We start from the raw sequence: 55,999 nt of genomic DNA on the forward strand, positions 1-55,999 counted from the left end.
CCGAGGCGACCTGCGGCGAGATGGCCTGCTGGCAGTCCTGCCGCGGCGGCTGCACCTCGGTGCCGTCCCGCGCGACGATGCGGTCGATCGCGATCGGCTCGCAGTGCACGCCGCCGTTCGCGATCGTCGCGAACGCCTCGGCCATGCTCATCGGCGAGACGAGCGAGCCCGAGCCGAGGATGGCGGAGGGGTACATCTCCCACTCGCCGCCGTTCGCCGGCTCCGCGCCCATCGCGGTCGCGACCTCGAAGATGCCGCACGTGTCGACCTGGCTCGCCATCCGCATCGTGCCGGTGTTGACCGAGTTCACCATGATCTCGGTGGGCGTCATGCGGTTGTACTCGTTGCCCTCGTTGTTCTGCGGGTCGTAGTCCTCGTGGAACATCGCGCCGCCGTCGAGGCAGCTCGCGCGGAAGTCGCCCGACTTCCACTCGTTGCGGGTGGCGTCGATCGCGGCGTTGACCGAGTTGCCCTCGATGATCCACTGCGCGAGCGTGAAAATCTTGAAGCCCGAGCCCGGCTGGAAGCCGCCGGAGCGGCCGTGCGAGTAGTCGACGTTGAAGTTGAGCGCCGTCGCGGTCGGCGGCGCCTCGTCGGTGGGCGAGTAGTCCTTGTTCTGCACCATCGAGAGCACGCGGCCGGTGCCGACCTCGAGCTGGATGGCGGCGCCGCCCGAGCGCCAGCGCGTCTCGTCGTTCGGCACGAGGGTGTCGACCGACTCCTGGACGACGTCGCTCAGGCCGACGTCGACCGAGGTGAAGATCTGGTAGCCGCCCTGCGCGAGCGCGCGCGCGTTGTCCTCGGGTGTCGCGCCGAGGATGTGCTGGCCGTCGACCTGGTCCTTCGCGAGCACCTGCTGCACGTAGTCGCAGAAGAAGCGCGTCGAATCGTAGCCCGCGATGCACCCGTTGTTGGGCGGCTGGATGTTGACGAAGCTCTCGTCCACCGGGGTCGCGAGCGCGGCGTCGCGCTCCTCGGCGGTGATGAAGCCCTCGGTCGCCATGTTGCGGATGATGAAGTCGCGCCGCTCCTGGTTGCGCGCGAAGTTGTCGGCGCTGAACAGGTTGCGGATCGACGGGTTCTGCACCGTGGCGATGAGGGCCGCCGACTCGGCGACCGACAGCTCGGCGGCGGGCTTGCCGAAGATGCGCTGCGCGCCCGACTCGATGCCGTAGACGTTGCCGCCGAAGTTCGCGATGTTGAGGTACGCGAGCAGGATCTCGTTCTTCGTGTAGCGCTGCTCGAGGCTGATCGCGAGCCGCATCTCGGCGAGCTTGCGCTGGTACGACTCGGTGTACTGCTGGTCGCACACCGCCTGGGCCGCCTCGTCGTCCGAGAGGCACGCGTCGATCGCGATCTGCTGGCGCACGAGCTGCATCGTGAGCGTCGATGCGCCCGACTCGCCGCCGAAGCCGAGCTGCGAGAGGCCGGCGCGCACGACCGAGGGGGCGTCGACGCCGCTGTGCGAGTAGTAGCGGCGGTCCTCGCCGGCGACGAGCGCGTCGACCGCGGTGCGCGGCACCTGCTGCCACTGCAGCACCTGGCGGTCCTGGCTGTAGAACTGCGCGATCTCGACCGGCTGCCCGTCGCGGAGGCCGTAGATGCGATTGCGCTCGGCCTGCTGGGTGATCTGCGAGTACGTCGGCAGGCTCTCGAAGATGTCGAGGCCGCTGTTGGCGGTGCTCGACGCGACCGCCAGGGCAGGGGTCAGCGTCGCCGAGACGAGGATGCCGGCGATCGCGCTGAACCCGATGAGACCCAGGAGGGAGCCGAGCAGGCTTCCTGGCTTGTGACGTGAAGCGGCCATAGCATACGAGGGTACGGCACCGACCTATGAGAGCTGAGGGCTGCAGAACGATGGCGACCACGACTTGGGAGTACGCGACGACGCCGCTGCTCATCCACCGCGAGACGGCGATCCTCAACACCTGGGGAGCCGACGGATGGGAGCTCGTGCACGTCGCGAACGGTCCCGAGGGCGGGCTCGTCGCGTTCCTGAAGCGCCCGATCGAGGCCGGCGCGTGAGCGTCGCGCAGCGGCTCGAGGAGCTCGGGTTCGAGCTGCCCGCGGTCGTCCCGCCGGTCGCCTCCTACGTGCCCGCGGTGTCGGCGAACGGCTTCGTCTACACCTCCGGCCAGCTGCCGATGGTCGACGGGCAGCTGCCCCGCACGGGCAAGGTCGGCGCGGAGGTCTCGGCCGACGAGGCGATGCTCGACGCGAAGCAGTGCGCGCTCAACGCGCTCGCGGCGATCGCCGCCGAGATCGGCTCGCTCGACCGCATCACGCGCATCGTGAAGGTCGTCGGCTTCGTCGCGTCGGCGGATGGGTTCCACGGCCAGCCGGGCGTCGTCAACGGCGCGAGCAACGTGCTCGGCGAGATCTTCGGCGATGCCGGCAAGCACGCCCGCAGCGCCGTCGGCGTCGCGGAGCTGCCGCTCGGCGCGCCGGTCGAGGTCGAGGTCATCGCGGCCTTCGCCTGACCCGCCTGCCGATCGTCGAGTAGGCCCGCAGGGCCGTATCGAGACGGGGCGACCGGTCTCGATACGCGCCTGCGGCGCTACTCGACCAGCGCAGCGATCCGATCGTCGAGTAGGCCCGCAGGGCCGTATCGAGACGGCAGCGATCGGTCTCGATACGCGCCTTCGGCGCTACTCGACCAGCGGAGTGGCGCTACTCGACCAACGGGGCGACTACCGCAGCTGCGAGCGGATCGCCTCCACCACGCCCTGGTCGGCGAGCGTCGTCGTGTCGCCGAGGTCGCGGCCCTCGGCGAGGTCGCGCAGCAGGCGCCGCATGATCTTCCCCGAGCGGGTCTTCGGCAGGTCGGGCACGATGAAGACCTGCCGCGGCCGCGCGATCGCGCCGATGTCGCTCGCGACGTGCTGGCGCAGGATCTGCTCCGCCTCCTCGATGGAGTGCTCGCGCGACGCGGACTGCTTCAGGATCACGAACGCCACGACCGCCTGGCCCGTGGTCGCATCCGTCGCCCCCACGACCGCGGCCTCGGCGACGCCGTCGTGCGCGACGAGCGACGACTCGATCTCGGCGGTCGAGAGCCGGTGGCCTGAGACGTTCATGACGTCGTCGACGCGGCCGAGCAGCCAGATCTCGCCGTCCTCGTCCTTGCGGGCGCCGTCGCCGGCGAAGTACTTGTCGCCGAACTTCTCCCAGTACGTCTCGCGGTAGCGCTCGTCGTCGCCGTGGATCGTGCGCAGCATCGACGGCCACGGGCTCGTCACGACGAGCAGCCCGCCCTCGCCGTCGCCGACCGAGGCGCCCGACTCGTCGAGCACGTCGATCTCGATGCCCGGGATCGGCACTTGGGCGCTGCCGGGCTTGAGCGTCGTCACGGCGGCGAGCGCCGAGATCATGATCGCGCCCGTCTCGGTCTGCCACCACGTGTCGACGACCGGGGTCGTGCCGCCGCCGACGACGTCGCGGTACCACATCCACGCCTCGGGGTTGATGGGCTCGCCCACCGTGCCGAGCACGCGCAGGCTCGAGAGGTCGCTCGACTGCGTGTGCTGGCGCCCGAGCTTCATGAACGTGCGGATGGCCGTGGGTGCCGTGTAGAAGATCGTCACGCCGTAGCGCTCGATGATCTGCCAGGGGCGCTCGGGCGTCGGGGTGTCGAACGTGCCCTCGTGCATGACCTGCGTCGTGCCGTTCGCCATCGGGCCGTAGACGACGTAGCTGTGGCCCGTCACCCAGCCGATGTCGGCCGTGCACCAGTAGACGTCGGTCTCGGGCGTGAGGTCGAAGACGTGCCGGTGGGTGAACGAGGTCTGCGTCAGGTAGCCGGCGCTCGTGTGCAGGATGCCCTTCGGCTTCCCGGTCGTGCCGGAGGTGTAGAGGATGAAGAGCGGGTGCTCGGCGGGGAAGCCTTGCGCCTCGTGCTCGTCCGACGCATCCGCCATCGCGTCGTGGTACCAGACGTCGCGGCCGTCGACCCAGTCGATCTCGTTCTCGCCGCGCTTGACGACGAGCACGTTCGTGACGCCGTGGCCCGGCTCGCGGAGCGCCTCGTCGACGGTCGGCTTGAGCGGGAACACCTTGCCCTTGCGCCACGCGCCGTCGGTCGTGATGACGAGCGTCGCGCCCGCGTCGTCGATGCGGCTGCGGAGGTTGGAGGGGCTGAAGCCGCCGAAGACGGCGGTGTGCACGGCGCCGATGCGAGCGCACGCGAGCATCGCGGCGACGGCCTCGGGCAGCATCGGCAGGTAGATCGCGACGCGGTCGCCCGCCTTGACGCCGAGCGACGTCAGCACGTTCGCGAGCCGCTTCACCTCGGCGGTCATCTCGGCGTAGGTGATCGTGCGGCGGTCGCCCGGCTCGCCCTCCCAGTGCAGCGCGACGCGGTCGCCGTTGCCCGCCTCGACGTGCCGGTCGAGGCAGTTGACGGCGACGTTGAGGGTGCCGTCGTGGAACCACTTCGCGTGCGGCGGCTGCCAGTCGAGCACCTCGGTGAAGGGCGTCTCCCACTGCAGCTCGCGCGCCTGCTCCGCCCAGAACCCGAGGCGATCCTCGGCCGCGCGCTCGTAGAGCTCCGCGCTGGTGGTCGACGCGCTCGCGAGCGCCTCCGGGGGCGCGAATCGGCGGGTCTCGGTGAGCAGGTGATCGATGCGGTCCGACACTGGGCTTCTCCTGACTTCTTCGTCCGCGGTCGAGTCTATGCACGCGCCGATGCGAGCGCCGCAGTGTTGCTCCCGGTTGCGCATGATTGCGTGCCTAGCATTGGCCTCGTCGGCCCTGCCGACGCGAGCAGGCGACCGACGGATCCCCCCCCATTCGTCCCCCTGCGGCGGCGTCCTCCATCCCCCGGTGGGCGCCGCCTTGCTCGTCCTGCGGCACTGGCTCTCCACAGGCGGATGCGTCGGGCCGGCCGGGTCGCGCTCGCGCCGCTACCGTGCGGGCTCGTGCAGGCTCGATCGCGGGGCGTCCCCTTCGTCGCCGGCGCCGATCGCGCGGTCGACGCGGGGCCGGCGCGGACGAGCGCCGCCGGGGCGCCGCTGCGCGAGTTCGCCGAGCTCGCGCCGCTCGTGGCTGAGGCGGCGGTGACGGATGTGTTCGTCACCGGCGGGCAGGTGTGGGTCGATCGCGGCGCGGGCGCCGAGCTGGTGCCGCTGCGGCTCGCGCCGGAGCGGGCGCGGGCGCTCGCCGTCGCGCTCGTCGCCGCCGGCGGCCGGCACGTCGACGAGGCGACGCCATGCGTCGACGTGCGGCTCCACGACGGCATCCGGGTGCACGCCGTGCTGCCGCCGATCGCGGTGGCGGGCGCGCAGCTCTCGATCCGGCTGCCGCGCGTGCAGCCGCTCTCGCTCGACGAGCTCGAGGCGAGCGGCTGCTTCGCGATCGTGCCGCTCGATCGGGTGCGCGAGCTTGTCGATCGGCGCGCGAACGTGCTCGTCACCGGTGCGGCCGGCTCGGGCAAGACGACGCTGCTCGGCGCGATGCTCTCGGGCGCGTCGCCCGCCGAGCGCATCGTGACGATCGAGGACGTCGCCGAGCTGCGCATCCGCCACCCGCACGTCGTCGCGCTCGAGGCTCGGCAGGCGAACGCCGAGGGCGCGGGTGCGATCGGCCTCGAGCAGCTCGTGCGCGAGGCGCTGCGCATGCGACCCGACCGGCTCGTGCTGGGGGAGTGCCGCGGCGCGGAGGTGCGCGAGCTGCTCTCGGCGCTCAACACCGGGCACGACGGCGGCGCCGGCACGCTGCACGCCAACTCGCTGAGCGACGTGCCCGCGCGGCTCGAGGCGCTCGGCGCCGTCGCGGGGCTCTCGCCGCCCGCGCTCGCGCGGCAGGCGGTGAGCGCGCTCGACGCGGTGCTGCACGTCGAGCGCGACGCGCGCGGCCGCCGGAGCATCGCTGCGATCGGATCGCTCGCGCTCGACGGCGAGCGGCTCGCGGTGCGGCCGCGATGAGCGGCGACGTCGCGCTCGACGACACCGCCGCGACGGTGCACCGGCTCGCGGCGCTCGTCGCGGGCGGGGTGCCGCTGGCGCGAGCCTGGGCGGTGCTCGGCACGGATGCGTCGGCGCTCGACGCGCGAGCCGGCGGGCTCGTGCGCGCGGTGCTCGCGGTCGCCGGCGAGGCGGGCGCCCCGATGGCGCCGACGCTCGAGCGGCTCGCGGCCCTGCTGCGCGAGCAGTCAGCGCAGCGCCGCGCGCTCGAGGCGGCGCTCGCCGGTCCGCGGGCGACCGCGCGGCTCGTGATGCTGCTGCCGGTGGTCGCGCTCGGCTTCGGGCTCGCGCTCGGGCTCGACGTGGTGGGCGCCGCGACGGGCGGCGGGATCGGGTCGTGGTCGGTCGCGGCAGGGGCGCTGCTGATGGTCGGCGCGTGGCTCTGGTCGCGGGCGATCGTGCGCCGCGCGGCGCGCGGCGACCCGGCGCCGGGGCTCGCGCTCGACCTCGTCGCGGTGGCGCTCGCGGGCGGCGGCGCGGCCGATCGCGCCCGAGCGAGCGCCGCTCGCGCGCTGCGGGACGCGCGGATCGAGACGAGCGGCTGGGACGACGTCGACGCCGCGCTCGCGCTCGCCGAGCGCGCCGGCGTCCCGGTGCGCGGACTGCTGCTCGCCGAGGCGACCGCCGCGCGCACGCGCGCTCGGCTCGACGGCGAGACCCGCGCCCAGCGCGCGGCGGTGCAGCTCGCGCTGCCGCTCGGCGCGTGCGTGCTGCCCGCGTTCACGCTGCTCGTGATCGTGCCGCTCGTCGTCTCGATGCTCGACGGTGCGCTCGCGCCGCTCGGGTGAACGCCGGCCGGACCGCTCGCCGCCAGAGCGCCGCGTCGGCTAGGTTCGAGCCATGCGCAACGCCTGGAACGCCGTCGTCAACTGGATCGCGGCGCTCTTCGCGAGCTCGGCCGGAGCTCCGCACCCGATGGTCGCGACCGACGACCCCCGCGCGGCGGAGGAGCGCTCGCCCGAGCGCTGACCGCCGCCGCGCTCTCCACAGGCGACCCCGCCGGCCGCTCGCGCGCGCCGGCTCCTGCCCCACGCTTGGCCTCCTGAGGGAAGGAGGCGAGCATGCGGATGCTCGAGAGGCTCGTGCACGAGGAGGACGGTGCGGCGACCGCCGAGTACGTCATCGCGACGATGGCTGCGGTCGGGTTCGCCGGGCTGCTGGTGGTGATCCTGCGCTCCGACGAGGTGCGGGCGGTGGTCACCGACATGGTCCGGCGTGCGCTCACCGTGCAGTAGCGCACGGGGGCGCGGCGAGCTCGGTGCGGTCACGGCCGAGCTCGCCGCGGCGCTGCCCGCGGCGGTGCTCGCGATCGGGCTCGCGGTCGCGGCGGTCGCCGCGGCTGCCACGCAAGTGGGGCTCGAGCAGTCGGCCGGTGCCGCGGCCCGGGCGGCGGGGCGCGGCGACGATCCGGCGGCCTACGCCGACGGGGCGCTGCTGCGGCTCGAGGGGCAGGGCGAGCTCGTCTGCGCGGTGCTCGAGCGGCCGGCGCTCGGAGGAGCGGTGACGCTCGTGGCGCGGAGCTGCGCGCATGGCGGGGGCAGGTAGCGGTGGCGTCTCGATACGGCCCTGCGGGCCTACTCGACGAGCGGAAGGGGCACGGCCCTGCGGGACTGCTCGACGGGCGGGGAGGGAACGGCCCTGCGGGCCTACTCGACGAGCGGGAGGGTGTAGGACTGCTCGACGAGCGGGGGAGCGGAGCCGTGCTCGCGCTTGCGGTCGCGACGGCGGCGCTGCTGCTCGCGATGCTCGTCGTCGGGGCGGGTGCCGCGTCCATCGCCCAGGCGCGCGCCGCCGCGGCGGCCGACGCCGGGGCGCTCGCGGCGGCGGATGCGCTCTCCGGCTACGCGGACGGCTCACCGTGCGGGCTCGCGCACGCGGTCGTCGGCGCGAGCGGCGCACGACTCGAGCGCTGCTCGCTGCGCGGTCTCGAGGCGAGCGTGACGGCCGTCGTCCCGGTCGGGCCGTGGCTCGCATCCGCCACCGCTCGGGCCGGTCCGCCGCCGTGAGAGCGCAATGACTCCATGTGTATTGTGTCGACGTGATCCCGTCGGATCGATCCCCCAATCTATAGAGCAGTGAGCGTGAGCATGGGCAAGAAGCTCGTCATCGTCGAGTCCCCGGCGAAGGGAAAGACGATCGAGCGGTACCTCGGCGAGGGGTACCAGGTGCTGGCCTCGGTCGGCCACATCCGCGATCTCGTGAGCCCTCGCGACCTGCCCGCCGACCTCAAGAAGGGCGCCTTCGGCAAGTTCGCCGTCGACGTCGACAACGGCTTCGCGCCCTACTACGTCGTGAGCGACGAGAAGAAGAAGACCGTCTCGGAGCTCAAGAAGGCGCTCAAGGACGCCGAGGAGCTCATCCTCGCCACGGATGAGGACCGCGAGGGCGAGGCGATCGCGTGGCACCTGCTCGAGGTGCTCAAGCCCAAGGTGCCCGTGAAGCGCATGGTGTTCCACGAGATCACCAAGGAGGCGATCGAGCAGGCCAAGGAGCAGATGCGCGAGCTCAACATGCCGCTCGTCGACGCGCAGGAGACCCGGCGCATCCTCGACCGGCTCTACGGCTACGAGGTGAGCCCCGTGCTGTGGCGCAAGGTGCGACAGGGCCTCTCGGCCGGTCGCGTGCAGTCGCCTACCGCGCGCCTCATCGTCGACCGCGAGCGGGAGCGCATGGCGTTCGTGCCGGCCGCCTACTGGAGCCTCGCCGCGCAGTTCGAGGCCGAGGGATCGCGCTTCGGCGCTCGCCTCGTGCGGCTCGACGGCGCGCGCGTGGCGACCGGCAGCGACTTCGACGACCGCGGCCAGATCAAGGGCGTCCGCACGATCCTCGACGCCGAGGGCGCCGAGGCGCTCGCGAAGGAGCTCGAGCAGGCCGCCTTCCGGGTCGCGAGCGTCGAGTCGAAGCCCTACCGCCGGCGCCCGTCGGCACCCTTCACGACCTCGACGCTGCAGCAGGAGGCCGGTCGCAAGCTCAAGCTCTCGGCGAAGCAGACCATGTCGGTCGCGCAGTCGCTCTACGAGCAGGGCTACATCACCTACATGCGCACCGACTCGCCCTCGCTCTCGGCGCAGGCGATCAAGGCGGCGCGCGACCAGGCGACCGCGCTCTACGGCTCGGGGTCGGTCCCGCAGGCGGCGCGCCACTACGCGGGCAAGTCGAAGTCGGCGCAGGAGGCGCACGAGGCGATCCGTCCCTCGGGCGACGCCTTCCGCACCCCGGCCGAGGTCAGGGCATCCCTCACCCCGAACGAGCACCGCCTCTACGAGCTCATCTGGAAGCGCACCGTCGCGAGTCAGATGATCGACGCGACCGGTCAGACCGCCACGATCACGATCGCGTCGGAGAAGACGAGCCGCGGCGTCGCCGAGTTCACCGCATCCGGCACCGTCATCACCGAGCCCGGCTTCCTGCAGGCGTACGAGGAGGGGAAGGACGCCTCGCGCTACGCCGACGACGCCGAGTCGGACGCGAACCTGCCCGACGTCAAGCAGTCCGACCCCGTCTCGCTCGCCGAGCTCGAGCGCAAGGACCACGTCACGACGCCCCCGCCCCGCTACACCGAGGCGAGCCTCGTGAAGGCACTCGAGGAGCTCGAGATCGGCCGCCCCTCGACGTACGCGTCGATCATCGACACGATCGTGCGGCGCGGCTTCGTGACGCAGCGCGGCGGCGCGCTCGTGCCCAACTGGATCGCGTTCTCGACCATCAAGCTGCTCGAGGACAACCTCGGCGACTACGTCGACTACGACTTCACCGCCGAGATGCTCGCCGACCTCGACCGCATCGCCGACGGCGACCTCGACCGGCAGGAGTGGCTGCGCCGCTTCTACTTCGGCAGCGACGAGCGCCCGGGCCTCAAGAGCACCGTCGAGAACCTCGGCGACATCGATGCCCGCGCGGTCAACTCGATCCCGGTCGCCGAGGGCGTCACGCTGCGCGTGGGCCAGTACGGTCCCTACCTCGAGGGGCAGGGCCCCGACGGCGAGGTGAAGCGCGCCAACATCCCCGAGGACCTCACCCCCGACCAGCTCACCCCCGAGAAGGCGGCGGAGCTCTTCGCCGCCGAGCCCGCCGAGGACCGCGTGCTCGGCCAGCACCCCGAGACCGGCCTCGACGTCGTCGTGAAGAACGGCCGCTTCGGCCCGTACATCGAGGAGGCGCTGCCGGTCGAGCTCGATGACGAGGGCAAGCCCGTCGCGCCCAAGAAGGGCAAGGCGGCGCCGAAGCCGCGCCGCGCGTCGCTCTTCAAGTCGATGGAGCCCGAGTCGGTCGACCTGCCGACCGCGCTCAAGCTGCTGTCGCTCCCGCGCATCGTGGGCGTCGACCCCGAGTCGGGCGAGGAGATCTCCGCCCGTCCGGGCCGCTACGGGCCGTTCCTCTCGAAGGGCACCGACACCCGCTCGCTCGACGACGAGGACCAGATCTTCTCGATCACGCTCGAGCAGGCGCTCGAGCGCTTCGCGCAGCCGAAGTACGGGGCGCGCAAGGCCGCGAGCGCGCTCAAGGAGTTCGACGCCGACCCCGTCTCGGGCAAGCCGGTGAAGGTGCGCGACGGCCGCTTCGGCCCGTACGTGACCGACGGCGAGACGAATGCGACGATCCCGCGCGGGGAGGACGTCGAGGGCATCACCTTCGAGCGCGCGATCGAGCTGCTGCAGATCAAGCGCGAGAAGGGGCCGGCGAAGAAGCCCGCGCGGAAGCCCGCGGCGAAGAAGCCGGCCGCCAAGAAGCCCGCGGCGAAGAAGGCGCCCGCGAAGAAGCCCGCGGCGAAGAAGACCACCGAGTCGTGACCGGCGCGTTCATCACGCTCGAGGGCGGCGACGGCTCCGGCAAGTCGACGCAAGCGGGGATGCTCGTGGCCGCGCTCGAGGCGGAGGGCCGCTCCGTCGTGCGCACCCGGGAGCCCGGCGGCACCGAGCTCGGCGTCGAGATCCGCCGGCTCGTGCAGCACACCGACGGCCACGTCGCGCCGCGCGCGGAGGCGCTGCTCTACGCCGCCGACCGCGCGCAGCACGTCGCGACGCTCGTGCGCCCCGCGCTCGAGCGCGGTGACGTCGTGGTGCAGGACCGCTACCTCGACTCCTCGGTGGCCTACCAGGGCGCGGGCCGCGAGCTCGACGGGCAGCAGATCCGCGACCTGTCGCTGTGGGCGGTCGACGGGCTGCTGCCGCACCTGACGATCCTGCTCGATCTCGACCCCGCCGAGGGCCGCAAGCGGATGGCCGCCCGCGAGGACGCGCCGTTCGACCGGCTCGAGCAGACGGGCCTCGACTTCGCGCTGCGCGTGCGGGCCGCCTACCTCGCCCTCGCCGAGGCCGAGCCGGCGCGCTTCGCCGTCGTCGACGCGACCGGCAGCCCCGAGGCCGTGCACGAGCGCGTCATGTCGCACGTGCGTGGCATGCTCGCTGCCGGGCGCTGAGCGAGAGCCAGGGGGAGCGATGGGCGGCTGGAGCGAGATCGTCGGCCAGGCCGACGCGGTCGCGCAGCTGCGCCGCGCCGCGGCCGCGGATGCGGAGGGCGACGAGCACGGCGCGATGACGCACGCGTGGCTGCTCACCGGACCGCCGGGCTCGGGCCGGTCGAACCTCGCGTACGCGTTCGCCGCGGCGCTGCTCTCGGGCCCGGAGGGCATCGAGCCGGAGGTCGAGACGCTCGTCGAGGCACGCACCCACCCCGACCTCGTCACGCTCTCGACCGAGGGCGTGCTCATCACGATCGCGCAAGCGCGGTCGGTCGTGCAGCGCGCATCCCTCGCGCCCTCGACCGCGCGCTACCGGGTGGTCGTCGTCGAGGACGCCGACCGGATGGCCGAGCGCACCTCGAACGCGCTGCTGAAGGCGCTCGAGGAGCCGCCGCCCGAGACGGTCTGGATCCTCTGCGCGCCGAGCGAGGCCGACCTGCTGCCGACGATCCGCTCGCGCGTGCGCACGGTCAACCTGCAGGTGCCCGACCCCGTCGAGGTCGCGGCGCTGCTCGTCGAGCGCGACGGCGTCGACCCCGGCGTCGCCGAGCGCGCCGCGCGCGAAGCGCAGAGCCACATCGGCATGGCCCGCCGGCTCGCGACGAGCGAGGAGGCGCGCGCCCGGCGCGCCGAGACGCTGCAGATCGCGATGCGCGTCTCGACGGCGTCGTCGGCCGTGCTCGCGGCAGCGCGCTACGTCGAGATCGCGACCGCCGACGCCGACGCGCTCTCGGCAGAGCGCGATGAGGCCGAGCGAGCGCAAGCGCTGCGGCAGCTCGGGGTCGAGCCCGGCGGCACGGTGCCGCCCCAGCTGCGACGGCAGCTCAAGGAGCTCGAGGACGCGCAGAAGCAGCGGGCGAAGCGCGGCATGCGCGACGGCGTCGACCGCATCCTCGTCGACCTCCTCTCGCTCTACCGCGACATCCTCATCACGCAGCTCGGCGTCGGGCGCGAGCTCGTGAACGAGGCGATGCGGCCGACCGTGCAAGCGGCGGCCGACTACCTCGAGCGCGCCGCCGTCATCGACGTGCTCGACCAGATCCGCGTCGCCCGCGAGCGCATCGAGGCGAACGTGCCGCCGCTGCTCGCGCTCGAGGCGATGCTCGTGAGCGCCGCGCGCGCTGCGCAGCGCCGCTGAGCGAGACGCGACCGCGCGTCCCTCAGCGCAGGTCGATGGTCAGCAGCATGTCGTCCTCAACACCGCGCAGAAGGCGTTCGTCGACGTCGGTCAGCTGCACGCCGCGCGAGCGACGCGGCGCCACGGTGAGCTCCGACGGGCTCCAAGCGCGCAGCACGGAGATCCGACGGAGCTCGGCCGCTGATCCCGGCAGGGCGTGGAGCCAGTCGAGGAGGGCCGCGGCCGGCGTCTCGCCGTCCACCTGCTCGCGGCCACGGAGCCCGACGACGCCGTCGCAGTCGCACATGCGGCGCGTCAGCGTGAACGTCTCCGCATCCGCGCCGACGCGCTTGGATGCGACGGTGAACGGAGTCGGCTGCGGCTCGACCCCGAGGCGCTCGAGCGTCATGGCGCGGAACTCGTCGTCGAGCAGATCGGCGCGGAGCGCCCAGATCACGGTTGCGCACATCGTTGGTCCTTCCGAGCCGGTAGGGACCCTCGGAATCGCCTCGGCAGCGGAGCCGGCTCCGCGGTCATCGAGACGATCGTATGCCAGCCTCGAGCCCTCCACGCGACTCGGCCGCGCGCCGCAGCACCGCTGATGCGGCTCGCATAGCCGCGCCGCATACCGTAGGAGCATGCATCGCTCCCGCGGCCCGGCCGCCCTCGCCGTCGCGGCCGCCGCGCTCCTCGCGCTCACCGGCTGCCTCGTCCTGCCGGCACCGCCCGCGGCCGCGCCGCCGACCGGGCCGAGCAGCGTCGCCGTGCCACCGTGGGAGCCGACCGGCGAGGACGTCGCGCCCGGCCTCGAGCGGTACTACGGGCAGGACGTCGACTGGACCTCGTGCGGCGACAGCTGGTGCGGCACGATCACCGCGCCGATGGACTGGTTCGGCTCCGTCGACGACGACATCGAGCTCTCGGTCGTCGTCGCCCCCGCGACCGGGGTGCGCGAGGGCGCGATCCTCTACAACCCCGGCGGCCCCGGGGCATCCGGCGTCGACTACGTCTCGCAGTACGCCGACTTCCTGCTCCCGCCCGAGGTGCGCGAGCACTACGACCTCGTCGGCTTCGACCCCCGCGGCGTCGGCGGATCGACGCCCATCTCCTGCTACGACGACCCGCAGGAGTTCTACGACTGGATGTGGGGGCTCCCCGAGGGCCCCGCGCCCGAGCCGCTGAGCGACGAGGACCTGCAGCTGCAGCTCGAGTCGGCGCAGTGGTTCGCCGACGCGTGCCTCGAGCACACCGGCCCCTACCTCGAGTTCGTCGGCACCGAGCAGGTCGCGAGCGACATGGACCTCATGCGGGCGCTGCTCGGCGAGGAGCGGCTCAACTACCTCGGCGTCTCCTACGGCACGCTCATCGGCTCGACCTACGCCGACCTCTTCCCCGAGAACGTGGGCCGCATGGTGCTCGACGCCGCGGTCGCGCCCGACCGCTCCGAGTTCGAGGGCACGCTCTTCCAGGCCGCCGGCTTCGAGCTCGCCTACGGCAACTTCGTCGCCGATTGCCTGCAGCAGCGCGACTGCCCGTTCACGGGCACGCAGGAGGAGGCGCTCGAGCAGACGCGCGCGCTCATCGACGGGCTCGACGCCGACCCGATCGAGGTCGCCGACGGCCGCCAGCTCGGCTCCGGTGCCTTCTTCATCGCCATCGCCGCGAACCTCTACAGCGACCTGCAGTGGCAGGTGCTGCGCGGCGTGATCGCCGACGTCATGGCGGGCAGCGGCGAGAGCGCGTACGCCGAGGCGGATGCGTACTACGGCGTGCGCCCGGACGGCACGTTCGAGGACAACTCCTACGAGGCGCTCGTGTCGGTCAACTGCCTCGACGCGCCGGCCGTGACGGACTTCGACGAGGTGCGCGCGAACGGCGCCGAGGTCATGGCGGCCGCGCCGACGCTCGGGCCCGGCTTCGTCGGGCTCAGCAGCTGCGCCGCGTGGCCGTTCGAGGCGACGCGCGAGCCGCACGCGATCACCGCGCCCGGCGCCGACCCGATCATCGTGATCGGCGGTCGCAACGACCCGGCGACGCCCTACGAGCAAGCCGTGGCGCTCGCCGACATGCTCGAGTCGGGCGTGCTCATCTCGGTCGAGGCCGAGGGTCACGGGCAGTACTACGCGCCGATGCCGAACGCGTGCGTCGACGAGCCGGTGAACGAGTACTTCCTGACCGGGGTCGCGCCGACCGCCGATCTCGACTGCTGAGCGATCGCTCGGCGAGTCGAGCGAGACGGGCTCTTCTTCCGCAGCTCGAGCAGCAGTGCATGTGGGTGGTCACGCCTACCCTGCTCGCAACGAGGTCGAGAGTGGATGTGGGCGGCCCCATCTACCCTCCTCGCAAGGGAGGCGACGATGTCGAGCACCGAGCAGGCCAGGGCGGCGGTTGAGGCCGCTCGGGCGCTGCTCGCGGATGCGCCCTCGTTCGCTCGAGCCTCGGACGACGAGACGGTCGAGATCCTCGGCTGCGTCGCCGAGCTGACCCGCGTCACGGAGGCGCTGCAGGTGCGGCTCGCGCGCGAGGTCGAGGAGCGCTCGCAGGGCCCGGTCGACGAGCCGCTGTGCCTGCTGCTGGGTGCTCGGCACGCGAAGGAGGCAGTCGGCCGGGCGTTCGGCATGCGCCCGGGCCGCGCGTCCGACCTGCTGGTCGTGGCGCGGGCGACGTCACCGTCGATCGGCATCACCGGTGCCGCCATCCCCGCCAAGTATCCCGCCGTCGCGGCCGCGCTCGCCGAGGGCGAGCTGTCGTTCGCGCAGGCGCAGGCCATCGTCACGACCCTGGAGCCGGCCGCGGCCCGCGCGGACGTCGAGCGGCTTCGCGCCGCGGAGCGGACGCTCGTCGGCCACGCGACCGACCCGGCCATGCCGCGGCCGCCGGAGCAGCTGACGGTGCTCGCGCGCCGCTGCGTCGCGCTGCTCGATCCCGACGGGGTGCTGCCCAACGACGAGAAGCAGCGGGCGCTGCGGTTCCTGCGCATCCGGCAGCAGCCCGACGGGTCGTGGCTGACGACGATGCGCTCGCCTGCCGAGGAGGGGTCGAAGGTCAAGGCGATGGCGGATGCGTGGGGTGGCCCGCGCGTCAAGGTCGCCTTCCACGACGACCGCTGCGCACGGGGCGGCTGCGACGGCACCGACTGCGACGGGGAGGCCTCGCTCGACGACCGCACGCCGGAGCAGAAGGCGCACGACGCGTTCATCGCGATGGTCACGGCGCACGCCGCGTCCGGAGATGCGCCGCTCGCCGGCGGTGAGCCGCCCGTGCTCACCTACGTCGGCACCATCGAGGCGTACAGCGCCTACCTGCAGGGCATCGCCCACCCCGAGCGGACCGTCACGATCGAGCACACCGGATGCCTGCTCCCGATCGAGCACGTCGACCAGCTCCTCTGCCACGCCGCGATCGAGCAGCTGATCGTCGACGAGCACGGCCACCCGCTGTGGCTCGGCCGCACCAAGCGCGTGTTCAACCGCGCGCAGCGGCGCGCGCTCGCCAAGCGCGACAAGGGCTGCCGAGTTCCGGGCTGCGGCATGCCGGTCGCCTGGTGCGAAGCGCACCACATCGTCCCCTGGCAGCTCGGCGGCAAGACCGACATCGACAACGGCATCCTCGTCTGCAGCTACCACCACCACGAGATCCACGCAGGCCGATTGCGAGTCGAGAAGGCCGGGCCAGGGCCAGGGCAATGGCGCATCGTCGCCGAGCTCGAGCCCGCGCGCACCCGCACCGCCGTCCTCGGGATGACCGCCGCGCCCGAGACCGAGATCGGCGCCCGTGGCCCATCGCGCCTCGCGGCGACCGCACCGCCCTCTCTCGCGGTGCGGCTTCCCGATCCGCCCGCGCGCGGCGTCGAGCTGCGCCACGCGACCACCATCGCACCCGACGAGCCGCGTCTTGCCGGGGTCGTGGCGCCATCCGTCCGCCGACCGCGGCGGCATCGGCAGCCGAGCTCCCTGACAGAGCCACGGCTCCGCGCGCGGCTCGAGCGGCACGGCCCTGCTCGCGAGCATCCCGCACGCGCCGATCTGCTGCCACGGCCGGGGATCGTGCTGCGCCGCTGATCCGCGGGCGGAACCTCGGCCCCTACTCCGCGGGCCCGCCGCCCTGCCACAGCCAGTCGGCGACCTCCGGGATGTCGACGCCGTGCTCTCGCGTGTGCGCGCGGGCGCGAGCACGCGCATCCGCCCACTCCTCGAGCACGTCGGCGCGCGACTCGGCGAGGCCCGGCACGCGCTCGATCACGTCCATCGCCAGTCGGTAGCGGTCGAGGTCGTTGAGCAGCACCATGTCGAACGGCGTTGTGGTCGTGCCGCGCTCGACGTAGCCCCGCACGTGCAGGTCGTCGTGCACCGCCCGCTTGTAGGTCAGCCGATGGATGAGCCACGGGTAGCCGTGGTACGCGAAGACCACTGGCCGGTCGCGGGTGAAGATCGCGTCGAAGTCGGCGTCCGGCAGGCCGTGCGGATGCTGCCCCTCGCTCTGCAGGCGCGTGAGGTCGACGACGTTCACGACGCGCAGCGAGAGCTCCGGCACGCGCTCGCGCAGGAGCGATGCGGCGGCGAGCGCCTCCAGGGTCGGGACGTCGCCCGCGGCCGCGAGCACGGCATCCGGAGCCCGATCCGCCGTCTCGGTGCCCGCCCACGGCAGCACGCCGAGGCCGCGCTCGCAGTGCTCGGCCGCCTCGGCCATCGAGAGCCACTGCGGCGCGGGCTGCTTGCCGGCGACGACGACGTTGACGTAGCCGGTCGAGCGCAAGCAGTGGTCGGCGGTCGAGAGCAGCGTGTTGGCGTCGAACGGCAGGTAGACCCGCACGACCTCGGGGCTCTTGTTGAGCGCGACATCGATGAAGCCCGGGTCCTGATGGCTGAAGCCGTTGTGGTCCTGTCGCCACACGTGGCTCGAGAGCAGGAAGTTGAGGCTCGAGATCGGCTCTCGCCAGGGCACGCGGGCGGCAGACTCGAGCCACTTCGCGTGCTGCCCGAGCATCGAGTCGACGATGTGCGCGAACGCCTCGTAGGTGTTGCAGAGGCCGTGCCGGCCGGTGAGCAGGTAGCCCTCGAGCCAGCCCTGGCAGAGGTGCTCGCTCAGCACTTCCATCACGCGGCCGGTCGGCGCGAGGTGCTCGTCGCCGGGCAGCGTCTCGGCGTTCCACTGCCGATCGGTCGACGCGTAGACGTTCGGCGCGAGGCGATTGGATGCGGTCTCGTCGGGCCCGAAGATGCGGAACGTCTCGGGGTTGTCGCGGATGACCTCGGCGAGCCAGGCGCCCAGGATCGCGGTCGCCTCCGCCTCGTCGGCGCCGCGAGAGGCGGCGTCGACCTCGACCGCGCGGTCGCGGAAGTCGGTGAGCCGCAGCGGCTCCCGCACCTCGCCGCCGTTCGCGACCGGGATCGCGCCCATGCGCAGCTCGCCCTCCGGCGCGTGGCTCGCGACGAGCGGCACGGGCGCGCCGCGCTCGTCGAACAGCTCCCCGGGGCGGTACGAGCGCAGCCACTCGGCGAGCAGCCCTCGGTGCGCGTCGTCGTCGCGCACACCCGAGAGCGGCACCTGATGCGACCGCCAGGTGCCCTCGACCCGGGAGCCGTCGACCTCGCGCGGCCCCGTCCATCCCTTCGGGCTCCGCAGCACGATCATCGGCCACGCGGGACGCGCGGTGAGGCGGCCCGTCGACGCGTCCGCCTTGATCGTCGCGATCCGATCGAGCGCGTCGTCGAGCACCGCGGCGAAGCGCGCGTGCGCGTCGAGCGCCGGCTCGCCATCGGCGCCGACCTCGACGACGAGCGGCTCGTGGCCGTAGCCGCGCAGGAGCGCGACGAGCTCCTCCTCGGGGATGCGGGCCAGCAGCGTGGGGTTGGCGATCTTCCACCCGTTGAGGTGGAGGATCGGCAGCACGGCGCCGTCGGCGGCGGGGTTCAGCAGCTTGTTGCTGTGCCACGAGGCAGCGAGCGGCCCGGTCTCGGCCTCGCCGTCGCCGATGACGCACGCGACGAGCAGGTCGGGGTCGTCGAACGCCGCCCCGTACGCGTGCGCGAGCGAGTAGCCCAGCTCGCCGCCCTCGTTGATCGAGCCAGGGGTCTCGGGCGCCGCGTGGCTCGGGATGCCGCCGGGGAACGAGAACTGCCGGAAGAGCCGCTGCATGCCCTGCTCGTCGAGGCTCACGTCGGGGTAGCGCTCGCTGTAGACGCCCTCGAGGTAGGCGCCGGCGACGACCCCCGGGCCGCCGTGGCCGGGACCGGTGACGAAGAGCGTGCGCTGGCGGCGCTCGCGGATCGTGCGGTTGAGGTGTGCCTGCACGAACGTGAGGCCCGGCGTCGTGCCCCAGTGGCCGAGCAGCCGCGGCTTGAGGTGCTCGCGCTCGAGCGGCTCGCGCAGCAGCGGGTTGTCGAGCAGGTAGATCTGCCCGACGCTCAAGTAGTTGGCGGCCCGCCACCACGCGTCGACCTGCTCGAGGTCGGATGCGGTGGGCTCGGCCCGTCGGAGCTGCCACGCGGTCGCCGTCATGCCTCGAGCCTGGGGGAGCGCGCGCGGGCCGGTCAAGCGTTCGTCGAGGGCTCCGGGCATGCGGTAGTATCGTTGATCGTGCCTCGGCACGCCGCCTTAGCTCAGTCGGCAGAGCGATTCACTCGTAATGAATAGGTCCGGAGTTCGATTCTCCGAGGCGGCACAAGGAATAGGCCCCGCAGCGCTGGCCGGTACACCGAAAAAGTGCACCGGAAAGCATGCGGGGCCTTCGATTTTGGGTGCGGACGGGGATCGTCCAGGCGTCCAGCAGATCGCTTTCATCGAGTTCCGGACAGCTATGCGAGCGGGCCCTGATCGGTAGCCGTGGGATCTGTCGCCCCGTGGGATTCTCCCCTTGACCTTCCCCTATGGGGAAAGGTGGACAGTGGTTTCACCAGAGCAGTTGGAACCTCGCGTCGCCGCAACGGGAGTAGGTGGCGACGCACTGAAGGGAAGCCGGGCATGTCCACCACATCGAAGAATGCGCGCAGGTTCACCTACGTCGCTGCGGGCGGGTTCGTGATCTTGCACGTGCTGTGCTGCGGTCTGCCGCTCTTGATCGCCGCCGGAGTCTTCGGCGGGATGAGCGGCGCGAGTCTTGCGACCGGCAACGCCGGGTTGGCCGCCGGCGCGGGCGTGCTGGTCGTGGGCTTGGTGGTCTGGCTCATCCGCCGCCGCGGTGCAGGTACCAGTAGTGATAGGGCTGATTGTTGCGTCCCGGACCAGCATCCCGTTGCCCGCAGCGAGTACGGGCCGGAGGCGCCGGATCGGGCACCGGCTGTGGGGGGCACGGAGGCCGGCAAGTGAGCAGTTCGTGGGGGTTAGCGTTCTTGGCGGGGATGCTGGCGACGGTCAACCCGTGCGGGTTCGCGATGCTGCCGACGTACCTGGCGTATTTCATCGGCGCTGGCTCCCGGACAGGAGGCTCGCGACCATTGTGGGTCGGGGTGCGTTCTGGGGCCGCGCTGAGCGCGGGATTCTCCATGGTGTTTATCTCCGCGGGTTTGTTGGTGGCGGTGGGGCTGCGTTCTATCGCTTCAGCGATGCCGTGGGCGGCGGTGGGTATCGGCGGCGTGCTGATGGTCGCCGGGCTGGGCATGCTGGCCGGGTGGCGACTGTCCGGGTCCCGGCTGAACCTCAACCGGTTCCTCACACGGGACAAGCCAGGCTCCGGCCTTAAAGGGGCCTTCGCTTACGGGATCGCCTACGCGGTTGCCGCGCTCTCGTGCAGCCTGGCGCTGTTGTTGGTCGTTGCGGCTCAGGCCACTGCCACGGGCAGCCTGATCGGGTTGCTAGCCGTCTTCGCCGCCTACGCCGCGGGGTCCTCGGTGGTGCTGATGCTGCTGTCGGTCAGCGCGGCACTGGCCCATCACTCCCTGGCCAGGCGCATGCAACGGCTACTGCCCCTGGTGCATCGCCTCAGCGCGATCGCGCTGATACTGGCCGGCCTGTACCTGATGCTCTACTGGCTTCCGGCCCTGTCCGGCGGGACGGCCGGGTCGTGGCTGGGCTTTTTGGCCACACCGATCAGCGCAGCGAGTGTGGCCGTCACCGAGCTCGTAGTTCGCGCCTGGCCTGCACTGACTGGGGCAGCCATCCTTGCTGTGCTCCTGGCCGCCGTGCTGTCCCGGCGCCTCCGTCCCGCTGCCCGGACCGGACGCCCCGCGCGGGTAGCCGAGGACATCGACGGCGACCCGGACTCGTGCTGCGCGCCGGACCCGCAGGCCCTGGAGCCTTCCAGCGGCCCCGACAAGCAGGGAGGAACCCAATGACCCGCATCCGCAACCGCCGCGTTTACACCACTGTCGCCCTGTGCCTGGCCGCGGTGCTGGTGGCAGTCCTGGTGGTCATCGCCCTGAACCGAGGCGATCAGGCCCCCACCGTGGCCGGGGATGTGCCGGTGGAGATCACCTCCGTCGACGGCGAGGCGGTGGTGGTGCCTTCCGACCGCGCGACGGTGCTGTATTTCATGGCCAGCTGGTGCGCCTCCTGCGTCCCACAGGCGACGGCGATGGACGAGCTGGAGGAAGAGCTTGCCGATCAGGTCCGGTTCGTAGCGGTGGACGTGACCCCGGAGGGTTCTGAGATAGAGGTGGATCGGTTCCGTACCGCCGTTGGGGCACCCGGGCATCCGTACGTCGTGGATTTGACCGGGCGGCTCACCAGCCGCTACGGCATCACTTCGCTGGACTCCACCGTGGTCGTGGCCCCGGATGGTGAGGTTCTGGCCCGGGCCGACGGCATGCCTATGGAGGCCGAGGCGCTGCGGGCATTCCTGGACGAAGCGCTCCGCTGACCCGTAGCTCACCCGCGCCCCGTTAGTTCAACCGTCGACCCGACGTTGCTTGGCCGGTTCCGGCTGGGCGCAGGCGCCTGACTGACCGGCCTCTTCTTCATCTCCTTTCGGGCGGGCCCCTTGACCTTCTCCCGAAGGGGAAGGTGCACAGTAGGTATAGCCCGACAACAGGAAGGCTCCTGTGGAAGCTCTTCCTCAACCATCTGTGGAGGTTCCTGTGCCCGAAACTGCCGCTTCCGAGTTCGATCTGGCGATCATCGGCTCTGGTGGTGGCGCGTTCGCCGCCGCGATCCGGGCGACCAACCTGGGCCAGCGCGTGGTCATGATCGAGCGGGGCACCATCGGGGGCACCTGCGTGAACACCGGGTGCGTGCCGTCCAAGGCGTTGCTGGCCGCCGCCGATGCCCATCATGTTGCCCTGGACGCGTCGGTCAGGTTCCCCGGCGTCAGCACGTCCGTCGGTCGGGTGGACATGTCCGGGTTGGTGGCGGGGAAGGACGATCTGGTGGAGTGGATGCGCTCCGAGAAGTACGTAGACCTGATCGACGAGTACGGGTGGGGCCTGCGGCAAGGTGACGCCACGTTCACCGGCAGCGCCGAGGACCCGGTGCTGGAGATCACCGATGGCGGCGGGGCAGTGGAAACGCTGCGGGCCCGCCACTATCTGGTGGCGACGGGCTCGGCCCCGTGGGCTCCTCCGGTCGATGGTCTGTCTGAGGTCGACTACCTCACCTCGACGACGGCGATGGAGCTGCAGGAGGTTCCAGAGTCGATGATCGTGCTCGGCGGGGGCTACGTGGCCCTGGAGCAGGCCCAGCTCTTCGCCCGGCTGGGCTCAAAGGTCACGGTGCTGGCCCGCTCCCGGCTGCTCTCCGGCGAGGAGCCCGAGGTCTCGAAAACCCTCATGGGTGTCTTCGCCGATGAGGGCCTCCGAGTGGTGCGCCGGGCTGTCGTCGAGTCCGTGGCCACCGACCCGGTCACCGGTGGCGTCGTCGTGGCCGCCACGACCCGCGCCGGGCGCGAGGAGTACACCGCGGACCGGTTGCTGGTGGCTACCGGGCGCCGGGCGGTCACCGAACGCCTTGGCCTCGCAACGGTCGGGGTCGCCACCGGGGAAGGTGGGGAGATCATCGTGCAGGACACGTTGGCGACCTCCAACCCCCGGATCTGGGCGGCCGGGGACGTCACCGGGCACCCAGAATTCGTCTACGTGGCCGCGGCCCATGGAGTCACCGCGGTGGAGAACGCCTTCAACGACGCTGGGCAACGGATCGATTACACCCACCTGCCTCGCGTCACCTTCACCTCTCCGGCTGTGGGCGCGGTGGGCATGACCGATAAGCAGGCGAGGGAGGCGGGCATCCGGTGTGAGTGTCGGGTGCTGCCCCTGGAATACGTCCCGAGGGCGTTGGTGAACCGTGACACCCGGGGTTTCGTCAAGATCGTCGCCGACGCCGACACCGGGCGGATCGTCGGGATCACCGCGGTGGCCAAGGAGGCCGGGGACCTGGCCGCGGCTGGGGTCTACGTCCTGTCCGCCGGGATGACGGTGGACCAGGTTGCGACCCTCTGGTGCCCGTACCTGACGATGGCCGAGGGCCTCAAGATCGCCGCCCAGTCGTTCCGCACCGACGTCTCGAAACTCTCCTGCTGCGCCGCGTGAGAGCCACACCCTCCCCAGCACACCAGAGCCCGGAAGGAATGGATATGACGAACCCCGACGCTCGCCAGGTAACCGAACGGCTGGCCACCGCCGAGTCGGGGATGCAGCCATGGCTGTGGATGCCGATGCTGCGGCTGCTGGCCCAGGGCAACCCGGTGATCCTTGAGGACCTGGCAACCGCGGTGGGCCGCCCAGTCCAGGAGGTCCGTGGAGCCGTGGAAGCGGTGCCCGATATCGAGTACGACGGTGAGGGGCGGATCATCGGCCTGGGTCTGACCCAGCGGGCGACCCCGCACCGCTACGAGACCGGCGGGGAGCAGCTCTATACCTGGTGCGCCCTGGACACGCTGATCTTCCCCACCATCCTCGGGGCCCCGGCCCGGATCGAATCGGCCGACCACGCCACCGGGGAGCCGGTGCGGCTCAGCGTCGACGGCTCCGGGGTCACAAGCCTGGAGCCGGCCACCGCCGTGGTCTCCCTGGTCAATCCCGAGGACCTCAGCTCCATCCGCTCGGCGTTCTGCCACCAGGTCCACTTCTTCGCCTCCGCTGGCGACGCCGCCCCCTGGGTGGAGAGCCACCCCGGGGCCAGTGTGGTCCCAGTGGCGCAGGCCTACCAGCTGGCCACCGCCCTGGCCCTGCAGATGCTCGCCCAAGCCAACAGCGACACTTTCGGCAACGGGGCGGACGGCGGCTGCTGCTGAACCGCACGTCGCGCTACGCCACTGACTGCGCCGTCACGACGAGCTCGACGAGTAGAACCGAATGATCCCCCGAGTCTGAAGGAGAAAGATCATGAGCGAACATTTCGACGTGGCGGTCCTGGGCATGGGTCCCGGTGGTGAAGTGGCAGCCAGCCGCCTGATCAAAGCAGGCAAGAAGGTTGCCGTGATGGAGCGGGAGCTGATCGGCGGAGAGTGCGCCTACTGGGCGTGCATTCCCTCCAAGACGGTGCTGCGTCCGGCCGAGGCACGCGCCGAGGTCCGCAAGGCTGCGGGTGTCTCCGGGGCCGAGGTGGATTGGGACGCCACGAGGGAGTACCGGGACTACATGATCCGCAACCTCGACGACTCGGCCCAGGTTGCGGGTTACGACAGGCAGGGCGCCACCGTCATCAAGGACGAGGCCTACGTCACCGGACCGGGGCGGATCCAGGCAGGGGACCGGGAGATCACCGCCGAGCACATCATCATCGCCACCGGCTCTGAACCCGTGATCCCCCCGATCGAGGGGATTGAAGAGATCACTGCCTGGACCAACCGGGAGACCTACACGACTCACGACCTGCCGCAGCGCGCCGTCATCGTCGGCGGCAGCGCCGTCGGAGTGGAGACCGCCACGTTCCTAGCCCACTTCGGCCTGCAGGTCACCCTCGTCCACCGCGGGGACCTCCTGCTGAACCGAGAGGACCCCCGGGTGGGAGAACTCGTCCACGACTACCTCGCCCAGACCGGTGTGGACATCCGCTTGAGCACCTCGGCGGCCAAGGCACGCCGTGACGGCGAGGACAGCGTCATCGAACTCGACGACGGCACCGAGGTCGCCGCCGACGTCGTGATCTTCGGCACCGGCCGCAAGCCCCGCACCCAGGGCCTGGGCTTCGAACACGCCGGGGCACAACTGGGCGAGCACGGCCAAGTGCTCATCGACGAGCACGCACGGGCGGGAGAGAACCTATGGGCGATCGGCGACGTCACCGGGGTGATGCCGTTCACCCACGTGGCGAAGTATCAAGGGCGGATCGCCGCCGACGCCATCCTGGGCCGCGCCCACGCCGCCACCTATGACGGGATCCCCCGAGTAGTGTTCGGCGACCCAGAGATCGCCGCTGCCGGCCTCACGCAGCAGCAGGCCGCGCAGCGCGGGATCCGCACCACTGCCACCGAACTGGACCTGTCCAACGCCATCGCGCGGCCCTGGACCTACGAGCAGGACCCTCGCGGACATCTGGGTCTGCTCGCCGACGCCGAGCGGAAGGTGCTGATCGGGGCGTGGGCGATCGGGCCGCAGGCCGGTGAGTGGATCCACCAGGCCTCCCTGGCCATCAGGGCGCAACTATCGCTGCAGACCCTGTTGGACCAGGTCGCTCAGTTCCCGACCTACCATGAGGCCTACCAGGCCGCGTTGGAGCAGCTGGAAGTTTGACGCCCCCGTGCCGACTCCACGTGCCCCACGACAGCCACCGGAGCCTCCCACAGGAACGGTTCCATACCCGCTTCATCGCAGCGGAGGCTACCCCGCACAGACATTTCCACCATTGTTGGGATTCAAAGGCCATCTCAGGACTGGGAGAAACCATGCGTATCGGAGAGGCGGCTGCAGCCGTCGGCATGACCACCAAGGCCCTCAGGTTCTACGAGAGCCAGGGACTGCTCCCACCGGCCGAGCGCTCCGCCAACGGCTACCGCGACTACCCGGACAAGACCGTCGACAGACTAGAGTTCATCCACCGCGGCAAGGTCGCCGGACTGCCCCTGGCCGAGATCCGCGACATCCTCCGTGTCCGCGACGCGGGACAGGCCCCCTGCACTCATCTGACCCATCAACTGGCCCAGCAACTGGCCGGCCTGGACCGGCAGATCGCCGAGCTGACCGCTGTCCGGGAAACCGTTGCCGAGCACTACAAGAGAGCAGCGGAAGGCGACCCCGACCGGTGCGACGCCCAGCGGATCTGCAGCTATCTGTAACCCTGGCGACCGCGGTTCGACCCCGGGCCCATACGAAAAGTGATCGCCTGCCACCGCTCAGGATGAGGACCGCGTCACCGCCCCTTCGGGTTCCGGCGGCTGCGGCACTACATCCACGGACAGCCCCGCCGACGGCCAGGCCGGGCGCATGACGGACCGCCCAACACGCGGACCCGCGGAAGTGAGTGCGATCGGGACGGCCGCGGAGTCTTTCTGCCCCTCGATCGCAGCCTTCTTCAGCAGCACGGGTGTCAGCGGCAACCACGTGCCCAATAGGCGTTCCGTAACTGGGGCACGTTGCGGCAGCATCGACGGCCCGACCGACCCTGTGGCCGGCTGCCGTTCAAGGCGCTCGGCATGGTCGCGGCGTTCGGAGCGAACCTCATCCGGGCGCGCACCCGCGAGGGAATGGCGGTTGCGAAGGCGAAGGGGCGCTTCCGTGGGAAGAAGCCGAAGCTCTCACCGCGCAGGAAGCGCACCTCGTGAGACTGCATCAGCAGGGCACCCACACCAGCGCCGAGATCGCCGAGCTCTTCGGCGTCGCCCGCTCGACGGTCCTCCGCGCCATCGAGCGCGCCGGCACCCGCCCCTAGCGACGAACCGCGGGGAGGTCTGGGGCGGGAGCGCAGCGAGCGTTGGATGGTCGAACGAGAGCGGGCCGAGCTTCGCTGCGCCGCCGGGTGAGCCAATCGTCTCGAAGAACTGCACGTTGACGTAACAGTCACTCCACTGCTCTGGTAGGTCGTCCTTGTATTGGATGGCCTCGACGGGCCGGGCAGGTTCGCAGGCGCCGCAGTCGACGCACGAACGGTCCGTCTCTTGGACGCACGGCAACGCGATCACCTAGGTCATGCCTCGACGGTAGGCATTGCACCCGACTTCAACGTCTAGCGTGTTCCCGTGCGGATCTCCGAAGTGTCCAGACACAGCGGCGTGCCCGCGTCGACGCTGCGCTGCTGCGAGCGCATCGGCCTCATCGCATCCGACCGGGAACGCAACGGCCCTCGCGACTACGACGCGCAGGTGCTCGAGCGGCTCGCGTTCGTCGGCACCGCCAAGCAGCTCGACCTGTCCCTACCCGAGATCGCCGCGCTGCTCGACGTCGTCGAGAGCGACACCTGCACGCAGGTGCGCGAGTCGTTCCGCCCCCGGATCGCAGCGCGCCTGCGCGAGGTCGACGCACGCCTCTACGCGCTGCAACGCCTCCCCACCCGGCTCGACGCCGCCTCCCGCAGCGCCGACCAGTGCCCCGACAGCGGCACCCAGTGCCGGAGCGAATGCGTGCTCCTCCGCAGCGACGCATGCGACCCCGCCCGCCCCGACCGATCGGGCATCCGACGATGATCACGCGCCTCGTCGAGCGGTGGGATCGGCATCAGATCCCCCTCTATCTCGCCGCTATCGCGGCGGGGGCGGCCGCTGGGCTCGTCGCGCCGCAGATCGCACCGACGCTCGAGCACGCGATCGAGCCGGTGCTCATGGCGCTGCTGTTCGCGACCTTCCTCGGCGTGCCGCTCATCGACGTCGGCCGCGCATTCCGCGACTCACGCTTCATGCTGACCGTCCTGATCGCGAACTTCGTCGCCGTGCCCGCCATCGCGTGGGGCCTATCGCGGGTCGTCGCCGACGACCGCGCCCTGACCCTCGGCGTGCTGCTCGTGCTGCTGACGCCGTGCATCGACTACGTCATCGTGTTCACCGGACTCGCCGGCGGCGCCCGAGCCCGCCTCCTCGCAGCCGCACCGCTGCTGATGCTCGTCCAACTGCTTCTGCTGCCGCTCTACCTGCTGCTGTTCGTCGGCCCCGACTTGCTCGCCGTGATCGACGTCGCGCCATTCGCCGAGGCCTTCCTGCTGCTGATCGTCGTGCCCCTCGCGGGCGCCGCGATCGTGCAGGGCATCAGCCGTCGCCACCCGATCGGACATCGCATCGAGACCACGATGGCCGGCGCGATGGCGCCCCTCATGATGCTCACCCTCGCCATCGTCATCGGCTCTCAGATCGCCGCCGTCGGGTCCGAGATCACGAACCTCGTCCGAGTGCTGCCGCTCTTCGTCGTCTTCGTCGTCATCGCCGTCGCTGCCGGCCTGCTCGCCGGCCGCGCGGCACGGCTGGACGTGCCGGCGACGCGGGCGGTGATGTTCTCCCTGGCGACGAGGAACTCCCTCGTGGTCCTGCCCCTCGCACTCGCACTCCCGCCGACGCTCGGCCTCGCACCCCTCGCCGTCGTCACCCAGACGCTCGTCGAGCTCATCGCCATGGTCTTCCTCGTCCGCTTCGTCCCACGCCTCGCCCCAGAACCGGCGTCCCTCTCGCGCGAGTAGCTACACAGACTCGCGAGCACTAGGAGGCCCGCGCGCCACCACACCCGCCCGGTTCAACTCCCGAAGAAATAGCAATGCGCTAATTGGTTGCGACCGCCCTTGTTTCTGGTGCTCGCCGGCTCCGTTGGTGACGGCGCGTAGTGCACTCTAGGGGTCTGCTCGCCGGGTGCGGCGGTAGCCGAACGAGGTGATCGTCCAAGCACACCGGCGCAACGCGGCCGCTCGGGGTTGCCGGGTACGAGGTCGTGCGGCTCCCCTTCCGTAGCATCGGCGGGCCGAAAAAACCCCCCAGACTCGTACACAGCGCGAGCACCAGAACGCGAAGCGGTACGGGCGGGACCTGCGCTAGGCCTCCCTCCCCCCCCTGTGAGACATCGATCGAGAGCGTCCTCAGATCGCGCGGCATTCGGGGGCCACGTGCGACGTGACCGCGCTGCAAGGAGCCGCTCGTAGCGCGAAGGCCCGTTTTGAACCGTCCCCGGTTCTCTGCCGCTCCTATGCGGGTGCCAGCGCCGGGTGGCATGGCGTTTCGAGGTCAGCGTAGTACGCGGCCTCGAACTCCTCGGGCGGGACGTCGCCGAGGGTCGTGTGCAGGCGTCTGGCGTTGTACCAGTCGACCCACTCGGCCGTCACCCACTCGACGTCCTCGAGCTGCTTGAGGGGTCCGGTCCGGAACGGTGAGTCGTCGCGGATCGCCTCGGTCTTGAACAGCCCGATCGTGGACTCGGCGAGCGCGTTGTCGTAGGCGTCACCGATCGATCCGATCGAGGCGGCGATGCCCTCGAGCGCGAGCGTCTCGGCGAAGCTCACGGACGTGAATTGCGACCCGGCATCGCTGTGATGGATCAGGCCGTCGCCGGCCGCACGCCCGGCCCGGTCGCGCCGCCACAGACCCATGCGCAGCGCCGTGGTCACCAGCGGTGTCGTCTTGCTCGTCGCGGCCTGCCAGCCGACGATCGCGCGCGAGAAGCAGTCGATCACGAACGACACATAGACGAACCTGGCCCAGGTGCGCACGTAGGTGAAGTCCGCCACCCAGCGCTGGTTGGGGGCCAGCGCGGTGAAGTCGCGCTCGAGCAGATCCGGCGCGCGCTCGGCGTTCCGATCCGGGACCGTCGTCCGCACGCCGCGTCCGCGGACCCGGCCGTTGAGGCCGAGATCACGCATGAGCCGGTCCACGCGCCGCTGGGACACGTCGTGGCCGCTCCGGCGCAGATGCGCCGTCATCTTCCGCCGCCCGTACATACCCTCCGGCGTGCCCACGGTCGCCAGGAGCGCGTCGATCACAACCGCGTCGGCAAGGTCTCGGCTGCTGGGCTGGGCGCGCTTCCACCCCCGGTAGGTCCGCGCGGCGACCCGCACGCCCTGCTCGCGCAGGACCTGGCAGATCGACTCGACCGCGCGGCCCTTGGCTCGCTGCTCGTCGATGAACGCGACGATCAGCGGCGTCGGGGGTCGAGTTCCCCGGCGAAGAAAACCGCCGCGTCCCGCAGGATCGCGTTCGCCTCGCGCAGCTCACGGTTCTCCCGCTCCAGCCGCCGCACGCGCTCCGACTCGCTCGTCGATGCGCCTTGCCGCTCGCCGGCGTCGACCTGCGCCTGCCGCACCCATCGGCGCAGCGACTCGGCCCCGAAGCCGAGCCGTTTCGAGACCGTCTCGCACGCGGTCGTCAGGTTCGGATACTCATCGAGATGGTCGAGCACGAGCCGGACCGCTCGCTGCTTCGTCTCCTCCGGGATCTGCTTCGGCATGATGACCATCTTCCTTCCAGACTCGAAAGGAACCGGCATCAAACCGGGGACGGTTCAGACGACCACGGCGAGTGCCGGCTGCCACAGCTCGGCCTCTGCCACGACGTGCAGTACAGCGCTCTGCTCATCGGGAACGGCCAGCCTGAACAGGGCCGGGTCGGTCAAGGTTGCCTTGGGCACCCCGAACCGGCGCAGCCGTGCCAGCGTTGCCGCGGGCCCATTGTGGTCGACGTCGATCCAGAGCACGGACTCACCGCGTGCGAGGCCCTCCGCCGCGATCGCCGTGGCGATGAGCGTCTTGCCCGTTTCGGGGTCCCCAACGAGGCCGTTAACCGCGCCGGCATAGAGCAGCCGCAGCCCGTCAACGCGCGTGGCCCCTCGGGTCGGCTCTCGACGCTCATAGCCACCTTCGAGAACGAGCGACGCGTCGACGTAGAGGGCTTGCGTGAAGGCTTCGGTGGTCCCGGCCATCATGAGGCAAGCCCTGCGGCGCCACGGAGGACGTGCGTGAAGTAGGCGACGCCGTGAGGCTCGACGTCAGGCGGGCAGGAGGCGATCGCCCGGGTCATCCGGCGCTCGAACTCAGCGGCGCGCTCCTTGCCGTTCATCGCGTACAGCCACGCGCGGTCGCTGTCGCGACGCGCCTGCAGCAGCGGCTCGCGCATAGTACCCACACCCACGTCGTAGCCGTGCGTCCACAGCCCCATCGCGGCCGGTGACGCCGCATGGAGCTCGTGCAGCCCCAGGCGCTGGCTCACGAGACCCTCCCACATGGCGGTCAAGGAACGCTCGGTCGCAGGACCGAGGTGGATCGTCCCCATCAGGCAGCGCCGTTCGTGCGGAGCCACGCGTCGACCGCATTCACATCGAAGCGCAGGCTGCCACTGAAGCCCGATACGGGCATGTTCCGCTCGCGCACCCACTTGTACACGCTCGTGCGGTGGATGTTGAGGTGAGTGGCGATCTCCTTCACCGTGCACCAACGCGTCGTCGTCGCAGTCGAGGTGATGCCGGTCATGGTCGTGTCCATCAGTGCTATCTCCTGCCGCCCGCGGTCGAAGCGGGCTCTTGTAGAGGGCGAATATCCCGGAGAATGCAAGAAGGGCCGTCGTCGACGGCCCTTCTTGAGGCTTCTCAGGGTATGCAAATGGGCCGTCGTCGACGGCCCTTTGTGATGCGCTGAGCACCGCGCGCGGCTCAGTGAGAGCTGCGAGACGGCACAAAAAAACGGCCCGCCCCAAGGGGCAAGCCGTTCGTTTTAGTACCGGGATTCAGTCCCAGCGCGTGCAGGAGCATATTGGCCGATTTCGCGGAGGTCGCCAAACACTCCACTATGTTCCACTAAAGCGGCCGCCGAACATCGTGTCGAGCGTGTGACCGAGGAACGCCGCATCCACCTCGTTGAGGTCCCAGCGGTAGAGCCGCGGACGCCCGTAGCGGGTCAGTACGCCGCTCTTGGTCAGATCGCGCACGAGCCGGGTGCTGGCGCGGAGATGCTCCGCCACCTGGTAGACGTCGGCCCACCGTGGCTCGCGCGTAGCAGAGGAGACCACCTTCTCGAGCTGCTTGACGCGCGACTCAAGCTCCTGGATCCGGAAGCTGAGCTGATCCGCTTCCGACCAGCGCGTCACCGGCGAGCCCCCTTGGAAAGGAGCGCCGTGCCGGCCCGCGTCGCCGCACGCTTCTGCGCGGTGCGGTATCCGCGGTGCACCTGTTGCGAGGTCTGACCCACCATCGCCATGGCGATCTCGATAGGAACCCCGCTGAGGTGCAGATGGTCGATAAAGGAGTGCCGGGCGTCGTACGGCTTCGAGCCCGCGCCCAGGTCGAACGCGACCGCCAGGTCTTTCCATGCCCGCCGGAGCGTCGCTTCCGTCATCGGCTGCCCCCGGTTCTCCCACACGAGACCCCATCGCGCGGGTTCAGCGAGCGCGAGTTCGATCGCGTGCCGCAGCTCGGGGTACGCGTGGAAGTCGCGGTTGCCGGCGTCGGACTTCGGCCGCGACAGAACTCGGGCGGTCGAGATCTCGAGGCCCAGATTGTCGTCTGCGCGGGTGCCGATGATCCGGTCGTACTTGCTAGAGGCCAGCAGTTCCATCTCGCGCTTCGGGCAGTTGGCCGCTGCAACGCACGCTTCGCCGCATCCGCATGCCCAGTCAGGCTCCTCCAGCTGCCACGAGAGCCCGAGGTACATCTCGCCATCCTCGTCGACTTCGACGAGCTTCCGTCGCAGTCCGAGGAGCTCCCCTGGGCGAGCGCCAGTCAGGATGAGGGCGGCGAGCACCGACCGGTACTGCCACCACGGCCGGACGCGGCTGCCCCGTCGACCTCGTCCCTCGCCGACAGGGGCAGAGAACGCATGCGGTGGGGGCTCGGCGGCGAGTAGCTGGTCGAGGACATCGCGCATCCGGTCAGGCGTCGCCCATGTTTCGGCCCGTCTCGGGGTCTCCGGGGGGCGTACCTGCTTGGCGACGTTCTCGGGAACGAGTCGAAGATGCTCGGCATCGGCTAGGCATGACTGCAGCACTGCCAGAGCCTTCCGGGCAGTGTCTGGTCCAAGCGGGGTTCCCGGCTTCGACTTCGATGTCGACTGCGCCACCGCAGCCAGCATCCGCTCGATCATCGGCACGTCGATGGCCGAGAGTGCAGCTTTCTCAAGGTGAGGCAGGACGTGGTTGCTCATGGTCGATCGGTAAGCGCGCACGGTCGACAGTGCCAGCGGCTTCTTCGTCTTGGTCCGGGTGCCTCGGGTCTCGAGAGCCGACATCCATTCCTCGGCCCAGGACCCGAACGTGCGGCGACGCGCGGGCTTCACGTGGCTCGATCGCCAAGCTTGCACCTTCGCGTCGAGCGCGTTCTGTGCCTTGGTCTTGGTGGCTGCTACCGCCTCGAGCCGCTTCGTCGTGCCCCACTCGTCACTCACCGTACGCTGCGCGCGGAAGCGCCCGTTGGCCAGTTTGATGGTGCTGCCCTTGCCGCTGCCAGCCGGCCGTCCGATCTGAGACACGATGCCCTTTCCGTTGGTGCACCGTAAACCTACACCGAGAAGGCGGTTGTCGACCGCTGTAGCGTCGTGTTGCCGACCGTTGTTGCGGCTCCAGATTCGCACCAAACCAGCGTCAAATCGCAACACGCAGCGTCGCCAGGCTTCAAGCTCGCCGTTCACTCGTAATGAATAGGTCCGGAGTTCGATTCTCCGAGGCGGCACCAGCACGAAGGCCCCGCATCCGCGGGGCCTTCGTCGTCTCCGCCCGAGCTAAGTGCGAGCGATGCCGGCCTCCTCGGCCGGCGTCGCGAGCACGCAGAACTCGTTCCCCTCCGGGTCGGCCAGCACGACCCATCCGCCGTCCTCGAATCCGCGGCGGTCGTCGACGACGCTCGCGCCCAGGCCGACGATGCGCTCGACCTCCGCGTCGCACGTCGTGCCGACCGGGCGGAGGCAGACGTGCATGCGGTTCTTCACGACCTTGGGCTCGGGCACCTTGAGGAACTCGAGCCAGCGGCCGCCGGGGCCGCGCAGCTCGGCCTCGTGCTCGTTCCACGCGCCGTCGAGCACGACCTCGAAGTCGTCGAGCACGCGGGACCACCACTGCGCCTGCGCGATGGGGTCGGATGCGTCGAAGCAGAAGTTGGCCGTGCGCGACACCATGGGGGTCACGATAGTGGCGGTGATCGCCGGGCGGAACGATGCGTCAGGACGGGGCGACCACCGCCAGGCCGATGGACCGCGCGGCGTCTGCGAGCCGATCGTCGTACGTCGCCGCCCCTCAGAGGCTCGTAGCAGAGGCTCGCGGACGGCTCCGTAGAGCGATGCCCCGTCCAGGATCGACGAGACGGCCATCTGCGGCGGGTCGCGCCGGACCACGTGTCGACGCAGCGCGGCGAAGCCGCCGTGCCGAGAGGCCCGCCGAGCGATCGGCAGCTCGGTCGGGACGCGCTCCACAGCGACGAGCCGTGCGACTGGGGTCCCATGGTTCGTGACGGTGGAGGACTCGCCGGCGGCCACTGCTCGCAGCACCTCGCTGCTGCGGTTGCGCATCTCGCGGTGGCTGATCGGTTCCTCGCGTGGAACGCAGCACCGCGCAGCGCGGATGCTTCGTCGTACTCTGGCGTCATGGCCAAGGGCATCCTGATCGTCGACGTGCAGAACGACTTCACCGAGGGCGGCGCGCTCGGGACCGAGGGCGGAGCGGCGGTCGCCGCCGCGATCACCGAGCACCTCCGCACCCATTCCTACGACCTCGTCGTCGCGAGCCGCGACTGGCACGACGGCGACAACGACAACGGCGGCCACTTCGCCGCGGGGGAGCCCGACTTCGTCGGCACGTGGCCCGTGCACTGCGTCGCGGGCACGCCGGGCGCCGACTACCACCCCGCGCTCGACGCGCTCGCGATCGACGTCCACGTCAAGAAGGGGCAGGGCAAGCCCGCCTACTCGGCCTTCGAGGGCACGACCGACGACGGCGAGACGCTCGGCGAGGTGCTCGAGGAGCAGGGGATCGACGAGCTCGACGTCGTCGGCATCGCGACCGACTACTGCGTGAAGGCGTCGGCGCTCGACGCTGCGCTCGCGGGAATCACGGTCACCGTGATCGACGCGCTCACCTCGGCGGTGTCGCCGGAGACGCGCGCGACGGCGCTCGACGAGATGCGCGACGGCGGCGTGCAGGTCGCGCGCCGACACTAGCGTGAGCTGTAGCCAGTCTACGTGTAGGCTGTCTGTGGTTCGGTCTCGACGCCTCGCTGTTCGGCTGCCCGGACTTTACATAGACCGCCTAACAGATAGACTGGCTAAGTGTCCACGCGATCCACGCCCCGCTCGTCATCGTCCTCGCGCGTCCCCAGGTGGCTGCGCGTCCTGCTCCCCGCGGCCCTGATCCTCGGTTGGCTCGCCGCCGCCGGCATCGGCGGGCCCACCTTCGGCAGCCTCTCGAGCGTCGTGTCCAACGACCAGGCGAGCTTCCTGCCGTCGAGCGCCGAGTCGACGCTCGTGCAGGAGCAGCTCGGCGAGTTCCTCGGCGACGATGAGATCCCCGCGATCGTGGTCGCCGCCTCGGACGAGGAGCTCGACGCGACCGCGCTCGAGTCGATCGCCGGGCTGCAGGAGGAGATCGCCGCGCTCGAGGGCGTCGTGCAGGCGTCGCCGGTCGTGCCGAGCGAGGACGGTCAGGCGGCGCAGATCGTGGCGCTGCTCGACAGCTCCGGCGAGTCGGGCGAGGTGGGCGATCTCGTCGGCGAGCTGCGCGCGCTCGTGGCGGACACCGACCTCGGCCCCGGCGTGGAGTCGAAGGTCACCGGCCCGGCCGGCTTCACGGCCGACATCGCCGAGGCCTTCGGCGGCATCGACGGGCTGCTGCTGCTCGTCGCCCTCGGCGCCGTGCTCGTCATCCTCGTGATCGTCTACCGCTCGCCGCTCCTGCCGATCCTCGTGCTGTTCACCTCGGTCGCCGCGCTGTGCCTCGCGATCCTCGTCGTCTTCGAGCTCGCGAAGGCGGAGGTGCTCACGCTCAGCGGGCAGACGCAGGGCATCCTCTTCATCCTCGTCGTCGGTGCGGCGACCGACTACGGCCTGCTCTACACGGCGCGCTTCCGCGAGGCGCTCGGGCAGACACGATCGCGCTGGCAAGCGACCGTCGCCGCGCTCAAGGGATCGTTCGAGCCGATCATCGCGTCGGGCGGCACGGTCATCGCGGGCCTCCTGTGCCTCCTGCTGAGCGACCTCGTCTCGAACCAGCAGCTCGGCCCGGTGGCCGCGATCGGCATCGCCGCCTCGATCCTCGCGGGGCTCACCCTGCTGCCGGCGCTGCTGCTCGCCTTCGGCCGCGTCGCCTTCTGGCCGGTCGCGCCGACGCCCGAGAAGCCGCGCGTCAAGGCCGACGGCGAGGGTCTGTGGGGCGCGGTCTCGAACCTCGTCGATCGCCGCGCCCGCACGGTGTGGATCGTCACGGCGCTCGTGCTCGGCGCCGGCGCGCTCGGCGTCACGCAGCTGCGCGCCGAGGGCGTGCCCTCGAGCGACTTCGTCGTCGGCGAGTCGGAGGCCCGCGACGGCCAGGCGCTGCTCTCGGCGCACTTCCCCGGCGGCTCCGGCACCCCTACGCAGATCGTCGCGCCCGAGGGCGAGCTCGACGCGGTCGCCGAGGCGGTCGCCGACATCGACGGCGTCGAGAGCCTCGCGCTCGCGAGCGAGGACTCGCCCTCGGGCACTCTCCCGTGGCCGGCCGATCCCGCGTCGCCGTTCGCGGCGTTCGAGCCGACCGTCGTCGACGGCAGCGTGCTGCTGCAGGCGACGCTCGTCGACGCTCCGGACTCGACCGAGGCGCAGGAGGTCGTGCGCGAGATCCGCGAGGCGGCGCACGACGTCACCGACGAGGCGATCGTCGGCGGCACGACCGCGACCGCGATCGACACGAACGACGCATCCTCGCGCGACCGCGCCGTCATCATCCCGATCGTGCTGCTCGTCATCGGGCTCATCCTGATGGTGCTGCTGCGCTCGATCGTGGCTGCGGCGGTGCTGCTGGCCACGACCGTGCTGTCGTACTACACGGCGCTCGGCGTCGGCGCGATCATCCTGCAGTGGCTCGGGGTCCCCGACATGGATCCGGCGGTGCCGCTGTTCGCGTTCGTGTTCCTCGTCGCGCTCGGCGTCGACTACAACATCTTCCTCATGACCCGCGTGCGCGAGGAGGTCGGCAAGCGCGGCCACCGCGCGGGCGTGCTCCGCGGCCTGCGCGTGACCGGCGGCGTCATCACCTCGGCGGGCGTCGTGCTCGCGGCCACCTTCGCGGCGCTCGGCGTCATCCCGGTGCTGTTCCTGCTGCAGCTCGCGATCATCGTCGCGCTCGGCGTGCTCATCGACACGACGCTCGTCCGCTCGCTGCTCGTGCCCGCACTCGCGCTCGAGATCGGGCCGAAGACCTGGTGGCCGTCGAAGCTCGCGAGGGAGCCGCGCACTCCCGCGGCGGACCGATCGGACGCGGAGGTGAGCGCCGCCGCGTCGCGCTGACCTCGGGTGCGCGGTCGCGGCTTGCGCCGATCGTATGACGATAATACGGTTGGTGTGAGCGAGAGGCGGCGTCGATGCTGGAACGGAAGGCTGCGCCCCTGCGGGAGCAGGCGGTGGAGGTGCTGCGCGCATCGATCGTGCGCGGGGAGCTCGTGCCGGGCGCGCGCATCACGGAGAAGGCGATCGAGCAGCGCCTCGGCGTCAGCCGGACCGTCGTGCGCGAGGCCCTGCGGCAGCTCGAGAGCGAGCGGCTCATCCGCATCCAGCCGGGTGTCGGCCCGGTCGTCGCCGAGCTGACGCTCGACGAGGCCCGGCAGCTCTACGAGGTGCGCGCGGCGCTCGAGGCGACCGCCGCGCGGCTCGCGGCGCGCAACGCCGACGACGCGCAGATCGCCGCGCTCCGGGCGGCCTTCGACTCGATCCCGGAGCAGCGCCCCGACGAGATCGACGCGCTGCTGGCCATCAAGAACGGCTTCTACGTCGCGCTCATCGCCGCGAGCGGCAACCACATCATCGGCGAGCAGCTGGCCAACGTGCAGGCGCGCATCAGCCAGCTGCGCGCCGTGACCCTCGGTGCGCCCGACCGGCAGGCCGCGATGCGCGCCGAGCTCGGCGCCGTCGTCGACGCCATCGCGCGGCGAGACGAGGATGCGGCCTACCGGCTCTCCGTTGCGCACGTCATGGCCGCATCGAGCATCGCCCTCGACCACCTCAGCACCCGCGCGAAGGACATCGCATGAGCCACACCCTCTTCCTCGGCCTCGGGCGCATGGGCGCGCCGATGGCGCGACTCCACGCGGAGGCGTTCGAGACGCACGTCTTCGACGTGTTCCCCGACGCCGTCTCGGCGGTCGTCGAGGGCTCGAGCGCCCGGCCGGTGGCCGACCTCGTGAGCGAGGGCGCCGACGTCGACGTCGTGATCCTCATGCTCCCGACGAGCCGCCACGTCGAGGATGCGCTCACCGGCGAGGGCGCGCTCCTCGAGCGCCTGCCCGCGGGGTCGCTCGTGATCGACATGGGCTCGAGCGAGCCCGGGAGCACGCGGTCGCTCGCCGCCGCCGCGGGGGAGCGCGGCGTCGACTACGTCGACGCGCCGGTCTCCGGTGGCATCGCGAAGGCCGAGACGGGTGAGCTGACCATCATGGCGGGCGGCACGGACGACGCGGTCGCGCGCGCCATGCCGCACCTCGAGACGGTCGGCAACTCGATCGTCCACGTCGGGCCAGCCGGCGCCGGCCACGCGGCCAAGGCGCTCAACAACCTCGTCAGCGCGACGAACATCGCGGCCGCGACGGAGGCGGTGCTCATCGCGAAGCACTTCGGCATCGAGCCGGCGGCGATGATCGAGGTGCTCAACGCCTCGACCGGCATGAGCCAGGCGACGCAGGTCAAGTTCCCGCAGCACATCCTGCCCGGCACGTACGCCTCGAAGTTCGCGTACGACCTCATGCTCAAGGACATGGGCATCGCGAGGCGCATGGCCGACGAGGTCGGATTCGCACCGGTCACGGGCGCGGCGTTCGACACGCTCTCGGAGGGCCGATCGGCGCTCGGCGAGCACGCAGACCACACCGAGATCGCGCGCGTGTACACGCGGACGACCGGGATCTCCATCGACGAAGGGCACGCACGATGACTGACATCGACCCGCAGGAGTACATCGACGACATGGCGCGCAAGCGCGGCTACGTCCTCGACTACCACAAGGTGATGGCGAAGCAGGACTTCCCGGTGCTGCAGGCGGCGAACCACATGGTCTCCGCCGCCTACCTCGACCAGCGCACGCTCGACCGCAAGACGAAGGAGCTCATCTTCATCGTCTCGCTGACGGTCATGCGCGCCTCGAAGGGCCACATCCAGTCGCACATCCGGGTCGCGCTCGACCTCGGCCTCACGCCGACCGAGATCCTCGAGGCGATCGAGATCGCCCTGCCCGAGGCGGGCATCGTCGCGTTCCAGACCGGCTTCGAGGCATGGCGGGAGGTCGTCGGCGCCGATGGCATCGAGCCGACCGTCGCCGTCCACGAGGGCGGCTCCGGCTCGGGCGAGTAGCTCGCGCCATGGCATCGCACGAGCCGTGGGAGGTCGTGGTCATCCGCCACGGCACGCGCAGCACCCGACGCAGCGAGGTCTTCCTCAACTACGCCTTCTACGGGGAAGACGACGGGCCGTTCCGGCTCGACTACTTCCTGTGGGTGCTCCGCCGCGGCGATGAGGCCATCGTGGTCGACACCGGGTACTCGGAGGCGGGGGCGACCGCGCGCGGCCGCGAGATCCTCATCGACCCCGTGGATGCGCTGCGGCGCCTCGGGATCGAGCCGGGCTCCGGCGTGCCCGTCGTCGTGACGCACGCGCACTACGACCACATCGGGAACCTGCCGGCGTTCGCGTCGTCGGAGATCCACATCGCCCGGTCAGAGCTCGACTTCTGGACGAGCGACGTCGCCGACCGGCCGCTCTTCTCGCACTTCGGCGATCCCGCCGAGATCGAGGAGCTGCTGCGCGCCGAGGCGGAGGGAAGGCTCCGCCCCTTCTCGGGCACGGCGACGATCGCCGAGGGGGTCGAGCTCGTCGAGGTGGGCGGCCACACCCCGGGCCAGGCCATGGTGTCGGTCGCCACGAGCGCCGGCACGGTGCTGATCGCGAGCGACGCGGCGCACTTCGTCGAGGAGCTCGAGCGCGACATGCCGTTCGTGTCGATGGCCGACGTGCCGCAGTCGTACCGCGTGCTCGATCGGATCCGCGAGACGGACGCAGCGCTCGTGCTCACGGGCCACGATGCGGGCACGCTCGATGGGCTCGAGCCGCTCGGCGAGCCGCTGCCGGGGCTCGCCGGCGTGATCGGCCGGCGCGCGTGAGCCTGCCCGCCGACGTCGTCGAGCGCTGCCGCGCCGACGCGCGCCTCGCCGCCGCGAGCCGCGGTGCCGACGTCACGATCGCGCTGCGCGACAGCAGCGGCGAGCACGTCCTCCGCCTCCACGACGGGCGCGTCGCCGCGGGCAGAGCCGCCGACTGCTCGATCGCCATGGCGGACGAGGCGTGGTCGGCGCTGCTCGCCGCGGAGCCGAGCGCGGGCGATCAGCACGTGCTCGCACTCGTGCGGGACGGCCGTGCGAGCGTCGAGGGCGACGAGCTCGCCTTCGCGCAGCACCTGCACCTCGTGCGCCGCATCGTCGAGGCGATCCGCCCGGCGGCCGCCGCGCCCCGGGCCCCCGAGCGCCGACCGCTGTCGCTGCGCGGGCAGTACGTCCGCATCGACGGGCCGCAGGGCGCATCCGACGTCTTCGTCGAGCGCGCCGGCACCGGCCCGCAAGTGCTGTGCCTCGCGACCGCCGGCAGCGACTCGAGCCAGTACCACGGGCTCGTCGCCGAGACCGATGTCACGGACCGCTTCGAGCTCATCGCCGTCGACCTCCCGTGGCACGGCAAGTCGACGCCCGTGCCCGGCGTCGATCCGCTCGAGTACCGGCTCGATTCCGCGACGTACACCCAGCTCATCGTCGCGATCGCGGATGCCGCCGACCTGCGGCGGCCCATCCTGCTCGGCCCGTCGATGGCGGGCGCGGCCGTCGTGCGGGCGATCGCGCTGCACCCCGACCGCTTCGCAGGCGCTGTCTCGTGCCAGGCCGGCCCCAGCGTGCGCGGCCGCAGCACGCCGGCGCTGCGCTCCGCGGTCGTCAACCAGGCGCTCCACGTGCCCGAGTGGACCTACGGGCTCATGAACCCGGCCTCGCCGCTCGAGCACCGCGACCGCGTGTGGTGGGGCTACTCGTCCGGCGCCTACGGCGTCTACGACGCCGACATCACCGGATACCAGCAGTGGGATCTCGACGAGGTCGAGCACCTGCTCACGCCCGAGTCGCCGCACGTCGCGGTGCTGTCGGGCGCCTTCGACACGAGCGTGCCACCAGCCGCATCTCGCGAGCTCGCGGACCGCATCCCGAACTCGTCGTTCGAGCTCATGCCCGAGCTCGGCCACTTCCCGCACGCCGAGCACCCCGCGGCGTTCGCGCCGCACCTCGAGCGGGCGATCGCTCGCGTGCTCCGGAGCGAGCGACCCCCGGCGGATACGATGGACACAACCAGTTGAAGGAGTTCGCATGAGCGCGACCACCACCGAGATGCAGGTGCTCGACGGCATCCACGGCAAGCTCTTCATCGGCGGCGAATGGGTCGACGGTGAGCAGGGCACGATCGAGGTCAGGGACCCCGCTACCGGCGAGGTGATCAAGGAGATCGCGAACGGCTCGGTCGAGGACGGCGTGCGCGCGCTCGACGCGGCCGTCGCGGCGCAGGACTCCTGGGCCCGGACGCCCGCGCGCGTGCGCGGCGAGATCCTGCGCAAGGCCTTCGACCTCCTCCAGGAGCGCAAGGAGGAGTTCGCGCTCCTCATGACGATGGAGATGGGCAAGCCGCTCGCCGAGGCCCGCGGCGAGGTCGCCTACGGCGGCGAGTTCCTGCGCTGGTTCTCGGAGGAGGCCGTGCGCATCGACGGTCGCTACTCCATGACGCCCGAGGGCACCGGCCAGATGATCGTCACGCACCGCCCCGTCGGCCCGTGCTTCCTCATCACTCCCTGGAACTTCCCGCTCGCGATGGCGACCCGCAAGCTCGGCCCGGCGCTCGCCGCGGGCTGCACCGCGGTCGTGAAGCCCGCGACGCTCACGCCCCTCACGACGCTCGCGCTCGTCGCGCTGCTCGAGGAGGCGGGTCTGCCGAAGGGCGTCGTGAACGTCATCACGACCAAGTCGACCGGCGCGCTCTCCGAGCGGCTGCTCGCCGACCCGCGCCTGCGCAAGGTCTCGTTCACGGGATCGACCCCGGTCGGCGTGCAGCTGCTGAAGCAGGCCGCCGACAACGTGCTGAAGTCGTCGATGGAGCTCGGCGGCAACGCGCCGTTCGTCGTCTTCGAGGATGCCGACCTCGACAAGGCGGTCGAGGGCGCGCTGCTGGCGAAGTTCCGCAACATCGGCCAGGCCTGCACTGCGGCCAACCGCTTCATCGTGCACGAGTCGGTCGCCGACGAGTTCTCGCGCCGCATCGGCGAGGCGGTCAAGGCGATGAAGATCGGCCGCGGCACCGAGGAGGGCGTGCAGATCGGCCCGCTCGTCGAGGACAAGGCCGTCGACAACGCGGTGCGGCTCGTCGAGTCGGCGGTCGGCGACGGCGCGACCCTCGTCACCGGCGGCAAGGCGATCGACGGCCCCGGCTCGTTCTTCGAGCCGACCGTGCTCGACGGCGTCACGCCCGACATGGCCGTCTCGATCGAGGAGATCTTCGGCCCGGTCGTCGCGATCCAGCGCTTCTCGACCGAGGAGGACGCCGTGCGCCTCGCGAACGCGACCGAGTACGGCCTCGTCGGCTACGTCTTCACCGAGGACACGAAGCGCGGCCAGCGGATGATCGACCTCATCGACACCGGCATGATGGGGCTCAACGTCGGCGTCGTCTCGAACGCGGCCGGTCCGTTCGGCGGCGTCAAGCAGTCGGGCCTCGGGCGCGAGGGCGGCGCCGAGGGTATCCACGAGTACCTCGAGACGAAGTACACGCTCATGCCCAACCCGTTCGCCTAGCGGCGACGGGCCGCACGGCGGCACGAGAGAGGGCGAGCGGGGAACCGCTCGCCCTCTCTCGTGCGCCGCCGCGAAGCCGGCTCGACAGTATTACCGTATGACGATAATGTGATCACACCGCGCGAGTGGACCAAGGGAGATCACATGTCGCAGCACACCGTCGATCAGGAGATCGGCACGCCAACCATCCGCCAGCTCTCGAAGAGCGATCGCCGGAAGCGCATGGTCGCGGTCGGCATCGGCAACTTCATGGAGTGGTTCGACTTCGCCATCTACGGCTACTTCGCCGCGATTATCGGTGCGCAGTTCTTCCCGTCCGGCAACCCCACGGCCGAGATGCTCTCCGCCCTCGCCGTCTTCGCCGTCGGCTTCCTCTCGCGCCCCATCGGCGCCCTGTTCCTCGGCCCGATGGGCGACCGGCTCGGTCGCCGCGCCGTGCTCATCATCACCGTCATGGGGATGGGCATCATCACAGCGCTCATCGGCCTCGTGCCGTCGTTCGCAGCCATCGGGATCGCGGCGCCCATCATCGTCGTCATCCTGCGCCTGCTGCAGGGCATGATGGTCGGCGGCGAGTGGACGAGCGCGGCCGCCTACATCGGCGAGAGCGCGCCCGCCGGGAAGCGGGGGCTCTACGCGAGCCTCATCACCGCGACGGCCGGCCTCGCGTTCCTCGTCGGCACGCTCACCGCAGTGCTGCTGACCGCCGTCATGGAGCAGTCCGCCCTCGAGTCGTGGGGCTGGCGCATCCCGTTCGTCGCCTCGTTCCTCATGGCGGTCGTCGCCGTCTACATCCGCCGCAAGCTCGAGGACACCCCGGTCTACGAGGAGCTCGAGCGCAAGCGCAAGGCCAACGAGATCGAGCACACGAGCCGCGGCGACAAGGCGCGCGCGTTCGTCATGACCCTCGCCTTCGCCGGCATCTTCGGCGTCGCGCTCTACTACCTCGTCACGTACGCCAACAACCACCTCACCGGCGCGGTCGGCATGGAGCGCTTCGAGGCCCTGTGGGCGACGGCCGTCGTCATGGTCATCTACGTGATCTTCAACCCGCTCATGGGCATGGCGGCCGACCGCTGGGGGCGCAAGCCGGTGAACCACATCGGCATCGCGGGCCTCGTGATCTGGGCCATCCCGGCGTTCGCCCTCATGAACACCGGCAACCCGTGGCTCGTGATCGTCGGGCTCGTGCCCTTCGCCCTCTTCGTCGCGGCGGCCGCGGTGACGAACAACGTGCTGCTCGTCGAGGTGTTCCCCGCGTCGGTGCGCGCGACCGGTTCGGCGATCGGCTACAACGTCGCGTACGCGCTGCTCGCCGGCCCCGGCCCGCTCATCGCGGCCTCGCTCGTGGCAGCGACCGGTCTGCTGATCTCGCCGGCGTTCTACGTCATCGCCGTCGGCATCGTCGCGCTCGCCGTGCTGTGGCCGCTGCTGCCCGAGACCAAGGGCCGCGACATCTCGCGCGGCTGATCGAGAAGACAGGAGCTCCATCATGTACAAGGTCGCGGTCGTGCAGGCTGCATCGGTCCCGTTCGACGCCGACGCGGCGACGGCGAAGGCGGAGCGGCTCATCGCCGAGGTGGCCGCGAACGGCGGCGAGCTCGCGGTCTTCCCCGAGGCGTTCATCGGCGGCTACCCGAAGGGCACGTCCTTCGGCACCGCGATCGGGACGCGGACGGACGCCGGGCGCGTGGAGTACGAGCGCTACGTCTCGGGCGCGATAGCGCTCGACGGCGAGGAGGTCGGCCGGCTCGAGCGCGCGAGCGCCGAGCACGGCGTGCACCTCGTGATGGGCATCATCGAGCGGCTCGGCAACACCCTCTACTGCACCGCGCTCATGATCGACCCGGCGGCGGGCCTCGTCGGCAAGCACCGCAAGCTCATGCCCACCGCGACCGAGCGCCTCGTCTGGGGCTTCGGCGACGGCTCGACGCTCGACACGATGGAGACGCCCGGAGGCCGCGTCGGCACGGTCATCTGCTGGGAGAACTACATGCCGCTCATGCGGCAGGCGATGTACGCGAAGGGCGTGCAGATCTACTGCGCGCCGACCGCGGACGACCGCCCGACCTGGCAGTCGACCATGCAGCACGTGGCGATCGAGGGCCGGACCTTCGTGCTCTCGAGCTGCCAGGTGATCATGAGGGACGCCTTCCCGGCGGACCACCCCGTCGAGTACGAGCTGCCGGGCGGCGACACCCTCATGCGCGGCGGCAGCGTCATCATCGACCCGAGCGGTAGCGTGCTCGCCGGCCCGGTGTTCGACGAGGAGGCGATCCTGTACGCCGAGATCGATCAGGCGGCCAAGGTCCGATCGCACCTCGACTTCGACGCCGTCGGCCACTACGCGCGGCCCGACGTGTTCAGCCTCACGGTGAACACCGCGCCGACCGAATCGGTGCGCTTCACGTCCTGAGCGCGATCGAGGCCGCCTCCCGCAGCGGGGGCGGCCTCGTCGCGTCGGTTCAGGCGGATCCGGCGAGCCAGCGGATGACGTCGGCGACCGGTCCGCTGCGGGCGCTGCGGTAGCCGCTGCCAGCCCACAGGTGCAGGCGATCGGCATCGCCGGCCGCGCTCGCCGCGCGACGCAGCTCGCGCGTGAGGTGGTGGACCGCGGGGTAGGCGAGCGGCGCCTCGGCGCCGTGGCGATCGATGAAGGCGTTCCGCAGCGCGCGAGCCGGCCGCCCGGTGAAGGCGCGCGTGATGACCGTCTCGTCGAAGCGCAAATCGGCCAGCGCCGCTCGATGGGTCGGCGACGTGCCGGCCTCGTCGGTGCGCAGCAGCAGGGTCCCGACCGCGACCGCGACGGCGCCGGCCGAGAGGAGCCCCTGCACCGCGCGGGGGCCGTCGACCCCGCCCGCGGCGACGACGGGCAGTTCGGCGGCGACCAGCACGTCGCGCACGAGCCGCTCCGTCGCGACGGGCTCGAGCGCGCGCCCCGGGTCGTGCGTGGCCGAGTGGCCGCCGGCGTCCGTGCCCTGCACGATCAGTCCGTCGACGCCCGCCTCCGCGGCGGCTCGCGCCTCGCTCGCCGTCGTGACCGTCGCGAGCACGCGGGTGCCGGCGGCCTGCAGGGCGCCGATGTCGCGGCGCGACGGGAGCCCGAAGGTGAGCGACACGACGGGCACCGGGTGCGCGACCAGCTGCGCGACCTTCGCGTCCCACTCGTCGTCGTCGCGAGCGGGCGGCACGCCGAGGTCGACGCCGAGCGCGACCGCCTCGGGACGGATGCGCTGCGCGTACGCGTCGAGGGCCGCGGCGTCCCAGGCCTGCTCGCCCGGCACGAACAGGTTGACGCCGAACGGCAGGCCCAGCTCGCGCATCCGCTCGATCTCGGCGGCCATGGCCGCCGTCGTCTTGTAGCCGGCGGCGAGGAACGGGAACGCGCCCGCCCGCGCCGCTCCGGTCGCGAGCGCGGTCGAGGTCGGTCCGCCGGCCATCGGCGCCGCCACGATCGGCAGGCGCGAGTCGAGCAGGGCGGGTGCGGCCATGGGCGTCCTCCGATCAGTCGAGTGCGGCGGGGGCGAGCAGCTGGTGCGCGGCGAGCTCGCGGTAGAGCGGGGACGCGTCGAGCAGCTCCTCGTGGGTGCCGCGCGCGAGCACGCGGCCGCCGTCGAGCACGACGATCTGGTCGGCGTCGACGACCGTCGCGAGCCGGTGCGCGATCACGAGCGTCGTGCGGCCCTCGCTCGCTACGTCGAGCGCGGCCTTGAGCGACGCCTCGTTGCGGGCGTCGAGGTTGGCGGTCGACTCGTCGAGCAGCAGCACGGGCGTCGCCGCGAGCAGCGCCCGGGCGATCGCGAGCCGCTGCCGCTCGCCGCCCGAGAGCAGCACGCCTGCCTCGCCGACCTCAGTGTCGAGACCGCGCGGCGAGCGGCCGACGAGGTCGCCGAGGTTGACGGCGTCGAGCGCCTCGAGCAGCCGCTCGTCGGTCGCGTCGGGCGCGCCGAGCCGCAGGTTCTCGCGCAGCGAGCCGGCGAGCGCGGGCGCGTCCTGCTCGACGTAGCCGATGAGCGAGCGGAGGCTCTCGCGATCGACGTCGCGCACGTCGCTGCCGCCGACGATCACGCGGCCGGCGGTCGCGTCGTAGAAGCGCTCGACGAGCGCGAACGTCGTCGACTTGCCCGCGCCCGAAGGGCCCACGAGCGCGGTGCGGGAGCCGGCGGGCACCTCGAACGAGACGTCCTCGAGCACGGTGCGCGGCTCGTCGGCCGAGGGGTAGGCGAAGGTGACGCCCTCGAACGCGACCATGGGCGCGCCCGGGCGCGGCTCGAGCGCGACGCGCGCATCCGCATCCGACTCCGACGGGAGCCGCACGATCTCCTGGATGCGGCCGAGCGCGCCGAGCGCGACGCTCACGGCCGAGATCGCGCCCGCGAGCTGGCCGAGCGGCATGATCATGAGGAACAGGAACAGCAGGAATCCGACGAGCTGCGAGATGGCGATCTCGCCCGTCGCGACCCGCAGGCCGCCGACGCCGAGCACGACGAGGAACGCGAGCTGCACGGCGATGCCGAAGATCGGCACGACGAGCGCCGAGATCCGGGCGACCCGCACGCCGGCGCGGAAGGCGTCGCCCGCGCGGTCGCCGATCGCGTCGACCTCTCGCGCGGTCGCGCCCGCCGCCCGCACGGTGCGCACGGCGCTGATCGCGCGCTCGAGCGCGCTCGTGAGGTGGCCGACCTGCTCCTGCGCGGCGCCGGAGGCGCGGGTGAGGAGCGGCATGACGACGAGCATCGCGCCGATCGCGACGGCGAGCACGAGCACGGTGAGGCCGAGCAGCAGCGGATCGATGATGAGCATCGCGATGACGGCGCCGACGAGCGTCAGCACGCCGCCGATCGACTCGACGAGCCCCTGCGTGAGCACCGCGCGCAGCAGCGTCGTGTCGCTGCCGACGCGGCTCACGAGGTCGCCGACCCGGCGCGCGTCGAACTCGGCGATCGGCAGCCGCAGCATCGAGGCGACGAGCGTGCGGCGCGTGCGCAGCACGACGTGCTCGCCGAGCACCTGCAGCAGGAAGTGCTGGAAGCCGTCGACGATCGCGCCGATCACGACGACCGCGAGCAGCAGCCACGGCAGCCACTCGAGCGCTCGCGACTGCTCGACGCGCGCGATGAGCTCCTGCGCCATGAGCGGCTGAGCGAGGGCGAAGCCGGCGCCGAGCACCGAGAGCGCGATCGCGCCCGCGAGCAGCCCCTTCTTGGGGAAGAGGTAGGGGAGCAGCTCGCCGACGCTGGCGCGCGGCCCGTCGTCGCCCCGGCGTCGGAGCATCCCGCGTCGCTCGCTCATGTCTCGCTTCCGTCGTCGTGCGCGGCCGTCACCGCTTGCCGTGCTTCTTGTGCACCGCCTGGCGGCTGACGCCGAGCGCATCGGCGATCGCCTGCCAGGCGAACCCCTCCATTCTCGCGCGTCTCGCGAGCGCCGCTTCCTCCCGCTCGAGCTCGCGCCGCGTCGCGGCGAGCGCCGCGAGCTGCTCGAGCACCCCACGGGGCTGCTCCCCGGTCACCGTCACCTCGCCCATGCGTCAACCGTAGTTGACACAGCGGGTTGCGTCAACCTGCGTTGACACGCGCAGCGCGCCGTCGGCGACTGGAAGACGGAGGGATGCGCGGAGCGGGGTGGGCAGCTCGCGCTGCACGGGCGGGGAGGCGGACCGTCGCCCGGCCGACCGGGATGTCCGCGGCACGGTCTACTGTGGGGTCTCGTGCCAGCACCCGTGATCGAGGCGACCGGACTCCGCAAGCAGTACGGCGACTTCACCGCAGTCGACGGGATCGACTTCGCGATCGAGCCGGGGGAGGCGTTCGGCTTCCTCGGGCCCAACGGCGCGGGCAAGTCGACGACGATGCGGATGATCGCCGCGACGTCGACGCGCTCGGCGGGCGACCTCCGCGTGCTCGGCTTCGACCCCGAGACGCACGGGCCCGAGGTGCGGGCGCAGCTCGGCATCGTGCCGCAGGCCGACCAGCTCGACGAGGAGCTGCGGGTCGTCGACAACCTCATCGTCTACGGCCGCTACTTCGGGCTGCCGCTCGACTACGTCAAGCGACGCTCGGAGGAGCTGCTCGAGTTCGCGCAGCTGACCGAGAAGCGCACGGCGCGCGTCGACGGCCTCTCGGGCGGCATGAAGCGGCGCCTCACGATCGCGCGAGGCCTCATCAACGCGCCGAAGGCGATGCTGCTCGACGAGCCGACGACCGGCCTCGACCCGCAGGCGCGGCACGTGCTGTGGGACCGGCTGTTCCGGCTCAAGGAGGAGGGCACGACGCTCGTGCTCACCACGCACTACATGGACGAGGCCGAGCAGCTGTGCGACCGGCTCGTCGTGATCGACAAGGGCACGATCGTCGCCGAGGGCAGCCCGGCCGCGCTCATCCGCGAGTACTCGACGCGCGAGGTGCTCGAGGTGCGCTTCGGCTCGGCCCGCAACGCCCAGGCCGCCGAGGCCATGGCCGGCATCGGCCAGCGCATCGAGGTGCTGCCCGACCGCGTGCTCGTCTACGACCACGACGGCGAGGCCGCGATGTCGGCCGTGCACGAGCGCGGGCTGAGCCCCATCACGAGCCTCGTGCGGCGCTCGAGCCTCGAGGACGTCTTCCTCCGCCTCACGGGAAGGTCGCTGATCGAATGAGCGAGTCGATGCCCACGCGCACGCTCGCCGATGCCGGCGGCGTCGACCACGGCGCGGTCGCCCGCCGCTCGCGCACGTGGGGCTGGTGGTTCGTCGCCGAGCACCGCATCCGCGCCATGCGCTCGTACGTCTTCTCGTGGGTCGGGCTCGGCATCGGCGAGCCCTTCCTCTACATCGTCGGCCTCGGCTTCGGCCTCGGCATGCTCGTCGACGCGAACCAAGGGGAGCAGGGCGTCGACGGCGTGCCCTACATCGTCTTCGTCGCGCCCGCGCTCGCGCTCGCGGCGGCGATGCAGACCGCCGCGCAGGAGAACACCTACGGCGTCTTCGGCGGCTTCAAGTGGTTCCCGATGTTCTTCTCGATGGGCGGCACCCCGATCTCGGCCGCGCACATCGTGCTCGGCTTCCAGCTCTCGGTGCTCGTGCGCGTGCTGCTGCCGCTCACCGCGTTCGCGGTCGTCATGATCGTGCTGCAGCTCGGCACGGTCGGCGGCGCGCTCGTGCTCATCGGCATCGGGCTGCTGCTCGCGACCGCCTTCGGGTTCGCGGTCATGTCGTGGGTGTCGACGCAGACGGATGACCGGGGCCAGCTCTCGTTCATCGAGCGGTTCGTCGTCGTGCCCCTCACGCTCTTCTCGGGCACCTACTTCCCGCTCGAGACCCTGCCGCTCCTGCTGCAGTGGATCGGCTGGATCTCGCCGCTCTGGCACGCGGTCGAGCTCGGCCGCACGGCGCTCTACGGCGCCGCGATCGAGCCGATGATGCTGCTCGTGCACGTCGGCTACCTCGTCGCGATCGCGGTCGTCTGCTGCCTGCTCTCGATCCGCACCTTCGCGAAGCGGCTCGACAAGTGAGCGAGCTGCTGCTCGAGGCCCCGGCGCCCACCGTGCGCGGGCCGCTCCGCGGCATCTACGCGGGCAACACGCGCTCGGTCGTCGCCCGCGGCCTGCGCGTCATCGCGCGCAACAACTGGCTCATCGTCGTGACGGGCTTCTTCGAGCCGGTCTTCTACCTGCTCTCGATGGGCATCGGGCTCGGCGCGCTCATCGGCGGCGTCGAGTTCTACGGCACCGAGGTGCCGTACGCCGCGTACATCGCACCGGCCCTCATGGCCGTGAGCGCGATGAACGGCGCCGTCTACGACTCGACGATGAACGTCTTCTTCAAGATGAACTACGCGAAGCTCTACCAGCAGATGCTCTCGACGTCGCTCGGCCCGCTCGACGTCGCGCTCGGCGAGATCCTGCTCGCGCTCTTCCGCGGCCTCCTCTACGCGAGCGGCTTCATGCTCGTCACGACGCTCATGGGGCTCAACCTCGCGTGGACGGCCGTGCTCGCGATCCCCGCGGCGCTCGTCATCGCCTTCGCGTTCGCGTCGTTCGGCATGGCGATCACGAGCTACATGAAGACGTTCCAGCACCTCGACTACGTGTGGGTCGTGATGATGCCGATGTTCCTGCTCTCGGCGACGTTCTTCCCGATCGAGGTCTACCCGCAGGGCGTGCAGTGGGTCATCCAGGCGCTGCCGCTCTGGCACGGCGTCGACATGATCCGCCAGCTCACGACCGGGCTCGTGCAGCCGTCGATCCTGCTGCACCTCGCGTACTTCGCGGTCATGATCCTCGTCGGGCTCGTGTTCACGACCGCGAGGCTGCGCGCCCTCTTCCTGCGCTGACGCCCAGCGAGCGCCCCTACGCTGGGGCGCCATGGCTCGAGTGCTCATCTTCGCCCCCGCACCCCTGCTCACCGTCACGATCGAGGAGTTCCGCGGCGCTCCCGACGTGCACGTGCACGTCGGCGGCCAGGGCGTGTGGCAGGGGCGGATGCTGCGGTCGCTCGGCGTCGACGTCGCACTCGTGTGCTCGGTGGCGGGCGAGACGGGGCTCGTGGTGCGGCAGCTGCTCGAGCGCGAGGGCTTCGGCGTCGTCGCGATCGAGCGCGACGCGATCGGCCCGGCGTACGTGCACGACGGCCGCGACGACGACCGCGAGCCGATCGTCGAGGCGGAGGGCGAGCCGCTCGCCCGGCACGAGCTCGACGCGCTCTACTCCGCCGCGCTGAGCGAGGCGCCGAAGGCCGACCTCGTCATCCTCTCGGGCCCCGAGGGCGGGGCGATGCTCGAGCCCGACGCCTACCGGCGGCTCGCGAGCGACGTGCGGCAGCTCGGCGTGCCCGTGCTCGTCGACCTCGCCGGGCCGCGGCTCGAGGCGGCGCTCGAGGGCGGCGTCGACGTGCTCAAGGTGAGCCACGAGGAGCTCGAGCAGGACGGCAGGGTCGACGACGGCGACGACGAGCGGCAGCTGCTGCGCGCCGCCCGGAAGCTCGCCGACGAGGGCATCGGCCTCGTCGCGATCACGCGCGCCGATGCCGGCTCGCTCGTCGTCGGCGAGGAGGGCGCGTGGCGCGTCGTCGCGCCGGAGCTCGAGCCGGTCGAGACGCGCGGCGCGGGCGACTCCTACACGGCCGCGGTCGCCGCGGTGCTCGCGGAGGGCGGGAGCCATGCCGACGCCATCCGGCTCGGCGCCGCCGCGGGAGCGGTCAACGCGACGCGCCGCGGCCTCGGCACGGGCGACGCCGACGCCATCCGGGCGATCGCCGCGCGGGTCGAGCTGCAGCCGATCGAGCCGGAGCAGGAGGAGGACTGATGCGAGCCCTGATCACGAACGACGACGGCATCGACGCCCCGGGCCTCGCGGCCCTCGCGCGCGTCGCCGCGGAAGCGGGGCTCGATGTCGTCGTCGCCGCGCCCGCCGAGGAGCACTCGGGTGCCAGCGCATCCATCATCGCCACGGAGGGCACCGCCGTCACCGCCGCGGGCGGGAGGGGCGTCGTGCACACCGAGCGGCGCGAGCTGCCGGGCGTCGCCGAGGCGCACGCGGTGCACGCGGCCCCCGCGCTCATCGTGCTGCTCGCGCTCCACGGCGCCTTCGGCCCCGTGCCCGACGTCGTGCTGAGCGGCATCAACCGCGGCGCGAACGTCGGGAGCGCCATCCTGCATTCCGGCACGGTCGGCGCCGCGCTCACCGCGGGCCAGGGCGGCGTGCGAGCGCTCGCCGTCTCGCTCGACGTGGGCCTCCGCGAGGGCGGCGGCGAGCACTGGGAGACCGCGGCCGCGGTCGCGGCGCGCGTGCTGCCCGACCTGCTCGCCGCGCCGGCCGGCACGGTGCTCAACCTCAACGCGCCGGATGTCGACGCGCCCGACGGCGTCGAGCTCGTCGAGGCACCGCTCGCGCCGTTCGGGATCGTGCAGACGACGATGACGGAGCAGGACGGCGACGACGTGCGGCTCGCGATCCGGCAGCACCGCGCCGACGACGCACCCGGCTCCGACATGGAGCGCCTCGCGGCCGGCTTGGCGACCGTGACGGCCGTGCCGACCCTCGGCTCGCCCGCCGGGTAGGGGTCAGCGCGCGACGGGCGCGCGATCGGCCGGTGCCGACGCCGTGCTCGCGCGCCGCGGCACGGCAGGATCACCCGGCCTGCTCACTGCCCGCAGCGCCCACAGGATCGTCACGAGATCGACGACCTCCTGGGTCAGCGCGCCCGCGGTGGCGGGGATGATCCCGAACGCGGCGACGAGCATGAGCGCGACGCTGATCGCGATGCCGAGCCAGATGCTCTGGAGCGCGATGCGCTTCGTGTCGCGGCCGATGCGCACCGCGAGGGCGGTGCGCGAGAGGTCGTCGAGCGTGATGACGACGTCGGCCGACTCGCTCGCCGCCGTCGCGCCTCGCGCGCCCATCGCCACGCCGACATCCGCTGCCGCGAGCACCGGGGCGTCGTTGACGCCGTCGCCGACCATGAGCACCGGTCGCCGCTCGATCGCGTGCACCGCCTCGACCTTGTCGGCCGGCAGGCACTCGGCGCGCACCTCGGTGATGCCGAGCTCATCGGCCACGTGCCGGGCGGTCGGCCAGGCATCCCCCGTGAGCATGACCGTCTCCCGGATGCCGATGGCGTCGAGCGCGGCGATCGTGGCGGCGGCCTCCGGGCGCACCGGGTCGCGAGCGATGATCGCTCCGGCGAACCGGTCGCCGACCGCGACGTAGATCGCGAGCTCGCCGCTCTCGAGGCTCGCCTCCCGCGCATCCGCGGCGTGCTCGCGCACGAACGCGAGCTTGCCCACGACGACGCGGCGGCCGTCGATCTCGGCGACGACCCCGAAGGTCGCCTCCTCCGACGCGCTGCGCGCCTCGCGCAGCTCGAGGCCGCGCTCACGCGCAGCGAGCATGACCGAGCTGGCCAGCACGTGCGACGAGTACTGCTCGGCCGAGGCGGCGAGGGCCAGCAGCTCGTCGTCGTCGACGCCGGCCGCGGGCAGCACCCGCTCGACGGTCGGCGCGCCGCCCGTGAGCGTGCCCGTCTTGTCGAACACCGCCGTGCGCGCCGTCGCGAGCTGCTCGAGCACGCCCGCGCCCTTGACGATGATGCCGTGCCGCGCCGCGCGGCTCATGCCGCCCATGAACGCGACGGGCGCGGCGATGAGCAGCGGGCACGGCGTCGCCACGACGAGCACCTCCGCGAAGCGCACCGGATCGCCGGACACGGCCCACGCGATGCCCGCGATGAGCAGCGAGACCGCGGTGAACGGCACCGCGTAGCGGTCGGCGAGGCGCACGACGGGCGCGCGGCTCTCGGCGGCCTCCTCGACGAGCCGCACGATGCGCTGGTACTGGCTCTCGGCGGCGGTCGCCGTCGCCCGGATCCGCACCGCGAGCTGGGCGTTCACCGACCCGCTCAGCAGCCGGTCGCCCGCCGTGAGCTCCACGGGCAGGCTCTCGCCCGTGAGCGACGACTCGTCGACCACCGCGTGCTCGCTCAGCAGCTCGGCGTCGACGGGCACGATCTCGGCGGGGCGCAGCAGCAGCACGTCGCCCGCGCGCACGTCATCGGCGCCGATGTCCTCGAGCTCGCCGTCCGGCAGCTCGCGGTGCGCCCGCTGCGGTGCCCGCTCGAGGAGCGCCGTCAGCTCGCGCTTCGCGCGCCCTGCCGCGTAGTCCTCGAGCGCCTCGCCGCCGGTGAGCATGAGCACGACGATGATCGCCGCGACGTACTCGTCGACGAGCAGCGTCGCGACGATCGCGGTGATCGCGAGGATGTCGAGGCCCCAGTGGCCGCGCAGCACGTCGCGCACCATCCCGACGCCCTGGATGACGACCACGACCGCGGCCCACGCGATGCACAGCCAGCGCGCGGCGTCGCCCGCCCCCAGCGCGGCGGCGACGGTCGCCGCGGCGCCGACGAGCACGGTGATGGCGACCAGGGGATAGCGTCGCGCCGCGCGACCGAGCCACAGCATGCCCTCAGTGTGGCCCGCGACAGGCGGCGGTGCCAGCGAGGCGAAGCTTCCCTGCACGGGGAACGAAGCGGCCCGCCACCCTCCAGGGCAGCGGGCCGCACGCATCCGTCGCTCGTCAGCGCTCGATGTCGACGTCCTTCGTCTCCTTCGAGACGATGAGCGCGATGAGCGTCAGCAGGCCTGCGCCGGCGAGGTAGATGCCCACCCAGAACGGGCTGCCCTCGCCGAGCGTCCACAGCGCGACGGCGATGAACGGCGCGACGGCGGCGCCGAGGATCGACGAGACGTTGTAGGAGATGCCCGAGCCGGTGTAGCGCACGTTGGTCGGGAACAGCTCCGGCAGGAGGGCGCCCATCGGGCCGAAGGTGAAGCCCATGAGCGACATGCCGATGATGAGCCACGCCATGACGCCGAAGAGCCCGCCGCCCGTGAGCGGCACCCACAGCAGGCCGAAGACGATGATGGCTGCGGTGACCCAGATGAGCGTCTTGCGGCGGCCGAAGCGATCGGCGAGCGGGCCCGAGACGAGCGTGAAGATGCCGAAGAAGACGACGCCCACGATGAGCATGAGCACGAAGGTGTTGTACGAGTAGCCGAGGCCCGGCACCGCCGCATCCACCGGCGCGCGGCCGTAGGTGAGCGAGAACGCCGTCATCAGGTAGAAGAGCACGTACGTCGCGAGCATGAAGAAGGTGCCGAGGATGAGCTCCTTCCAGTGGTCGCGGAACACGGTCGCGAGCGGCAGGCGCTGCACCGCGCCGCTCGACTTCGCCTTCGAGAACGCGGTCGACTCGACGAGCTTGAGGCGCACGTAGAGGCCGACGATGACCATCACGGCGGAGAACAGGAACGGGATGCGCCAGCCCCACTCGAGGAACGCCTCGGACGGCATCGAGGGGTCGTCGCTCGGCAGCGCCGCGGCGATGATGAGGAAGAGGCCGTTCGCGATGATGAAGCCGATCGGCGCGCCGAGCTGCGGGAACGTGCCGTACCAGGCGCGCTTGCCCACCGGGGCGTTCTCGGTTGCGACGAGCGCCGCGCCCGACCACTCACCGCCGAGCGCGAAGCCCTGCGCGAGGCGCATGAGCACGAGCAGCGCCGCCGCGATCCAGCCCACCTGGGCGTAGGTCGGCAGCACGCCGATGAGGAACGTCGCGACGCCCATCGTGAGGAGGGCGCCGACGAGCGTCACCTTGCGGCCGTGCTTGTCGCCGAGGTGGCCGAAGACGATCGAGCCGACCGGGCGCGCGACCATCGCGGCGCCGAAGACCGCGAACGACGACAGCAGCGCCGTCGTCTCGTCGCCGGCCGGGAAGAAGAGGTGCGGGAACACGAGCACGGCGGCGGTCGCGTAGACGTAGAAGTCGTAGAACTCGATCGTGGTGCCGACGAGGCTCGCGAAGATGACGCGGCCGCGGGAGTTGGCCGGCTTGGACGGCGCGGAGGACGCCTGGGTTGCGGAGATGGACATGCTGCTTCCTGGTAAGCGTCGCGCGCGCGATGGTCGCGGGTGTGCTGGCGCGCGTTGGAGCGGTCCGCTCGTGACGGCCCGGCCGCGTGGGAGCCACTTTCGGCTCCGGGGGACGACCTGCCCAGTGTAACGAGTGTCTGATACCTCGGTCCCTGCCGGCTACGGCCGCATGGACGACAGCGACCGGAGCGCGAGCGCGGCCTCGACGACCGCCTCGGCCGCCTCGCGGCCCTTGTCCTCCTTCGAGCCGGGCAGG

56 protein-coding genes, 1 tRNA gene and 2 pseudogenes (2 of these 59 only partly in view) are annotated in these 55,999 nt (G+C 71.5%); 40 read left to right on the plus strand and 19 right to left on the minus strand.

Annotation, left to right across the window (positions count from 1 at the left end):
* On the minus strand, positions 1-1,807 hold the 5' portion of the coding sequence (locus L332_RS0114850) for a transglycosylase domain-containing protein (RefSeq protein ID WP_021009827.1). Its footprint begins 758 nt before the window's first position; 1,807 of the gene's 2,565 nt are visible here — the first part of the coding sequence; the start codon lies at positions 1,805-1,807; the stop codon falls past the left edge of the window.
* A gap of 50 nt (positions 1,808-1,857) precedes the next feature.
* Here L332_RS0114850 and L332_RS30560 point away from each other — a divergent pair, with 50 nt between their 5' ends.
* Positions 1,858-2,025: a hypothetical protein gene (locus tag L332_RS30560; RefSeq protein ID WP_021064908.1), complete on the plus strand. Its 168-nt coding sequence runs from the start codon at positions 1,858-1,860 to the stop codon at positions 2,023-2,025.
* On the plus strand, positions 2,022-2,480 hold the full coding sequence (locus L332_RS18965) for a RidA family protein (protein ID WP_021064909.1): 459 nt from the start codon (positions 2,022-2,024) through the stop codon (positions 2,478-2,480). Before L332_RS30560 ends, L332_RS18965 begins: the two co-directional genes overlap by 4 nt.
* Before the next feature lie 210 nt (positions 2,481-2,690).
* Here L332_RS18965 and acs read toward each other — a convergent pair whose 3' ends face one another.
* Positions 2,691-4,634 (minus strand): acetate--CoA ligase, encoded by a 1,944-nt coding sequence (acs, locus tag L332_RS18970; RefSeq protein ID WP_021009829.1) that lies wholly within the window; start codon positions 4,632-4,634, stop codon positions 2,691-2,693.
* Positions 4,635-4,916: 282 nt separating this feature from the next.
* Between acs and L332_RS18975 the strand changes: the two genes are divergently transcribed.
* The 9 genes from L332_RS18975 to L332_RS19005 all read left to right on the plus strand — a co-directional run bounded on the left by L332_RS18975 (position 4,917) and on the right by L332_RS19005 (position 12,559).
* Positions 4,917-5,921: a TadA family conjugal transfer-associated ATPase gene (locus tag L332_RS18975; RefSeq protein ID WP_021064910.1), complete on the plus strand. Its 1,005-nt coding sequence runs from the start codon at positions 4,917-4,919 to the stop codon at positions 5,919-5,921.
* A complete protein-coding gene (locus L332_RS18980) occupies positions 5,918-6,748 on the plus strand; it encodes a type II secretion system F family protein (protein WP_021009831.1) in 831 nt (276 codons plus the stop codon). Before L332_RS18975 ends, L332_RS18980 begins: the two co-directional genes overlap by 4 nt.
* A 52-nt stretch (positions 6,749-6,800) precedes the next feature.
* The gene (locus tag L332_RS30860; RefSeq protein WP_021009832.1) at positions 6,801-6,929 is read left to right on the plus strand and encodes a hypothetical protein; all 129 of its coding nucleotides are present in this window, start codon (positions 6,801-6,803) and stop codon (positions 6,927-6,929) included.
* Between the two features lie 92 nt (positions 6,930-7,021).
* Positions 7,022-7,195: a DUF4244 domain-containing protein gene (locus L332_RS29760; RefSeq protein ID WP_021009833.1), complete on the plus strand. Its 174-nt coding sequence runs from the start codon at positions 7,022-7,024 to the stop codon at positions 7,193-7,195.
* Complete coding sequence (locus L332_RS18985) at positions 7,176-7,505, plus strand: hypothetical protein (RefSeq protein ID WP_021009834.1); 330 nt, start codon at positions 7,176-7,178, stop codon at positions 7,503-7,505. The genes L332_RS29760 and L332_RS18985 overlap by 20 nt, the downstream gene beginning before the upstream one ends.
* A 128-nt stretch (positions 7,506-7,633) precedes the next feature.
* Positions 7,634-7,966 carry an Rv3654c family TadE-like protein gene (locus L332_RS18990; protein WP_041203843.1) on the plus strand — a complete coding sequence of 111 codons (333 nt, stop codon included), beginning with the start codon at positions 7,634-7,636 and terminating at the stop codon, positions 7,964-7,966.
* An 81-nt stretch (positions 7,967-8,047) separates the two neighbouring features.
* Complete coding sequence (gene topA, locus L332_RS18995; RefSeq protein WP_021064912.1) at positions 8,048-10,750, plus strand: type I DNA topoisomerase; 2,703 nt, start codon at positions 8,048-8,050, stop codon at positions 10,748-10,750.
* Complete coding sequence (tmk, locus tag L332_RS19000) at positions 10,747-11,379, plus strand: dTMP kinase (protein WP_021009837.1); 633 nt, start codon at positions 10,747-10,749, stop codon at positions 11,377-11,379. The genes topA and tmk overlap by 4 nt, the downstream gene beginning before the upstream one ends.
* A 19-nt stretch (positions 11,380-11,398) precedes the next feature.
* Positions 11,399-12,559, plus strand: coding sequence for a DNA polymerase III subunit delta' (locus L332_RS19005; protein ID WP_021009838.1), 1,161 nt, complete (start codon positions 11,399-11,401; stop codon positions 12,557-12,559).
* Positions 12,560-12,581: 22 nt separating this feature from the next.
* On the opposite strand, the gene L332_RS19010 is transcribed toward L332_RS19005, so the two are convergent.
* Complete coding sequence (locus L332_RS19010) at positions 12,582-13,007, minus strand: hypothetical protein (protein ID WP_031223335.1); 426 nt, start codon at positions 13,005-13,007, stop codon at positions 12,582-12,584.
* 169 nt (positions 13,008-13,176) lie between these two features.
* Between L332_RS19010 and L332_RS19015 the strand changes: the two genes are divergently transcribed.
* Together L332_RS19015 and L332_RS19020 are read left to right on the plus strand one after the other, a co-directional pair.
* Positions 13,177-14,748, plus strand: coding sequence for an alpha/beta hydrolase (locus L332_RS19015; RefSeq protein ID WP_021009840.1), 1,572 nt, complete (start codon positions 13,177-13,179; stop codon positions 14,746-14,748).
* 147 nt (positions 14,749-14,895) lie between these two features.
* Positions 14,896-16,599, plus strand: coding sequence for an HNH endonuclease signature motif containing protein (locus L332_RS19020; protein WP_021009841.1), 1,704 nt, complete (start codon positions 14,896-14,898; stop codon positions 16,597-16,599).
* A 22-nt stretch (positions 16,600-16,621) separates the two neighbouring features.
* Here L332_RS19020 and L332_RS19025 read toward each other — a convergent pair whose 3' ends face one another.
* On the minus strand, positions 16,622-19,039 hold the full coding sequence (locus L332_RS19025; protein ID WP_021009842.1) for a phosphoketolase family protein: 2,418 nt from the start codon (positions 19,037-19,039) through the stop codon (positions 16,622-16,624).
* 90 nt (positions 19,040-19,129) lie between these two features.
* On the opposite strand from L332_RS19025, the gene L332_RS19030 reads away from it, so the two are divergent.
* From L332_RS19030 to L332_RS31000, 10 genes are all read left to right on the plus strand, one after another.
* Positions 19,130-19,202 (plus strand) — tRNA-Thr (locus L332_RS19030).
* Positions 19,203-19,501: 299 nt separating this feature from the next.
* The gene (locus L332_RS19035) at positions 19,502-19,846 is read left to right on the plus strand and encodes a hypothetical protein (RefSeq protein WP_021009843.1); all 345 of its coding nucleotides are present in this window, start codon (positions 19,502-19,504) and stop codon (positions 19,844-19,846) included.
* 32 nt (positions 19,847-19,878) lie between these two features.
* Complete coding sequence (locus L332_RS19040; RefSeq protein ID WP_021064913.1) at positions 19,879-20,811, plus strand: cytochrome c biogenesis CcdA family protein; 933 nt, start codon at positions 19,879-19,881, stop codon at positions 20,809-20,811.
* Positions 20,808-21,335, plus strand: coding sequence for a TlpA family protein disulfide reductase (locus L332_RS19045; protein ID WP_021009845.1), 528 nt, complete (start codon positions 20,808-20,810; stop codon positions 21,333-21,335). Before L332_RS19040 ends, L332_RS19045 begins: the two co-directional genes overlap by 4 nt.
* Positions 21,336-21,552: 217 nt before the next feature.
* Entirely contained in the window at positions 21,553-22,998 is a 1,446-nt protein-coding gene (merA, locus tag L332_RS19050; RefSeq protein WP_021009846.1) for a mercury(II) reductase, read from the plus strand.
* Positions 22,999-23,042: 44 nt separating this feature from the next.
* Positions 23,043-23,702, plus strand: coding sequence for an organomercurial lyase MerB (gene merB / locus L332_RS19055; protein ID WP_021009847.1), 660 nt, complete (start codon positions 23,043-23,045; stop codon positions 23,700-23,702).
* 91 nt (positions 23,703-23,793) lie between these two features.
* A complete protein-coding gene (locus tag L332_RS19060) occupies positions 23,794-25,143 on the plus strand; it encodes a dihydrolipoyl dehydrogenase family protein (RefSeq protein ID WP_021009848.1) in 1,350 nt (449 codons plus the stop codon).
* Between the two features lie 152 nt (positions 25,144-25,295).
* Complete coding sequence (locus L332_RS19065) at positions 25,296-25,685, plus strand: heavy metal-responsive transcriptional regulator (RefSeq protein WP_021009849.1); 390 nt, start codon at positions 25,296-25,298, stop codon at positions 25,683-25,685.
* A gap of 357 nt (positions 25,686-26,042) precedes the next feature.
* Positions 26,043-26,171 (plus strand): hypothetical protein, encoded by a 129-nt coding sequence (locus L332_RS30995; RefSeq protein ID WP_021009850.1) that lies wholly within the window; start codon positions 26,043-26,045, stop codon positions 26,169-26,171.
* Positions 26,168-26,278, plus strand: a complete 111-nt coding sequence (locus tag L332_RS31000) for a helix-turn-helix domain-containing protein (protein WP_021009851.1) — start codon at positions 26,168-26,170, stop codon at positions 26,276-26,278. The genes L332_RS30995 and L332_RS31000 overlap by 4 nt, the downstream gene beginning before the upstream one ends.
* Positions 26,279-26,297: 19 nt before the next feature.
* On the opposite strand, the pseudogene L332_RS30690 reads toward L332_RS31000, so the two are convergent.
* A pseudogene (locus tag L332_RS30690) lies at positions 26,298-26,528 on the minus strand (4Fe-4S dicluster domain-containing protein); the annotation flags it as partial.
* Between the two features lie 57 nt (positions 26,529-26,585).
* Here L332_RS30690 and L332_RS19075 point away from each other — a divergent pair.
* Together L332_RS19075 and L332_RS19080 are read left to right on the plus strand one after the other, a co-directional pair.
* Positions 26,586-27,029, plus strand: coding sequence for a MerR family transcriptional regulator (locus tag L332_RS19075; RefSeq protein WP_021009852.1), 444 nt, complete (start codon positions 26,586-26,588; stop codon positions 27,027-27,029).
* Entirely contained in the window at positions 27,026-28,009 is a 984-nt protein-coding gene (locus L332_RS19080) for an arsenic resistance protein (protein ID WP_021009853.1), read from the plus strand. Before L332_RS19075 ends, L332_RS19080 begins: the two co-directional genes overlap by 4 nt.
* 495 nt (positions 28,010-28,504) lie before the next feature.
* Here the strand turns inward: L332_RS19080 and L332_RS19085 are convergent.
* The 8 genes and pseudogenes from L332_RS19085 to L332_RS30965 form a co-directional block, all read right to left on the minus strand.
* A protein-coding gene (locus L332_RS19085) for an IS3 family transposase (RefSeq protein ID WP_144061013.1) occupies positions 28,505-29,760 on the minus strand; the annotation gives its coding sequence in 2 pieces (ribosomal slippage) (positions 28,505-29,490 and positions 29,490-29,760; 1,257 coding nt in all).
* A gap of 54 nt (positions 29,761-29,814) precedes the next feature.
* Positions 29,815-30,234, minus strand: a complete 420-nt coding sequence (locus L332_RS19095; RefSeq protein ID WP_021009856.1) for a hypothetical protein — start codon at positions 30,232-30,234, stop codon at positions 29,815-29,817.
* Complete coding sequence (locus L332_RS19100) at positions 30,231-30,518, minus strand: hypothetical protein (protein ID WP_144061014.1); 288 nt, start codon at positions 30,516-30,518, stop codon at positions 30,231-30,233. Before L332_RS19100 ends, L332_RS19095 begins: the two co-directional genes overlap by 4 nt.
* A gap of 62 nt (positions 30,519-30,580) precedes the next feature.
* Positions 30,581-30,790 (minus strand): helix-turn-helix domain-containing protein, encoded by a 210-nt coding sequence (locus L332_RS19105; protein ID WP_021009858.1) that lies wholly within the window; start codon positions 30,788-30,790, stop codon positions 30,581-30,583.
* A 301-nt stretch (positions 30,791-31,091) separates the two neighbouring features.
* Entirely contained in the window at positions 31,092-31,391 is a 300-nt protein-coding gene (locus L332_RS19110) for a hypothetical protein (protein ID WP_021009859.1), read from the minus strand.
* Positions 31,388-32,926: a tyrosine-type recombinase/integrase gene (locus L332_RS19115; protein ID WP_144061015.1), complete on the minus strand. Its 1,539-nt coding sequence runs from the start codon at positions 32,924-32,926 to the stop codon at positions 31,388-31,390. The genes L332_RS19110 and L332_RS19115 overlap by 4 nt, the downstream gene beginning before the upstream one ends.
* A gap of 90 nt (positions 32,927-33,016) precedes the next feature.
* The gene (locus L332_RS30695; RefSeq protein ID WP_021009861.1) at positions 33,017-33,409 is read right to left on the minus strand and encodes a VOC family protein; all 393 of its coding nucleotides are present in this window, start codon (positions 33,407-33,409) and stop codon (positions 33,017-33,019) included.
* A gap of 300 nt (positions 33,410-33,709) precedes the next feature.
* A pseudogene (locus tag L332_RS30965) lies at positions 33,710-33,991 on the minus strand (type II toxin-antitoxin system Phd/YefM family antitoxin); the annotation flags it as partial.
* On the opposite strand from L332_RS30965, the gene L332_RS19130 reads away from it, so the two are divergent.
* From L332_RS19130 to L332_RS19175, 10 genes are all read left to right on the plus strand, one after another.
* Entirely contained in the window at positions 33,875-34,447 is a 573-nt protein-coding gene (locus L332_RS19130) for an isochorismatase family protein (RefSeq protein WP_021009862.1), read from the plus strand. The pseudogene L332_RS30965 and the gene L332_RS19130 sit on opposite strands and share 117 nt — an antisense overlap.
* A 108-nt stretch (positions 34,448-34,555) precedes the next feature.
* Positions 34,556-36,766 carry an MMPL family transporter gene (locus tag L332_RS19135; RefSeq protein WP_021009863.1) on the plus strand — a complete coding sequence of 737 codons (2,211 nt, stop codon included), beginning with the start codon at positions 34,556-34,558 and terminating at the stop codon, positions 36,764-36,766.
* 74 nt (positions 36,767-36,840) lie between these two features.
* Complete coding sequence (locus tag L332_RS19140; RefSeq protein WP_031223343.1) at positions 36,841-37,506, plus strand: GntR family transcriptional regulator; 666 nt, start codon at positions 36,841-36,843, stop codon at positions 37,504-37,506.
* Positions 37,503-38,402: an NAD(P)-dependent oxidoreductase gene (locus L332_RS19145; protein WP_021009865.1), complete on the plus strand. Its 900-nt coding sequence runs from the start codon at positions 37,503-37,505 to the stop codon at positions 38,400-38,402. Before L332_RS19140 ends, L332_RS19145 begins: the two co-directional genes overlap by 4 nt.
* A complete protein-coding gene (locus L332_RS19150; RefSeq protein WP_021009866.1) occupies positions 38,399-38,818 on the plus strand; it encodes a carboxymuconolactone decarboxylase family protein in 420 nt (139 codons plus the stop codon). The genes L332_RS19145 and L332_RS19150 overlap by 4 nt, the downstream gene beginning before the upstream one ends.
* 8 nt (positions 38,819-38,826) lie before the next feature.
* Positions 38,827-39,624, plus strand: a complete 798-nt coding sequence (locus L332_RS19155; protein ID WP_021009867.1) for an N-acyl homoserine lactonase family protein — start codon at positions 38,827-38,829, stop codon at positions 39,622-39,624.
* On the plus strand, positions 39,621-40,856 hold the full coding sequence (locus L332_RS19160) for an alpha/beta fold hydrolase (protein ID WP_021009868.1): 1,236 nt from the start codon (positions 39,621-39,623) through the stop codon (positions 40,854-40,856). Before L332_RS19155 ends, L332_RS19160 begins: the two co-directional genes overlap by 4 nt.
* A gap of 10 nt (positions 40,857-40,866) precedes the next feature.
* On the plus strand, positions 40,867-42,339 hold the full coding sequence (locus L332_RS19165; protein ID WP_021009869.1) for an NAD-dependent succinate-semialdehyde dehydrogenase: 1,473 nt from the start codon (positions 40,867-40,869) through the stop codon (positions 42,337-42,339).
* Between the two features lie 144 nt (positions 42,340-42,483).
* Positions 42,484-43,809: an MFS transporter gene (locus tag L332_RS19170; protein ID WP_021009870.1), complete on the plus strand. Its 1,326-nt coding sequence runs from the start codon at positions 42,484-42,486 to the stop codon at positions 43,807-43,809.
* Between the two features lie 22 nt (positions 43,810-43,831).
* On the plus strand, positions 43,832-44,755 hold the full coding sequence (locus tag L332_RS19175; protein ID WP_021009871.1) for a carbon-nitrogen hydrolase family protein: 924 nt from the start codon (positions 43,832-43,834) through the stop codon (positions 44,753-44,755).
* Positions 44,756-44,804: 49 nt separating this feature from the next.
* Here L332_RS19175 and L332_RS19180 read toward each other — a convergent pair whose 3' ends face one another.
* The 3 genes from L332_RS19180 to L332_RS19190 are packed head-to-tail and all read right to left on the minus strand — an operon-like array spanning position 44,805 to position 47,863.
* Complete coding sequence (locus L332_RS19180) at positions 44,805-45,830, minus strand: NAD(P)H-dependent flavin oxidoreductase (RefSeq protein WP_021009872.1); 1,026 nt, start codon at positions 45,828-45,830, stop codon at positions 44,805-44,807.
* A gap of 13 nt (positions 45,831-45,843) precedes the next feature.
* Positions 45,844-47,631, minus strand: coding sequence for an ABC transporter ATP-binding protein (locus L332_RS19185; protein WP_021009873.1), 1,788 nt, complete (start codon positions 47,629-47,631; stop codon positions 45,844-45,846).
* 28 nt (positions 47,632-47,659) lie between these two features.
* Positions 47,660-47,863 (minus strand): hypothetical protein, encoded by a 204-nt coding sequence (locus tag L332_RS19190; protein ID WP_021009874.1) that lies wholly within the window; start codon positions 47,861-47,863, stop codon positions 47,660-47,662.
* 183 nt (positions 47,864-48,046) lie between these two features.
* On the opposite strand from L332_RS19190, the gene L332_RS19195 reads away from it, so the two are divergent.
* Genes L332_RS19195 through surE form a run of 5 tightly spaced genes read left to right on the plus strand, consistent with a single transcriptional unit; the run spans position 48,047 to position 52,373 of the window.
* A complete protein-coding gene (locus L332_RS19195) occupies positions 48,047-48,973 on the plus strand; it encodes an ABC transporter ATP-binding protein (RefSeq protein WP_031223345.1) in 927 nt (308 codons plus the stop codon).
* An 8-nt stretch (positions 48,974-48,981) separates the two neighbouring features.
* Complete coding sequence (locus tag L332_RS19200) at positions 48,982-49,827, plus strand: ABC transporter permease (protein WP_031223346.1); 846 nt, start codon at positions 48,982-48,984, stop codon at positions 49,825-49,827.
* Positions 49,824-50,648 carry an ABC transporter permease gene (locus L332_RS19205; protein WP_021064918.1) on the plus strand — a complete coding sequence of 275 codons (825 nt, stop codon included), beginning with the start codon at positions 49,824-49,826 and terminating at the stop codon, positions 50,646-50,648. The genes L332_RS19200 and L332_RS19205 overlap by 4 nt, the downstream gene beginning before the upstream one ends.
* A 31-nt stretch (positions 50,649-50,679) precedes the next feature.
* On the plus strand, positions 50,680-51,618 hold the full coding sequence (locus L332_RS19210) for a 1-phosphofructokinase family hexose kinase (RefSeq protein ID WP_021064919.1): 939 nt from the start codon (positions 50,680-50,682) through the stop codon (positions 51,616-51,618).
* Positions 51,618-52,373 (plus strand): 5'/3'-nucleotidase SurE, encoded by a 756-nt coding sequence (gene surE / locus L332_RS19215; protein WP_021009877.1) that lies wholly within the window; start codon positions 51,618-51,620, stop codon positions 52,371-52,373. The genes L332_RS19210 and surE overlap by 1 nt, the downstream gene beginning before the upstream one ends.
* 3 nt (positions 52,374-52,376) lie before the next feature.
* Here surE and L332_RS19220 read toward each other — a convergent pair whose 3' ends face one another.
* The 3 genes from L332_RS19220 to ribH all read right to left on the minus strand — a co-directional run.
* Positions 52,377-54,272 carry a heavy metal translocating P-type ATPase gene (locus tag L332_RS19220; protein WP_021009878.1) on the minus strand — a complete coding sequence of 632 codons (1,896 nt, stop codon included), beginning with the start codon at positions 54,270-54,272 and terminating at the stop codon, positions 52,377-52,379.
* A gap of 115 nt (positions 54,273-54,387) precedes the next feature.
* A complete protein-coding gene (locus tag L332_RS19225) occupies positions 54,388-55,743 on the minus strand; it encodes an MFS transporter (RefSeq protein WP_021009879.1) in 1,356 nt (451 codons plus the stop codon).
* A gap of 159 nt (positions 55,744-55,902) precedes the next feature.
* Positions 55,903-55,999, minus strand: partial view of a 6,7-dimethyl-8-ribityllumazine synthase gene (ribH, locus tag L332_RS19230; protein ID WP_021009880.1) — the end only. 386 nt of this gene lie beyond the right edge of the window; the window shows 97 of its 483 coding nt (coding positions 387-483); its start codon lies beyond the right edge, outside the window; the stop codon is at positions 55,903-55,905.

The organism is Agrococcus pavilionensis RW1 (assembly GCF_000400485.1).
Taxonomy (GTDB): Bacteria; Actinomycetota; Actinomycetes; order Actinomycetales; family Microbacteriaceae; genus Agrococcus; species Agrococcus pavilionensis.

Coding starts and splice junctions, on each gene's coding strand:
- L332_RS19165 (WP_021009869.1), top strand. CDS start 40,867: ATGAGCGCGACCACCACCGAGATGCAGGTGCTCGACGGCATCCACGGC.
- L332_RS19180 (WP_021009872.1), bottom strand. CDS start 45,830: ATGGCCGCACCCGCCCTGCTCGACTCGCGCCTGCCGATCGTGGCGGCG.
- L332_RS19010 (WP_031223335.1), bottom strand. CDS start 13,007: ATGTGCGCAACCGTGATCTGGGCGCTCCGCGCCGATCTGCTCGACGAC.
- L332_RS19080 (WP_021009853.1), top strand. CDS start 27,026: ATGATCACGCGCCTCGTCGAGCGGTGGGATCGGCATCAGATCCCCCTC.
- L332_RS19025 (WP_021009842.1), bottom strand. CDS start 19,039: ATGACGGCGACCGCGTGGCAGCTCCGACGGGCCGAGCCCACCGCATCC.
- L332_RS19220 (WP_021009878.1), bottom strand. CDS start 54,272: ATGCTGTGGCTCGGTCGCGCGGCGCGACGCTATCCCCTGGTCGCCATC.
- L332_RS19035 (WP_021009843.1), top strand. CDS start 19,502: ATGTCCACCACATCGAAGAATGCGCGCAGGTTCACCTACGTCGCTGCG.
- L332_RS19225 (WP_021009879.1), bottom strand. CDS start 55,743: ATGTCCATCTCCGCAACCCAGGCGTCCTCCGCGCCGTCCAAGCCGGCC.
- L332_RS19155 (WP_021009867.1), top strand. CDS start 38,827: ATGGCATCGCACGAGCCGTGGGAGGTCGTGGTCATCCGCCACGGCACG.
- surE (WP_021009877.1), top strand. CDS start 51,618: ATGCGAGCCCTGATCACGAACGACGACGGCATCGACGCCCCGGGCCTC.
- L332_RS19105 (WP_021009858.1), bottom strand. CDS start 30,790: ATGGACACGACCATGACCGGCATCACCTCGACTGCGACGACGACGCGT.
- L332_RS19005 (WP_021009838.1), top strand. CDS start 11,399: ATGGGCGGCTGGAGCGAGATCGTCGGCCAGGCCGACGCGGTCGCGCAG.
- L332_RS19015 (WP_021009840.1), top strand. CDS start 13,177: ATGCATCGCTCCCGCGGCCCGGCCGCCCTCGCCGTCGCGGCCGCCGCG.
- L332_RS19060 (WP_021009848.1), top strand. CDS start 23,794: ATGAGCGAACATTTCGACGTGGCGGTCCTGGGCATGGGTCCCGGTGGT.
- L332_RS18980 (WP_021009831.1), top strand. CDS start 5,918: ATGAGCGGCGACGTCGCGCTCGACGACACCGCCGCGACGGTGCACCGG.
- L332_RS30995 (WP_021009850.1), top strand. CDS start 26,043: ATGGTCGCGGCGTTCGGAGCGAACCTCATCCGGGCGCGCACCCGCGAG.
- L332_RS19145 (WP_021009865.1), top strand. CDS start 37,503: ATGAGCCACACCCTCTTCCTCGGCCTCGGGCGCATGGGCGCGCCGATG.
- L332_RS19150 (WP_021009866.1), top strand. CDS start 38,399: ATGACTGACATCGACCCGCAGGAGTACATCGACGACATGGCGCGCAAG.
- merB (WP_021009847.1), top strand. CDS start 23,043: ATGACGAACCCCGACGCTCGCCAGGTAACCGAACGGCTGGCCACCGCC.
- L332_RS19170 (WP_021009870.1), top strand. CDS start 42,484: ATGTCGCAGCACACCGTCGATCAGGAGATCGGCACGCCAACCATCCGC.
- L332_RS19040 (WP_021064913.1), top strand. CDS start 19,879: ATGCTGGCGACGGTCAACCCGTGCGGGTTCGCGATGCTGCCGACGTAC.
- L332_RS19175 (WP_021009871.1), top strand. CDS start 43,832: ATGTACAAGGTCGCGGTCGTGCAGGCTGCATCGGTCCCGTTCGACGCC.
- L332_RS19140 (WP_031223343.1), top strand. CDS start 36,841: ATGCTGGAACGGAAGGCTGCGCCCCTGCGGGAGCAGGCGGTGGAGGTG.
- L332_RS30560 (WP_021064908.1), top strand. CDS start 1,858: ATGGCGACCACGACTTGGGAGTACGCGACGACGCCGCTGCTCATCCAC.
- L332_RS30695 (WP_021009861.1), bottom strand. CDS start 33,409: ATGGTGTCGCGCACGGCCAACTTCTGCTTCGACGCATCCGACCCCATC.
- L332_RS19045 (WP_021009845.1), top strand. CDS start 20,808: ATGACCCGCATCCGCAACCGCCGCGTTTACACCACTGTCGCCCTGTGC.
- L332_RS19020 (WP_021009841.1), top strand. CDS start 14,896: ATGTCGAGCACCGAGCAGGCCAGGGCGGCGGTTGAGGCCGCTCGGGCG.
- L332_RS29760 (WP_021009833.1), top strand. CDS start 7,022: ATGCGGATGCTCGAGAGGCTCGTGCACGAGGAGGACGGTGCGGCGACC.
- L332_RS19065 (WP_021009849.1), top strand. CDS start 25,296: ATGCGTATCGGAGAGGCGGCTGCAGCCGTCGGCATGACCACCAAGGCC.
- L332_RS19095 (WP_021009856.1), bottom strand. CDS start 30,234: ATGATGGCCGGGACCACCGAAGCCTTCACGCAAGCCCTCTACGTCGAC.
- L332_RS19190 (WP_021009874.1), bottom strand. CDS start 47,863: ATGGGCGAGGTGACGGTGACCGGGGAGCAGCCCCGTGGGGTGCTCGAG.
- L332_RS30860 (WP_021009832.1), top strand. CDS start 6,801: ATGCGCAACGCCTGGAACGCCGTCGTCAACTGGATCGCGGCGCTCTTC.
- L332_RS19185 (WP_021009873.1), bottom strand. CDS start 47,631: ATGAGCGAGCGACGCGGGATGCTCCGACGCCGGGGCGACGACGGGCCG.
- L332_RS19210 (WP_021064919.1), top strand. CDS start 50,680: ATGGCTCGAGTGCTCATCTTCGCCCCCGCACCCCTGCTCACCGTCACG.
- L332_RS19130 (WP_021009862.1), top strand. CDS start 33,875: ATGGCCAAGGGCATCCTGATCGTCGACGTGCAGAACGACTTCACCGAG.
- topA (WP_021064912.1), top strand. CDS start 8,048: ATGGGCAAGAAGCTCGTCATCGTCGAGTCCCCGGCGAAGGGAAAGACG.
- L332_RS19200 (WP_031223346.1), top strand. CDS start 48,982: ATGCCCACGCGCACGCTCGCCGATGCCGGCGGCGTCGACCACGGCGCG.